Below are 53,363 nucleotides of genomic sequence, written 5' to 3' on the forward strand. Positions count from 1 at the left end.
ACCCCTCTCACCTCCCCGAACGCGGCCTACACCGCGCCCCACGCAACCACCCCCGCCTACGCGCACTGACGCACCACCAACCCGAACGGCCGGCACCCACCCGGGTACCGGCCGTTCACGTCTCCTCGAGAGCAGGATCAGCCCGCCGACCCCGTCATGGCCGCGAGGTTCGCCGCGCACGCCGGTGAGATGGGGTAAGTGAAAAAGATCGGCCCCAACAACAACGCCAGCAACGATCCGATTGCCGCGCTGCTGCCCGTAGCAGCGATACCGGTAAGAGGCACGTCCAAAACTCCATTCGATCCGTTTGCCGCCGTAGGCAATTCGTTGCGAAGCCTAAGGGATGGCCGATCAAGGAAATCTAGTCAATGACCGATTCGGTGACCGATTCAGCCCCACGTGATGCTCTCCACTTCCAACTCGCAAGTAATAACCGGAGCCCTCTATTGGCTGGATTCGTTGTGCGAGAGACAAACTGAGTAATGTCCGTCGCCGTGTGTATACTCCGCTCGTTGACCTTGGTTTGAAGGCGTTGTGCCCCAGGGCATCACGGGCAGGTGGATATATGCGTTAGATCTGTGTGCACCGTCGCGGCAATGGGGGCCGCGCGGAGGGATATTGCTGTCGTGGGGGTCGAGCAGGCTCGGCGTAGTGCCATGTTGCCACCATCGACTCGTCGGCGGTCTTCAGGACCCGGTCGGATCGAGAGTTGGTGGTCCGCTGTCCGCGGATTTCATGGAAGGGGTAATTGCGCCGTGTCCGCAAAAGCATTGGTCGCGTGGTTCATTCAGATTTTCGATTCTGAAACGCTCAACACGGTCGCGGCGCGACTGGGTTCCGAGCTGGCCGAGCGCATCGTGCGCGGCACAGCCACGATCGCCGACCTGTTCCTGGCGTCGGAAGTGGTCGGTTGGGAGCTGGGTGAACTATTGCCCGCTTCGCTTGACGAGCTGTATGGCCCGGTCCATGACCTCGATGGGCGAGACGTCGAGCGCATCGCATAGCGCGAACAGCTGATGCATATCCGGTGAGCGTTCCCCATTCTCGAAGCGCTGGATGGTACTGACAGCGACACCCGAGGCCGTCGCCAGCTGGGGTCGTGTCAGGCCGCGCCGCCCCCGGGCAGCGCGCAGCTCCTCACCCACCGCGCGGTTGATGCCGTCGTGGAGGTCCCGCAGTTCCATACGGACCATAATGAGGTCCAAATGGAATTTGGGCAAACAGTCCGGGCTGTGAATCTCCTCCGGCCTGACTTGAGGTCACGATTGCATAACAGGTCCGTTCGGACTTGAGACAAGTCCATACGGACCTTACTGTGGCCCGTATGGACCTTCTAGATCAACAAACGGTCGTCCGGGTTGCGCATGCCGTGCGTGCGGCGGGCCTCGATATCGAGCAGTTGGCTGCTCGTACCGGCCTCGACGCGGAGGTGCTGACTGCCCGCCTGGAGGTCGCCTCGCCGTTCACGGTGACCGAACTGGTCCTGGTCGCCATGGTGTTGGACTGCGATTCCACCGACCTCGTCGCCGCGTCGCCGCGATCGGGGGCGGCCGATGTCTGAGATCGATCCGAGCCAGCTGTATATCGACGTGCCGACGTTGCGCGACCTGGTCACGCTGCTGCGCGGAATCCCGGATCTCGCCGAAGATCTGGAAGATGCGGTCGCCGGTCGGGCGCGACTGGGCGCCGCCAACACTCGACTGAGTTCGCGATCCAGCGATCAGCCTCTGCCCTTCAGCGTCGGCGCGGCCTCCGCGCGTGATCATCTACACGCGGTACTGGTTTCCTGGGTTCGCCTTGTCTGTGAACAGCGAGCGATCGAGTACGCCGGTGACACCGGGACGGCCGACTTGGCCCGTTGGCTGATCGCGAACGTGATCGCCTTGGCCATGACCGAGGGCGCCGACACCGCTCCGGCGGATATCCGAGAGGCGGTCGAAGCCGTTGAGCGCATCGTCTGTCCGCCGCCCTCGCCGATTGTTGTGACCGCCGATGCTCTCGAATCCGCGCGACTGGCACGTCTCAACGCGTCCGGAATCGCGACTCTCGCAAAGGAGCTCGGTGAGCCGTTCCGCACTCTGACGGTACGTCGCATTCAGACGCTGCGGGATGCGGGCCGGGTCCAGCCGGTGCCGGGTCCGTGGGCGGCGGACTGGCCGGAGCAGTTCGTCGTCGGCGCGGTGCTCGACGCGCACCTTGCCTTTCCGGCGCGTCGGCGAAAGACCGGCGTGCAGCGTCTGGAGGTCCATCAGCCGCGGCTGCGGGTGGTGGACCGGGTGGCCGACTAGATCCCGCCGTTCGCTCCTATTCCACACGGCCGCCGAATCATCGCCCTCGGGCGCGATTCGGCGGCCGTTGCCGTACTCAACGGAAGGCGTCCCATGCGCTACACACTGTCCGAACTGATCGAGATGTCATCCCATACCGGCTCCCCGGCACGGCCCACCGCCGAGGTGGCGCACGAGATCATGCGCCTGCATCGCGAATGCCTTGTGGGGCAGTGCCTCAGGAAGACCGCAGCCTTCGAAACCTTGGTCGAGTCCGGATGCGTGGTGCCGGACTCGCATCGGCCAAGATGACGAAAAGTGGTGCAGACCTGCATGTTTCAAGAAACTTTGATCTTGGGTGTTGACATTCCAGCCCGCTTACGTGAAGCTAGGTGCAGCGCCACAGTTGCGCCTTCTCCCGGAAATCATCGGGAATCACACTCCACCAGCCACTTTCATTTCATGAAATTCGGCGTGGTCTCGGCCCCACTCGCAGCTTCTTCTCGCGGGTGGGGCCGTCCCGTTTCCAGACCTCCCGCCCGGCGGTACGGCCGCGGCCGCCGCCCGAAACGGCGTGCCCGAAAGGCGATTTCATGTGATCACCGTCTTGACCTGCCGCGGCACCGGCGAACCGCTCGCCTCGCCGCACAACCGGCTCACGGCCGTGACCGACCAGCTCGATTCGAGCAAGTACGAAATCGGCCCCGATATCGACTATCCCGCCGCTATCGGGCCGGTCAATCCCGCTCGTGATCTGGCCGGATGCTCGGAACTTCAGTCCATCGACCGAGGCGTGGCGGCACTGGTGAAGGCCATCCACTCGACCCCCAACCTGGTTGGGATCCTCGGCTACAGCCTCGGCGCCGAAGTTGTGACCCGCTTCCTCGAAGCGAAGGCACGCGGTGAATACCCCGACTGCGAGGTTGCGTGGGCCGCGAACATCGCGAACCCACTACGGCGCGAGGGGGATTCGATCGACGAACGTTCGACCGGATTCGGTATCAACGGGCAGCACGGTCCGTGGCCCGACGAGTTCCCGATCTGGGAGGTCGCGAATCCGGCCGACGGCATCACCTCGTGCCCGGCTGATTCGCCGCTTCGGACCTTGGCCGACACGGTATCCGCCTTCGGATTCGTCGCCCTCGGTGGCTGGAGCGCCGACCTCGCCGACAGATTGCGCCAAAACCGATGGCAGCCTGCCTCTTTCGGTTGGTGGCTGCGGCCGGTGCAGACCTGGCAGCTGTGGACACGAGCCGCCGCCCTGATGGACGGCTATCTCCGTGGTGGAACACACACTTCCGCTTACGTGAGCGCGGGCTACTGCGACCGCCTGGCGGCGATTCTCAATGCCTTCGAACCATCGGAAAGGAGGTGATCGACATGCTCACCATCGCCCAAGACCTCATCAAGCTCATCGGCGATCTGCTCCCGCTGATCCTGCCGCTGTTCGGCCTGTGACCAAGCCTGAACGTCGGAGCCCTCGTCATCGGACATTGGACATCAGGAGTCACATTGACGATCTTCGGGATCGATATATCCAACAACAACGGTCCAGACGTCGACTTGGCGGAGGTCGCCCGCGAGGGATTCCGATTCGTCTTCGCGAAGGTGACCGAGGGCGACGGCTTCATCGACCTCACTTGGCCTGCTTATCGAGATGCCGCACATGCGAACGGACTGCTCGTCGCCGGATACCACTACCTACGCGAAGACTGTGACGTCGAAGCTCAGGCGGAGCTGTATCTGGCGCACTTGGGCGATGCCGCGACGATGGTCGACTTCGAGGCGGATTCCGGTGGAATCGAGACCTTCTGGGCATTCGTGAACGCGGTGCGCGCTCGCGGTCGGGCCATGAATCTTTCCTACTTGCCACGGTGGTACTGGCAGCGGATCGGCTGCCCGAATCTCTCGCGGGTCCCGGGACTGATCCAGTCGAGCTATGTCGACGGATCTGCCTCGGCAGCCGTCCTGTACCCGGGCGACGACTCTCCGTTCTGGAATGCGTTCGGCGGCAAGGATGTCGACCTTCTCCAGTTCACCGCTGCCGCCGTCGTGGCCGGACATCGAGTCGACGCCAACGCGTTCACCGGCACCATCGACCAACTTCGGGCATTGCTCGGATACCCACCCACTACGACGCAGGGAGTTCTCATGGCGCTCACCGACGATGAACAGACGGACCTGTACCGCAAGGTCCAGGAGATTTGGGCGCAGCTGCGCGGGCCGGACGGCCAAGGCTGGCCGCAACTCGGCCGGAATGCGCAGGGGCAGAACCGGACCCTGGTCGACGCGGTGGCCCGATTGCTGGGAACTCCTGCCGACGACAAGGCGACGTCATGAGTGCCCCGGGCGCGTTCGTGGCGCGCAACGCGAAGGCGGTGGTGTCCGTCATCGGCGGAATCATCAACGTACTGGCGGTATCGGCGGCACTGTTCCAGTTCGCGCCGGCCGAATATGCCGGTGTGGGTGCCGCTTTGCTGGTAGTGATCGAGGCGCTGCGCAGTGCCAATGTGTGGATCGTCAGGAACGAACCGGCCATTGTGGCCGCCATCGACGAGATCGCCGCACCCGAGGCGGGGTGATCGCTTGTTCGAGACGCTGCTACTCGCCGTGGCTACCTTCCTCGGTGGAACCGGTACCTCGGCGTTCTTCACCTGGCTGCGTGGTCGTCGCATGCAGCCGCTGACCAGCCTGCGGTACGAGGTCGCGGCGGCCAAGAACGTGAACGACATCGCGCTCGAGACACTCGGGCGGGTTTCACAGGAGCTGCGCGACGTCACCGGCCGCCTTGATGCGGTAGAGGCGGCCCAGGAAGCCTCCATCCGCGAATTGACCAGGGTGACAGGACTTTTCCGGGAGGCACTCGCGGTTCTGCGAGGCGTCATAGAGGCCGCTCAGCACGGTCGAATCCCGGAGCTGCACATGTCCAGGGAGCTGATGGACGAGGTCGAAATGAACGGGGCGATCACCTGACCTCAGGGTTCAACCCCTGTGACAGTGAGCCTTTGACGATCCACACCGCCCGATCCATGATCTCGAGCGGCGAGACGTCGAGCGCATTGCACAGCGCGAACAGCTGATGCATGTCCGGTGAGCGTTCACCGTTCTCGAAGCGCTGAATCGTACTGATCGCCACACCCGAGGCCTCGGCCAGCTGTGGCCGGGTCAGGTCGCGGCGTGCGCGAGCGGCCCGCAACTCGTCACCCACCGCGCGGTTGATGTCGTGGTGGAGTTCACGCAGTTCCATACGGAACATTGTGAGGTCCGCGCGGCCTTTCCAGCAAACAGCCCAATTTGTCAACGTCGCTTGAATCACACTATCTACCAGTAGTTTTCGATCAAGCGATCGTTCCAGAGCCCATGCGGCCAGCCCCCGGAAACCTTCCATCGGTTCCTGACAGCGGGTCGAGCTCGCCGCATGTCCGCCCCTGCGCTCCCGCGCCTCCCGTCGGTGGTCCCACGGTCGCAGGCTGCGGTCGCAGCGCAGGGGCACCCAACTTTCCGTTCGACCGTCTATCGAGAGAAGTGCAATGGAGAAGACGACAGTCCTTGCGGCCAATGCCAATGGCGCGCAGTTCTATATCCCCGGGTTCGTCCGCATCGATGAGGTGCGTCAAACCGACGAATACGGCAACGCCGAGTTCTACGTGGTCTTCGACGATTCGAAGCTCGGTCAGGTCGCCCAGGTGACAGTAGCCCTCAGCGGAGGCGCTCCGCCTTCGCCGGACCAGACCCCTCCTCCCGTCGTTCTGGGCAAGGTCCGCTCCTTCGACTACTGGGGGTACGTCTACTACTACGCCTCGCCGGCCCCGACGAACTGGCACAACGAGAAGACCATGGTCATCACCGGCCGGGCCTACAACCTCGAGGTGTACGTGCCCGGCTTTGTCGCGGTAGACAAGATCCGCCAGGTCGGCAACCTTGACACCGTCCAGCTCTACATCCGCTACAACACGACGAACATCACCCAGATTCATCGCATCAGCGTCACCACCGTCGGTCCGGATCGCGAGTTGCCCGCCGGCGCGGTGGACCTCGGCCTGATTCACCCGTACGGCTCGTGGCTGTACGTCCACTACACCGACGAAATCGTCTCCACCCAGGCCTGATCCCGGCCTCCCACACCCGCCCCTTCCCGGCGCGCCCGTCTCCCGCAGGTGGTCCGCGGTAGTAGACGCAGGTCGTCACGCCGAAGGGGCGCAACGGGTCCCGTCCCCGACCTCCCCTCTCCGGGGACGGGACCCACCCCATCCCTCGAACCCGAGCCCTGGACAGGGCCCGGTACTTCGCCATGCCCTCGTCCCGGAAGGTCCCCGAATCCGATGCCCGACAAGGAAGTTCTCGAATCCATCCGCTTCGGCAACCACCAGCCGCCTTCCGAGTATGTGAAAACCGATGCCGGCCAGCTGGTCACCCCTGAATTCCTCGCCCTCATCCAACAGTCCCTCTCCGGCAAGCTCTCCGAGCAGCGTGACGTCGAGGAACTGTCCCCGGAGGTCCGTGCGCTAGCCGAAGAGCTGTCCGTCATCCACCTCCCTGAATGGCAGAGCGGCGTCGGCCGCAAGCTGGCCGAACCCACGGTAACCAGCATCAAACAGGCTGTGCGAGTAGCCGAATACCTCGTCAAACGCGGCGTCCGAGTCCACCCCGACCTCGAAGAAATTCGCTGGACCCCCACCCCCGGCGGCCAGCCCGGCGTCTTCGACACCGGCATCCACATCACCAAGGACGCCACCGGCAACTGGCCCGCCCTCGACCCCGAGGACTTCTACAACCTAGAAGACATCCAGGTCACCAAAACCGACGAGGGCCTCTGGTCCGCCACCCACCCCCGCGGCCTAGCCACCGAAGCCCCCACCAAAACCGACGCCTACGCCGCCCTGGTCAACCAACTCCGCCAGCGCATCGAACAGGCCCGGCACTCCAATGAGGAGTGATCATGTCGATCACTACCTCGGAAACGGCCAGTGGTAGTCGTACTTTCGATATCCCGGTCACGTCCTCTGTCGACGCCGCCCAAAAGCTGGCCCGGATCCACCGCGCCAACGACCTACTCGCCGATAGCCCGGTGGTTCCGTTTGCATCGCCGATCGGCCTCGCAACGAAACCCGAACCGGACATGTCCGAGCCCGGCGGATTCATTGGCCCCTACCAGCAAAACCAGCAGTACATCGACAACGGCCAGTACGAAAAGGTCGACCCCACTTACGTAGTCCCGCCACCCCCGCAGCCGCAGGCGCCAGCGCTAAACACCCATCCTTCCGTACAACCGGGCGTCACCGCACAGCCGCAGAATTCGGCCCCGAGCTCTCCGAAACCGGTGCAGCCAGGCGTCACCGTTCAGCCGAGTCAGACTGCGCCTGCGCCGGAACCCCTTCTGAAGGAGGCCACTTACAAGGGGCCGACGATGTTCGACATCGGCAACGGCGCGCCGCCGGATCAGGCCGAAGGCCAGCCGTGGGTTGTGCAGGACCCCAACCTCGGCAAGATCACCAACACGATCGTGGCCGGCACCGGTGGCCAGACCGTCGATTCGATCATCGAGAAACCCAACGGCCAAACCGTCACCTTGCGACGAGTGGCCGACGGCATGGGCGGCTACACGATGTGGATGAACGCCGGCGGCGTCATGTCGGTCTCGTATTCCCCCGGAACCCACGGCACCGCACCAGGTCACATCCTCCAGTACTCGATGGCTGAGGGCGATGATCCCTCGAACCCTTCGATCATTTCGGATCTGATGGACGGTGGACGTACCACCGTGAACCTCGATACGCGCACCGGGACTACTTGGGGCACAGAGAATCTGGACAACGGTGAGCAGGAAATCTCCATCCTGAGCCAGGACCAGGTCCAAAAGATCTTCCGCACCTACCACGACGAGATGGGCAATCCCTACACCGAGCAGGTGGGGGAGCTTCGCCCGGACAAGACCGGCTGGTACCTGGGCACCGATGGCCTGAGACGCGACTTCAACCCCGATCACAGCATCGACGTCTCCGGAATGGACAGCACTCGCACTACCGCACGCCTGCACTACACACCTTCGGGGCAGTTGAGCGGCACCCTCGCAAACGACGTCGAGGCACGGACGATCACGATCACGCCGAACGACACCGGTTCGATCCACGTGACGCAGGACTTCCGAGGAAAGACACTCCACGTCACCAGATACGACCTGAAGGGAAATCCACTCAGAGACTGGGCCCTCGGCTCGGACGGAAAGTGGCTCGACTACACCCGCAACGCGGATGGTTCCACAACCTTCAACCAGCTCGACGGCACGAAACTCCAGGTCAAAGACACCTGGCACTACACCGTCTGGAGCCCGGACGGATCGCACAAAGACTACGACACCTCACCAAAGGTAGACACAAGAAGCTTCACGCAGAAGCTATGGGACGCAGGCGATAACGCATGGGATGCCGCCTTCGAGAAAGGCCGCGGCCTTGTTATCGGCCTCGGAGCCATGTCTGGCTTCAATAGCCAGTACAACGACTTCGCAAAGTTCATGGGCTGGGACTCCCGGCTAGAAACCCAAAAGATCCCCTTCACCAACCAGGACATGAAGGCCGGCCCGCTACTCGGCCTCACCTACGGCATGGCGACGGGAATCCTCAAAGGCGTTTTCGACACGTTCTCGGCCGATTTCAGGACAGTAGTTTCCGCCGCCGAAGCAACCGGCGACTGGGCGCGCGGAAAGGTCAGCTTCAACGACGCGGCTGTGCGTGTATGGCAAGAGGCAGCATTCGACAGCATAAACGCTCGCTCCCAGTTCTTCTTGATGACCGACCTCCGAGGCGCCACCGAGCACCCATCCCAGACAGCCGGTGAACTCGCCTTCGGCGGCCTCACCCTACTCCTCCCCACAAAGGGAATCGGCCGCGGCATAGGAGCTACAACGCGGGCGGGCATTTCCGGTGCAGTAAAGGCCACCGAACTTGCCGATACAGCAATACATGCGTTCAAGCGATTGTCCATTGCTGATTCGAGCATATTAAGACCATCGCGCGAACAACTCGCAGGGGCAGCCCGAGCCGCCACACAATCCGCAAACTTGGGCAGCGCAGCAGTTGCTCGAAGCATGTCTCAAACGTTGGATAAATTCCGCACCAGCAGAAATGAGCTACTGAACAGACTGCCTTCGCGTGCCGATGGTCTCGAAACCCCGCGGCGAGATATGTGGATTGATGACAGCGGTAGAACTGCACCGCGCCCACGCAATCCAGACGCCGCTGAGGCAAATATTACCGGAATCGTGCAACTCGACAGCTGGATAAAGTCCCAATGGAAGGCTTGGACGTCGGGAGGCCCACCCTGGGGAGGTCTGCAACCAGCGTTTGCGGGTGCTCCACAACGGTACGCCCGCTATCCCATTCGTAGTAATTCACTAACACCCGGGATATTTGAAAGCCGGGCCGGGAATGCAGGAAACTCGCACGCGATTACGCCTGGATCGGGAAGCAGTGGCACGGGCTCGGGGCTTTCGCGGAGGCAGCTCTCGGCAGGTGGCCTGTCGGATGAGTTGACTAACATCATCAATAACGCGGAGCTCCCGCCTCGTCCTTACTCGCAGCTGGGGGAGTCGGTACCCTGGGAGAAGTTGAAACGGTCGCCTGCGGAAAAGAGTGTGATCACAGGTGATCATATCCCGTCTGGGCGCTCCTTGATAGAGCGAGCCAGAATAGACGCGCTGAAGGAACATGCGAAAACTGATCCGAGACTCAAGATGCTTCTCGAACAGCGCGAAGCTGGACTCATCAAGCCTGGCAACAAAAAGGAACTTAGGGAAAAAGAAGAAGCAATCTTCCAAAAGGAGGGGTTGACAGTCAAGGGTGGTAAACTTGGGCCTAAGGCGAAAGAAATCTATGACCAAGCACTAACTGTTGTTATCGAGACCGAGCTTCACAAACTTGGTCGCACATATCTAGGCGAAAATAGAAAGAAGGAGACGGATGTCACTCCGGTGCGCGTACGATACGGTAATGACGCCCGCAACCCAATCGAAGCTGTTCGAAAAGACCTCAAACGGTACCTGGACGTAATCCCAGGGACTGAATGGTTCACCAAACAACAGGTCGAAGCGTTCATTAGGCATTACAAAAACCTGATCGATGAGAAGGTTATTGACTCCTCCCCAGCGATCGATAGAATGCTTTTAACTGCGTGGAATAAAGCGGGTTAGGAACCGGAATGAGTGAGATGAGCGCCATTGAATCCGTTCTCGAGGAGGATTCTCTGCCCGGCCGTGTCAAGTGTCAGCGTATCTTCGATCTGCTGCATGTACGGCCGCGTCTCGGGGCGGATGTCGCGGCACGCTACCTCGCCGAAACCGAGAACGAAGCCGGAGCCGACTACGTAGCCCAGTACCTCGGACTGATCCCCGGAATGGTGGCCGAGAAGACCCGTGCCGCTGAGCACCTGCGGCGTACGCAAGCCCTGGCGGGGGCCGCATCGTGGCTGGTTCCCTGGCTCCCAGACGATCTCCTCGACGCGTTCATCTCCGACTATCTGACGGCCGTCGAGCCCAGCGAATCACCGGCTCGCAGTGTCGTCTACTGCATCGGCCTGTTCCATCCACAGCTGCTGCGTCCCTACGCGAATCGACTCGAGCCGCACATGGCCCGCGCCCTACTGTCCGGCGGACCGGACGAATTGGCCGACGCCTTCCTTGAACGCTGGGAACAGGCCCATACCCTCCCTTCGCTGGAAGCTCTCGCACTGATCCGCACCGATCACGCTCGCGAACTCGTGCGAAGCACCCGCGACACAGTCGACGAACCCAGCGACTGGTATCTGCTGATGCAGTTGGCCGGCACACTGCCGGACTCCGGTCGGCCTTCCGGATTCTGGCCCGCCTACATGGGTTTCATCGCCGACAGACAGCAAAGCCCGCATACTGTGGGCGGCCTGTTCCACGGCGAGGTACCGGTGTGTCTCGAATGTGGGACACCGGCCGAGCGGGTGCTCGAACTCGCCGCAGACTCGCTGCCTTTCGCCTTGAGAAACAACCCCTCCTTCTTCTGGTACACCTGCGGTTGCTACTCGTTGAACTCGACAACCCTGCGCATCACACCCGAAGGCACGCACGTCTATTACGGTCCGTCCGCGCCCGCCACCGGCAGCGCCGACATGGTGCCCGGTGGGGAACGCTCACTCGTACTGGAACTCCACCCCAACCAGACCGGCATCAGCGACGAGTCGACCGACGAAAGCAATCAACACCAAGTCGGCGGTCTCCCCAACTGGATCACCGTCGACCGGCACCCCCGCTGCCCCGAATGCGGCAACTCCATGCCTTTCCTCGCCTCGATCGGAGGCAACCTCACGCCCTTCGGCAACCTGGCATTCGACGGCACACTCTACTGTTTTTGGTGCGACGACTGCTGCGTTTCCAGTACTAAATACCAATCCTGAAGCTATTTCCCGAATAGAGGCGTGTCAACCGAAATCTGTTGGACACAAGTTTGGCATGGAACGCCGAATGCGTAATGAGATGAGTGGCTGATATGCTGCGGCAGCAAGAGCTTATTGGTGAAATTGTCGAGTATTTGCGAGAATATTCATCATTGGAATGGATTGAAATAAGCGCAACATTTAGAGCTGCCGGCGCAGTCGTTGGCCTGGATGTTGCGGTAGAAACTCCTGATGGTCGCTTATCTGATATGGGTGAGCCGGTCATCATTCCGCGCGAAGTTGCGGAACTGCGTAAACTTATGTATATCTCAGGGTTGGGTACATGGTTTACTTTTAATCTGAGGATATTGAGAGCGGGGGATTTCTTCGTCGATTTCGACTACGACCGACCTTCGCCTCAGCCGCTGCTTTGGTTGGACTTCGCCGGCGACCTCGATATGTTCCCCAGGAAAGAGGTTCCGGCATGGATGCTCGACGAAGTCGAGAATCAGCGGGTCGAGGAAGCGTCCGAAGCTTGTACTGATTGGCTGTGGGAGCAGGATGAACGGACGTCGGAATCGGGTTGGACCGACCATGCTCGTGAAAAGATGGACCGCAGCCTCGCCGTCCAACGAGCCGCAGGGTTCATTCCCGAGGATCCTGGATGTCTATATATTGAGATTTCGAACGAGCTCGGAGCGGACGACATCCCAGCCGTCAGTTTCTGTGAGTTATGGGAAAACCGCTTCCAGCGACGCCGAATTGAAATATATCGAGACGGTGCTGTCGGTCTCGCGGATGAGTACCGCACGGAAGGTTGTTTTCGCTGCGAGCCAGGGGAACATACCTTGCTGGATGAAGACCCGCTTCCTTCTCCTTCGGGGCTGTCCGAAGAGTCAGGTATATCCGCACGCGAGATCAGCCCTGTTGAATTTCAAACAGAATGGCTCGCTGCGGGCGGCTGGTAATGCGGCCCACTGTGAGATAAGGAAGGTGTGTAATGGTGGAACGAATCGCTTTTCCTGATATCGAGAAAACTCTTGTCGACTTCTTGACTGCCAAGCTTGCGGCCGTTTCCGATGGCGCGGTGGTGGTCACGAAGGTTCCCGATCCGCGGCCCACGCGGATGGTGCGGGTTACTCGGAATGATCGCAAGGCCCGTCTCGACGTCGAGGATCGGGAAGGGCGCCGTGGTGCTCAGCTGGTTCTGGATCGTCCCCGGGTTGTGTTCGAGTGCTCCGATGACGCTGGGAATGCGGCCGGGCTGGCTGCGTTGGTGCGCGGCTTCGTGAATGCCGCTGCTCCCGGGCGTATCGGCACTGTCTGGTGCGATTACGTCGAGGATGCGGGCGAAGAGAACGATACTGATCCGGTGACTGCCGCTCCGCGGTACACGGTTGTCACCGACTTGATTGTGCGGGGCACTGTTCTCGCCTGATTGCGTGTTACACGCAGTCGAAACTGAATGATCGAATCCCTAGGGCCTGCGCAAATCCCAAGGGAGATAACAAAAATGGCTCTGCCTACCAGCAAGTACATTGGCGCCGGCACTCCGAACATCGCCGTTACCGGCGGTGTTCTGGTTGCGCCGCTGGCTACCGCGCTGCCGACCGGTGCGGCCGGGACTATCGATCCCGCGTTCAAGGCGCTGGGTTATGTGTCCGAGGACGGCATCGAATCGATGGGTGAGCGCAAGATCGAGTCCGTCAAGGACTGGAACGCCGATATCATCGCGCAGCTGCAGACCGAGCATTCGGTGCGTTTCGGTCTGACCCTGTACGCGGTGTGGGACAAGGACGTGCTGAGCGAGGTCTTCGGCGCGGGCAATGTTGTTCCGACCGCCGCTACCGCCACTTCCGGTGCGCTGTACCAGGTCAAGGAGACCGGTTCCCCGCTGCCGCGTCGCTCGTGGATCTTCGACATGGTCAACGAGGACAAGAAGCTGCGCATCGTGCTGCCGAACGCCAAGATCACCTCGGTCACCGAGAAGAAGTTCGTGTCGAACGCCCTGGCGGGCTTCACCATCAGCGTCGAGGCCTTCAAGGACGACGCCGGCGTGAAGGCGTACCGCTACCTGGACGACGGCATCAAGACCGCCTGATTCCGACGGTATTCACCGTCGAACACCAAGACAGGGCTCAGCCCCGAGTAAGTCGGGGCTGAGCCCTGCCCTCTGACGGCCCTGAGCCGTCCTGCAAAGCCCCCAACGGCGGCGGTTATTCCAAAACCTATGCGCAGGCCCGCCGCCGCCGTTGGGCCTTCCAACTGCATAAACCACCACAACGACTAGACGAAAGGGTCTGCGTAACAATGACTTCCCCGAAAGCCCCCATCGCGATCACCACTCCCGCGAAGGTGAAGGACAACTTCCACTACCAGGTCGACGGCATCGACATCGAGCTGCCGTCGCTGACCTACCTCAAGCCGGGCCTGGTCCGCCGGATCCGCCGCCTGGGCGATGTGGATGCCATGTACACCCTGCTGGAGTTGGCGGTCTCGCCCGAAGCGCTTGCGGCCCTGGATGATATGGATCCGGACGCCTACCACGAGATGTTGGAGGCCTGGCGCGCGCACTCGGGTATCAGCCTGGGGGAATCCTGAGCCTCGATGCCCTTCTCGAAGAGCATTCCGAGGCAATCGAATACGACCTGATTGCCCTCGGCCTCCGGTTGCGCCGGCTCGGCGATGAAACGCTGAGCTGGGGCGATCTGAAGGCCATAGTCAAGTTCCTGCCGCCCGACTCGGCACTGATGCGCACCATGCACCCCGAAGCCCACCGCTGGCGGCTCGACCAGTACCTGCTCGCGGAGATGGCTGATTGCCTGCGCTGGCTGGTGTGGTCCAAGAGCGACGATGCCCGGAACGGGCGCAACCGTCCCGAGCCCATCGCCCGGCCCGGCCTCGAATCCGGCCGCGAACGCGTGGGAACGGCGATGGGGGTCGAGCGGATCAACGAATTCCTCGGCTGGAGTGAGTGATTCCTCGCCGGTGGGCGAGCTCGGGCGCAATCGGCCCAGAAAGTGGATGTGAATTGTGGACAAGCGACGCCCACCGGCGATGACACTGCCGGACATTCTCGCGATGACAACCAGCGGGCAGCCTGCACCGGGGAAGCGGATCACGCTCCCCAGCGGCGCCCTCTGGGAGGGAGGACCTACCCCTGGGACTTCCCTTGTCACGCTCCCTGACCAGGATCCGATCCTTGTCTCCGACAACGGGTCCGGTGCGCCGAACTCCCTTGTCGGCCGGTCCGGCCCGTTCGCCGCGCTGGCCCACGCCTTCGAGGAGGTGCTCGGCCACGTTCCGAACTTCTTCGCGGACCGGGTCGCGTCGCAGGCGCTGAACCTGCTTCGTGACAGCTCGAAGAGCGACGAGACCGAAACTCGGATCGTCAAGTTCAGCGCCAAGACGACGCTACTCAATCCTGCCAAACGAGGCGGACACCGCACGCCGGAAGACTCTGAGGATCAGGGCGATTCGGTCTTCGAACAAAACCCGGTGCGACGCGCACGCGGCGGTCTGGTCTACAAGCCGGGCGATACCGTCGCAGACGGCGGCCTGGTGTCAGGTCCCGGTGGCTCGGCTTCCGACCTGGTGCACTTGGCGGCGTCCCGCGGCGAGTACGTGGTCAATGCCGAGTCGGCCGCACGCGCTCTCTCACTGCTCGACGCGATCAATTCCGGCTGGGTGCCCTCCGCGGACTTCCTGGCGGGCATGCTGCCGGGTCTCGCCGGAGCGGACGCGAGTCGCACCACCGCTCCCAGCAATCCGAACCAATGGCGAGACCTGCTCGGCCAGGGCGTCATCGCGGACACGTTGGGAGGCTTGGGAAACGCCGCGGTCGACGCGGCCTCCTGGGCGGGCGCCGCGCTGGGCTCGGCCCTGGCCCCCATGTTCGGGCCGGGCGGATTGTTTGCGGCCCGCCCCGGATCGCCCGCATCCGCGTCGGTCCGCAATGACGCGGATCTTGCCGGTTCGGCCGTCCCGATGACGGCATCGATTCAGGCCACCCCTTCCGCCACCCTTGGATTCCTTGGTACCGCACAACCGAATTCGCCTACCGGTGCAGCCGGTGAGCTGGGTTCGCTGGCCGCGGCACTCGGTTCCGGTATCAGCGGCGCAGCCACCGCAGCAGGCAGCCGACTGGGTGAGATGCTCGGCGCCGCAATCCAGCCCGCCCTTGGTCCCTCCGGTGAACTCGCGCCCGTGATCGGCGAACAACTCGGCCGATTGATCGGCTCGCAGTTCGGGAGTCAGTTGACCACGTCGCTGACCGTGCAGGCCGGACTCGGCGGAGGGACAGCGACTTCCGTGACCGGCTCCGGCGCTACCGGAGCAAGCGTGCCCGGCGGAACGGGGACCGGCGACACCGGAGAGGGTTCCGCGCCGGAACCTACCTCGAATGACAACGGCGGCGGCAGCGTCGTCGTGAATGCTGGCCCGGCAGGCTCTCCGAGCGGAGGCAATCCCGCTGGCGGGGATGCCAATACCCAGCCGCATTGGGAATACCTGGAGGGCAGCGAGGACGGCACACTGGCGTCTGGTTGGGCGTACCTGACGCCCTCGGTGCAGATTGCCAAGACGCCGGGCATGGATGTCCAGGCCTTCGTCAAGGACGATCCGAATACCCCCAAGCGGTACGTGCGGACGCCGAAGGGCCTCAACTGGCTCGATGCTCTTACCGGCAAGACGGCGAACGGTGACGCGCAAACCCTTCAAGACGAGATCCATCAATACAACCCCAGCGAAGGTAACTTCACGGATCTGGTCAATCTCGCCTCTCGGAAGGTGGGTACCGATCTCGGCAATCTGCTGTCACCGATCCTGGGCAGTGACGCTCCCCAGTTCCTGGCTGATCATCTGGCGGAACTGACGAGTCCACTCGGCCAGGCATACAGCGCTGCCGATCCCGACCACACGTACACCGACATCATCGGTCGCTGGATCAGCCAGGCGACCGGCATCGAGTGGACACCCAAGGGCAACTCGGGATCATCCTCGGCGAACCAGATCACCAACGAACAGCAGGTCGGCGTAGCCGCTTTCAAATACGGCATCCAGGGCCTGCAGCAGCACGGCTTGCTCGGTGGCCTGACCGGAGCGATCTCCGGCGCAGGCTCCACCCTCGGCAGCCTCGCCGGCAGCTTCCTCGGCACCCTGGCCGCGCCGTTCCTAGGCCCCGCCGCGCCGCTCGCTCCGGTCATCGGCGAGTTCCTGGGCTCGATGATCGGCGGCAGCATCGCCGAGGAATTCACCCGCCCCATCGAATGGGTCGGCAACACGATCAAAGAGCTGGTCGGAACCGGTTTCGGTCTCACCGATCTGGCCGAGGGCCCGGGCGGGCACACCGTCCGCGGCGATATCTACAACTTCAACGGCATGGACCCGAAGAGCGCGTCGATCGCGGTCGAGCGGGTGCGTCGGCGCCGGGCTGTGGCGCAGCAACGCGGAGGAGGTTTCGGGCGATGAGCCACCAACTTTTGGAAACCCACGGCACGAAGGTGGTCGTGTGGGATGTCAACGGGCGAGTGTGGCACCTGTCCGGAGTGAACTCCGGTCGAGAGGGTGTGCGCTTGTCCCAGCAGAACGGCTTCATGTTCGCGCCGGTGCAGCTGCTGGTTTCGGAGGGTGCGCGCCAGGACGGCGCCACCTTCATTCGATCGGTCCGCTCCAAGAAGGAGTGGGATTTCCTGGTCGTCATCTCGACCTCCGCGAAAGATACCGGGGCCGATCCGATCCGGGACTTCCATGCGGTGCACGACGCCTGGTTCCGAGGCTGGTCTACAGACAAGCCGGTGACTGTCGGTTACTACACCCGGCATCAGGGCTGGCGGTTCCAGCAAGCACAGCTGGATGCCGCCCCCGAGCCGGTCGGAGACGTCGATCCCGCGCGAAATGCCATGGCGGTCTACAAGATGTCCGCCACCGCGATGGATCCGCTGGAGCGACACTTCGACGAGAACTCGGTGTGGACCAATTCGGCCGGCATCGGCCAGGGCAGCGTGCGGTTGCGCAACGCCGCTGATCAGCAAGCCTGGCCGCGATACACGATGAACGGCCCGGGACGCTGGCAGATTCTGGATCCGGTCGCGGGCGATCTGACTCGCATGGTGCAGACGCCGCTGCTGACCGCTACCCAGACGCTACGGATCGACACCCATCCGCGGCATCGGACCGCGACGGTCTATGACAGCTCGGGTGCGAAACCGGTCAATGTGTGGGCGCAGCTCAGGGGCCGTCGCTGGATGCAGTCGATGAATCCGTGGAGTTCCACCGAGATCACGGTGCAAGTTGATGGCGGCACCACCGCCTCCAGCATCATCGCCTCGGTCACTCCCCGATCCTCGAGGCCGTTCTGATGACCGCGGGCAGTTGGGATCCTTACGACGAAACACGACGGATGGACGAGCAGTTCCGGGTCGACCAGGAAAAGGCGCGCAATCCCGATGTGCTGGTTCGCTATTGGAACAAATTCATGGAAGAGGTGGGGGAGGAGCACAGCTACCTCTCCCTGCAGTTCACCTATCCGCGCAACGCCGCCGGCGGCTTGAAGATGATCTGCCCGCGCGACATGGTGCACTTCGACCACCTGTTCAACAATCCGGACGGTGAAGACGCCACCATCCCGATCACCGTGAACACCAAGGGTTTCCGATGGGACGGTTACATCACCAAGGCGTCCATCGTCCGGGACGAGAACGGTGTCGAGACGGTCGACATCGAGGCCATTCACGCCTGGAACCACATCGCGACCATCTGCTGCTGGGCGTCGCCGTTCGCGCCGGTGCTGGCGCAATTCCCGCGGCACCACATTCTGTTCGGACCCGTTCGGACGCTGGTGACGACCTATCTGTCGATGAACCTGATGCGACTGCAGGCGCCGGGATGGGCTCCCGTGGATGGCGAGAACACCCCGAAGTGGAATGCGGGCAACACCCTGTTCCCGATCGCTGTGGTTCCCGTCGACCCTCTGCATGACACCAGCCGTTGGAGCGCGGCCTCCGCGCGCTTCGACATGGCGGACAAGCTGTTCCAGCCGATGCTGGAGGACTCCGGTGTCATGCTGACCGCGCGCTTCTTCCTGCCCGAAGAAGACGAGCAGCCGGCACCGAACTACTTCTATCTCGAGCACCCGACCGTCGTGATCGACACCGTCGACAAGTCCGGCGTGACCGGCAGCACCGGCACGCTGTTGGACGGAATCCAGTCCTGGTTCGAGGAATTCGCCGACGACGGCACCACGCCGATGCGTTACCCGAACCTCAACTCCACCACCGACTACGAGACCGTCTACGGGGAGCAGGGCAAGTTCGGTACCACCCGAAACTTCCCGTGGGTCTGGTACTTCGAAGGGGAGTACTCCGGCATCGGCGCTTCCGAAATCGCGCTGCACAAGCCGACCGCGACAGACGTCATCATCGGTGGCCGTTCCCCAGGGTGGGTGAACGCCGGTATCGAAGTCGTCATCAAGGGTCTGCTGTCGCTGATCGGTCTGGGCTGGCTGTACCGCGGCCAGCTCAATGACGTCTTCCTGGCCTGGATGGTGTACCGGGACATGGAACGTGCCCGTAAGGCAGGGCCGTACGCGTTTCGCGAGCTGTACATCACCGGCAGCGATAAGGCCTTCAACCTCGACGGCCTGGTCGCCGCCCGCCAGGGGCTGCATCTCACACGCGGCTACACCAGCCACAAGGTGACCATCGAGGACAACGCCCCCTACCTGCTGGGCAGAGACTTCGGACTCGGCGATCAGATCGGCTTCGCCGTCGGCCAGGCCGTATTCACCGACTACGTGACCGAACTGACCTTCACCGACGACCGGCAGACCCCTGCCGTCTGGCAGATCACCGTCGGCGACGGCTCCGACGAAGAGGACTCGGTCGTCAAGGCCTGGCAGCGGCTCGGCCGCTTCGCGGCCGCCATCAAGGACCTGTCCACCGATGTCGGCGCGGATCTGGACCTGCTCATCTTCTAACCTCGCTGGGAGGAAACATCATGGCGGACATAAGTTTTCCCGCCCGAATCACGATTACCCGGCAGCCGGACGTCGACGGCCTGCCGACGCTGGACGCGAAGCTAACGGTCTCCGACGAAGTGGCCGACCTGGCGCTGCCCCCGGGCCCGACCGGCGCCGCGGGCCCGAAAGGTCGTCCGCGCAGCACCTTTCGAAAGATGGGTGAGATCCCGACCGCTGCGGCCCGCCCGACCGGACTCGGCGCGGACGACCGGGGCAAGTGGTGGCATCGACTCGACGACGATGGCATGGACGTGTGGGACGGCACGCGGTGGCTGCACTCGCCACACGCCGTGGGCCCACAGGGACCGCTGGCCGACGCCAATACGCTCGATGTCGCCCCTACTCTGCACAAACCCAATCTGACGGTTCCGGCTCTCGATTTCGTCGGCAAGGGTGCGAATCAGCAGGTTAAGGTCACCGCACCTGCCGGTTTCGCCGGGCCCAAGGGTCCGGCGGGCGTTTCGGGCAAGCTCGTCGACTCGCCGGACTACGACCACTCGACCAGTCCTGGTTCCAACTATGTATTCGCCTATCACCGCCCTACGCAGAAATTCCGGCCCTTGCAGCCGCCCATGGGTGTCGGTCCCTGGTCCTGGTTCCAGGAAGACTTCGTGGAGGATCAGGAGGTCGACGCATCGCAGCTGACGGCCGGCACGTTCACCGTTCCCGCGCAGTCGTTCGCCTGGCGGCCGGTCGTGCAGGGACACGTGTACGTGTACGGCGCCAGCTCCGCGGTCGAGGCAACCGTGCGATTGGGCAGCGCAGACGGCGTGATCGTCGCCGCCACGCGTCCGTGCGCCGGCGGCTACCTGTATCTTCCGCTGCTCACCTCCTACCGCGACGAGACCTCGGTGCCATCCCTGTCGCCGAGTTCGACCTTCGCGACGCTGCCCGCCGGACAGCCCGCCACTTTCGTGGTCAGCCTGAATCGTGCGGGCGACGGCAGCGGGAAGATCGGCTTCTCGCGTAGCCAGGCATCACTCGTCGTCCACGCCCAGCCCATCTGAATGAGGTGAAATGTCAACCGTAGGAGAATATTTCGAGTCCACGCTCATTCGTGGTATCGACGAGGGTGTCGGGACCGCAGGGGTCGTGCAGGCGCTGCACGGCACTCCGCGCGACGGGTCGCTCGAACTGATGACCGGCACACCCGGCCCGGTGGGACCGCAGGGTCAACCCGGCGCGGTCTTCCGCTGGGAGGGCGATATCGCCGATCAGGCCGCGCTGACGGCGCTGTCCTCGAAACTGACCATCGCCCATGCGGGCAAGGCGTGGCGAGTACTTGCCACCAACACCCTGATGTACTGGAACGGAACGAGTTTCGACTCCTTCACCGATGCGTTCGGTGGCGCCGGACCGACCGGTGCGCCGTGCAATATCTCGATCGGCACGGTCGCAACTGGCCCGGTGGGCACCGATCTAGTGGTGACCGTGACCGGCACCCGCCCGAATCTGGTGCTGAATCTGACTGTCCCGCAGGGAGTGCAGGGAGTCAAAGGTGCGCCGGGCGGACCCGGACCGATTCGGCAGGCCCCCGACTACGCGGACGGAACGCACGTCGACGGTGCGGTTCCGGTGTGGAACACGACCAGCCAACGGTGGGCACCACGCCCCAATCCGGGCTTGCGCGGCCCATGGTCGATCAAGGGTTCGCAGGCGTGGGACGGTGGCCCCGGATTCGCCGCGTCGCAGAGCAAAGTCGGCACCTCGCCGAATACCGTGGCGCAGCTGAATATTCCGGCCCAGGACGTCGATTGGCGTCCGGTGATCGGGGGCGGCACCCTGATCTTCACCGATGAGGGCATCGGTAGCTTCAACACCCGTATCGATGCCGAAGTCCGTATCGGCTCGGCGACCGGGCAGATCGTCGCGCTCGGAGCCGGATTCCCGTTCGGCGCCGACGGATTCTGCTCCTTCCAGCCCTACTACGGCACGCGGACGATGACTCCGGACAGCACGGTGGGCGTCATTCCGGCCGGGCAGGCGGTCACGCTGTTCGTGGTGCTGCGACGTAACCGGGGCGACTCCAACTATTCCTACCGGCAGGACGATTCGCACATCGTGTGCTGGGCGCGGCCGGTGACGGCCTCATGAGCCTGGAGAACAGGATGACCGACGAACAGCAGACCGTCTACGACGAGAACATCATGATCACCATGCGGGGTGTCTCCGACTCAGTCGGACTTCCGTATACGGTGAATCCACTGGAACTGGTCGACCGCGAGGCGCTCATCGAGTTGCGCGAGGGTCCGGCCGGTGGGCCCGGCCCCGAGGGCGATCCGGCCTGGCCCTGGCTGTGGCGCGGCGACGTCGCGGACGTAGCGGCCCTGAAGGCACTGAATCTGACGACCGCCGACGCGCGCAGTGCTTGGCGAGTGGTGTCGGAGAATGCCGTCTACTACTGGACGGGCCTCGACTTCATCGCGTTCGCCAACGCGTTCGGCAGAGCGGGAAAGGCTGGCCCGCCGAATGCTCTGAGCGGCAGCGCCATTGCGGGTGCGCCAGGATCGTCTGCCTCGGCACGAATCACCGGAACCACACCGGGGCAGCATCTCGAAGTCACCTTCCCGCGGGGCGCCCAAGGCAATGCCGGTGACCCGGGCGCGGCTGGACGTATTCAGGATGCGGCAGACGTCCTGATCGACGCCGATCATCCGGTCGCACAGGACTACGTGCTCGAATGGAGCACAGCCCTCGGCAAGTTCGTACCGGCTCCCAACCCGAAGCTCGGCGGGCCGTGGGCGATCGGCAAAAGCCAGTTCAACGGCGGCTCGAACCTCAACGACCAGAAGGTGATCGCCGCCATCACCATTCCGGGGCAGCCGGTGACGTGGCGGCCGCAGGTGCGCGGCTCGGTCCGGGTCGCGTCCGCGAATGGCAATGGCTACGGCACCCGCACCGATGTCGAAGTGCGGATCGGCAGCCCCACCGGTGAGCTCGTCGGCTACGGCTACGGCTACGACATGAGCAACTGGGATTGGGTGCTGATCGGCCCGAAGTTCGATTTCCCGCTCTCACCCAACGCGAAGTTCGGTGTGGCGCAGGCGAATCAGACCGTAACCCTCTACGTGATCGCCAAACGCGCCAAGGGCAGCCAGTCGTTCTCCGTCGACAACACCGGCGCACAGCTGATCGTCTACGCGGGGCAGGTGTAAGCAATGACCACCATCTTCCGGCTGCCGGTCGATGTCGGGTCGGAGTGGACCGACGTTCTGGTGCCGAAGGACAGCGAACTCGTCTGGACGAGTGTGGAATTCGGAAGATTCATTACCTATTGGAGCCACCCCGGCGACCCCGCGACCGCCGTGGACGAACCCCGCAAGCTCCGGACGGATTCCCTCCCGCTGGCGCTCGGCGCCGATCCCGGCAACACCGTGCGCGGTGTCTCCGGGCTGCCCGGTGCCATCGCCTTCATGAAGAACGACAGGCTGCTCTGGGTCTACCGACAGCCCGCCGAGCCGCCCGCGAGCAACCCGACACCGGCCGAATAGGCCCACCCCAATACGAAAGGCATTGATCGATGGCTGATCTGGCCCCACTGAAGTACGGCAAGGTCGTCGGACGCTTTCTCGCGAATATCGCCGACGGCCCCGACATCGGCGATCTCCCCGAGTTCCCACCCCTCACCGGCACGGTCACCTTCACCGCCGACGCGCCGAAGGTACTGGTGGCCGCTGCGCAGCCCGCGCCGGCCACCTACGTCCAGCTGCCCAATCACTATGTGTGCGAACTGGATGAATTCGGCTACCTCACCTGGCGCGGGCAGCGTGGCATCCGGCTGGTCGCGCCGAACGCCGACACCAATCCGAGCCAATGGACCTGGCGGGTGTCCTTCTCGCTCCAGTACGAGGGTGAATCGGTTGCCCTGGAACCGTTCAGCTTCAACGTCCCCGAGTACGTGGCAGGCCCGGACCCCGCCAACCCCGACGCGGGTGCGTCCGGTCTGGTCGATCTGACACTCGTCTCGCCGGTACCCGCAAGCGGCGGTAATGCCGTGGTGCGCGGTGAGCGTGGCGCGGGCATCCAGATCGACGGGCAGGCGGCCACCTACGCCGCGCTGCCGGCCACTCCGAAAGACGGTGCGCAATATGTCGTCAAGGCGGACGGGCTGCTGTACGTCTACCGCGCGACGGCCGGTGGCTGGACTCCCAACGGACAGGGCATCGTGATCCGGGGCCCGGCCGGTGCGACCGACTGGGCAGGTGTCACCGGCAAGCCCGCGACCTTCCCGCCGATCATCGGCTCGACCTCGACAACCGCTGTTGCGGGCGATGATTCGCGGCTCACCGACGCCCGGACTCCCACCGCGCACACGCACATCACCGCCCATCTCTCGGATGCGAGTGCTGTGGGACGTTCGCTGCTCACTGCCAGCGATGCGGCGGCGGGGCGCACCGTTCTCGGAGCCGTGTCGACCACCGACACGCGGCTCAGCGACCAACGCACTCCCACTGCGGCCGGTCAGGCCTACGACATCGCCTTCAAGTCGCACACCGGAACTCGCGTGGCGGGCACCGGAAACGTGATGCCGGAGGGGCTGCGGATCGAGCGGGCGATCAGCATCAGCTCGATCACCTTCCGTGGTGAGACCGCGGGCTCCGGCAATCTGGTCGTGGAGTTGCGCAAGACGAACGGCAGCGGAAACAACCCTGTCGCAGGCACTTCGACGACCATCACGGCCGCCGCTCACAACACCGACACGGTCGTCACGACAGGCGGCCCGTGGACGTTCGCCGCCGGTGATCGCCTCACCGTCAACATCACCACCGCTGACAGTCCGGCCGGTAAGGGACTACAGGTGAGCCTCAAAGGGGTGACGATCTGATGGGACTCATCGTCGTCGCCCCCAGCGCGGCACTGACATCTATGGGGATGGACAAATCCGGTGACCTGGCCGTCGCCAAGGACACCACTACCGCCCTGAAGGTGTCCGGATGGACTGCCCGCACCGGGTACCCGGACACCGTCATATCCGCCGCCAACGAGATCCTCATCGCTGGGTCAGGGGCGGGCATCGCGCGCTGCAAGGTGACCTTGTCCGCTGCCTGGAGCCCGTCGGCGGGCGCCTTTCATGTGTCGCTCATGCAGAACAACGCCGAGATCAAGGGCATGGACTTCCCGTCCGGGCAATCGGTTGCCACCCTCTCCGATACTCCGATCGTCGTGCAGCCCGGTGATCGGCTGTGGCTCGCCGTCACCAACTCGACCACCGGCATCTTCGGTGTCACCGCGACAGTGAAGGGCGGCAACGGCACCTACGTCACCTTCGACGTCACGTAACGGAGGAATATCGCATGTCTTGGACCGGAGATCCGATCTGGCTCGCCGACGTACTCCGGGCCGCCGGTTTGCGCGTCATCGAACACGACGGCTGGCGCGACCGTGGCCACGGCGACTTCGCCGACCTGCGCGGCGTGCTCTGCCATCACACTGCGGGCGGTGGAACCGACGACTGGCGCATCGTCCAATACGGCCGCCCCGACCTGGAAGGCCCACTGGCCCAACTGGTTCTGGAACGCGACGGCACCTATCGGGTGATCGCCGCGGGCGTCTGCTGGCACGCCGGCCGCGGCTCGTGGCCCGGCTGGCCCACCAACAACGCCAACTACCACGTGATCGGCATCGAAGCCGTCTCCCGCGGTGACGGAACCGATTGGACACCAGCCCAACTCGACGCCTACAAGCGCGGCTGCGCCGCCATCCTGCGCCGCATCGACCGCACCGCAGCCGACTGCGTAGCCCACCGCGAGTACAGCAGCGAAGGAAAAATCGACCCCGCCGGCATCGACATGGACGCCTTCCGCCGCGATGTCCAGGCCTTCATCGACGGAGAGGATGCGCCGATGAGCGCAGCAGAAGTCACCGAACTCAAGGAATTCATCACCGCGTTCTGCGCCCCCATCGGCAGCGACGTCAAAGACATTCGCGAACAGCTCTGCGGCCGAACCCAGCGCGACACCGGCCAATACGCCGGCTGGCCCCAACTGAACAACCGCACCGTCGTAGACGCCCTCGCCGACATCTACACCCGCCTGGAACGACTCGAACGCTAGGAGGCCCCGATGTCGAATCCAATGACGCCATCAGCCTTTTCGGCGTCGACTCGACCAGTAGCCGCCTGGATCCCCGGTGCCGCGAGCACAACCGGTTCCACCCCGCGCTCCGGTCGGCAGAAAATCTACAACTTCAACAACCTCAACCAGCAGGACACCGCCCAACTGATCCAGCGCATCAACCGCGGCGACCAGATGAAAAGGTCCGCCAGCGCTTCCAAGAGGTCTTAGCCTCCTCTGCCACCTCCGAATAAAGGCCCAATCCCGACGCGGGATTGGGCCTTTCTCATGCCCACACAACGAAAGACCCGGCACGCCATGTCATCTGCGCCTGCGGCCGATCCGCCAACCGATACCGGCGGCCGTGTCCACAACTTCTCTGTGTCTTCCCCGGCCGACGCGGCGCGAGTCTTCAACCGCCTCAGGCGCGCCGACGACCTCACCCCATTCTCGACCGCAAAACAGATCTCCGCCACGCCCTCGATGTACTTCGCCGGCCTCCCCACCGGCGGCCCGATCAAGCAGTCCCCGGCCCCCGAGCCAGCACCGAACCAGCCACTTCCGCAGCCGAATACCCAACCGACAGGTCCGGTGCCGGCATCGGAAGGACAGCTGCCACAGCCGGTCGTCCCGGCTCCAGCGCCGGTGCCGCTACCCGCCGACGGTACTCAGTGGGACAGCTCCCCGAACGCCGACAACACACAAACCAGCGTCGTCGTCCCTGGGACCAACGGCCAGACAATCGACACCACCATCCACAACGCGGACAACACGACGACCGTGGTCCGCTCCCGCGCCGAAAAAGAAGGCACCACAGTCTGGATTGCGCACCCGGACGGATCGCATTCGGTCACCTTTATCCCCGCCGCCGGCCAGCCGAACGCAGGCGTCCAAGACACCTACACGGTTCCCGCTGGCGGCGACCTCGTTAACGGTGCCACTTCGCACACCGTCGGCGACGGAAAAGGCAACTGGGCCACCGAAACAATCCAGGCCAACGGTGAACTCGCCTACCAGACCGTCTCCAAGCAGCCAGACGGAACGTTCTACGTCACCGACGCCGTGCCCGGTGGCGGAACCACGACAAAAGCCTTCCGCCTCGGCTCACCCGAGTTCAGCACCCCCTGGCTGGTCGGTGAAACACGCCCCGACCACTCCGGATACCTCACCCGCTACGACGGCTCCACGAAGCAATGGGGCTCAGACGGCTCCGGCAGCATCACCGGCGGCCTGGACTCCACGACCACCACTTTCGGTATCGACCAGTGGAACCAGAAGTACGCCCAGACCATCGACCCGATCAACAAACAGATCGTGACTGAGGTGCTCAAGGACGCCGATACCGATCACCCGTGGACCGAGGTGATCATCAGCGACCTCGACCACAAGGGCGAGGGCCATTATCGGCAGAACGCCGACGGCAGTCTCGGCGAAATGCTTTGGCAGCGGGTACCTGGGTACAGATCGAGCGATGCCGTTCACGAGTTCGATGAGAACCGTGTGGTGCTGGATAAGTATGTGCTGGAACCGAATCCATCGGGTGGTGTATTCGTAAAGGAAGGCGGAATCGTCCTTGGAACGATTACCGCCGGAACGGATCATACTCAGATCTTCAAGCCGACCAAAGAATATGGTGAACGTACCCACAATGTGTTCACGCAGGAGATCATTCTTTCACCCGACCAGCAAAAAGCCACCACGATCTTCAGTATTTTCGGAGAGGACTGGCAGAAGAAGGGGCACCGCGAACTAATCACGCAGTTCGGGGAGTTCCCCGGAAAACCGTGGGTTGGATCAGAAATCGGCGCGAACGGCCAGAACTACACCTCGTTCTCCGGCAAGTTCGGAACCGCCTTCCTTAACACCTATCAGGCCACCCTGCCGCTGGTTGGTCTCGGTGGTGCGGACAGCCCGGGTTTCGCCGACTCCTGGACAGCTCTGGGTAAAAACCTCGCCAAAACCGCCGCGATTGTCGGCATAACCGCCCAATTCGGACCCCTCGGATATCAAGCCGCCAACAATGGAATCGTTCCCGGTCTGAACAAGGGCGAAGCGAACCAGCTGGTCACTGATCTCGCCAATAATTTCGGATACGCAGATTTCCGTCAGGGCAACATCACCGCAGGAATGGGCACCTTGCTCGGCGCTCTGGCAGCCGCGTCGGGGATCAATAAAGCGAGCGGCGTCGTCGTACGTCCAGCGATCGCCGGGATCAAGCTCGCGACTGGTCGTCTGGCGACAAACGCCAGAAATACCCTCGACGACACTACAAGAGCCGGTGTTGGTGTATCGGATTCTCTTCAAAACCTCGGTAGCCGTGTGACAGGGGTCCCGCCGAAAGCCGTCGCGATGCAGCCCGACGGCTCTAGCCTGAGCGGAGTCACTAGCGCGCCAACCTCGCACGCCATGCTCCCCAGTGCGAGCCGGCCAAGCATCCCGCTAAAACAAAGGCCTTTCGACGCGTCTACATCAGTCCGCAGCAAATCTCTCGCGCATTCAGACGCAGCCGTCGCTGCGCGTGTGGAAGTGTCTGTCCGATCTGCCGCTGCCTTTGTGCGGCAAGGAATCAGTCAAACCTTCAAAGGTCTGGCTGAATCTTGGGCGGGAGTACCGCGCAGCTTTGGTGTTATTTCCGACGGGGCGCCGCGGGCAGGTGGGTACTGGCGGCGCACGGAGAACCTCGGCGCCTTCTCTGAACTGGCGGTTCCTATGCAGAAGCGTGTCGTACGGCGTGTTGCTGATACAGCCGAACTGACCTTCAAGGGTGTCAGGATCAAGCTGGATAGAAATCCTGACTTGATCGGCCGACAACTTTACGGTCATACTACCCCCGACGGTCGGGTTATAACCCTGTACCCTGATGCCTTCACGTCGATTGAGGAGTTGGTGAAGACTCTTGGTCATGAACGCCAGCATGTATGGCAGGCAAGAGTTTATGGGAAGTATCAGTCCATGGAAACAATGCATAAATGGGAATTGGCGGCTCATGCGAGTGAGGAACAATTCTGGACCCACTATTTGAAGAGGCTTGGTAAATGAGTAATCGAAAAGTCTGGCTGGGTCAGCTCGCCCTTGTTCTGGATGGCGTAGCGGTAGGTTTGATGGATTGCCCGACGTGTGGGCAGCGGGATCTGCATTTCCGGTTCATTGGGAACGTCTCGTCCAGAACTGGGTACATCATCATGTGGTGCGGTTCTTGCTTGAATGGCATCGTTGTCTCGCGGGCGAAGGCCAGTGATTCTATTGAAATCCTGCCGATGGAAGACCCTGCTTCTCTCGCCAATGTGCCAAATTTTCACAGGTACGAATAGCTGGCGACGATCGCGCCGAGAGCTCCTCTCAGTGTGTTTCCGGGATCAACCGGCAGAGCCACCAGGCGCGCTGGGGGTATTCCGGCGAGTAGATGCGGATCCGCAGACTCCGGATCTTTCGGTCGGTCAGGTCGTGGACCAGGATGTGATCGTCGAAGTTGTAGAGGGGCTTGCTGTTCCACAGCTCGTCCCATTCGACGGCAGTTCGGCATCTGCGGACCAGGTTCGAGACCGGGGTGTCGGTGGCGATGTTGGGTGCGAGTTGGCGGATGCTGTGCAGGCAGCGGGATGCCTCCTTGCGCCACTCCACCAGCACCTCGCGGGCGAGGGGTTCGAGAAATAGCCATTCCACGAAGCTCATGCCCGGTCCCAGGCCGGGGAAGGCGCGCTGATGGGCCGCGTTTGCGGCCACGATTGTGAAAATCGGCAACGTGTAGAAGCTGGCGGGGTCCGTTAGTGCGGCGAGGTCCGCGAGGTCGTCGGTGCCGGGTGTGGCCGCGGTCGGCGGCGGGCCGAAGAGCCCGGGGAGGCCCAGGTCGAGGATGTGTCTGCGGTGCATCGGCGATACGTCCAGTTGATCGAACAGGATCTGCAGGGAGTGCAGAGTCGGCGGGCGGGTGCCCAGTTCGATCTTTTCGATGAGGGAGACAGACAGGTTTGCCTTCTTGGCTAGTTCGGTGCGAGTGAGCCAGGCGTCTTCTCGGCGTTGGCGGATGTAGTCACCGAATAGGTTGTCAGCCAAGAGTTCTCGCCTCTCCCGCAAACATTTGTATTGCGCTCTGTAATGCGGGGTCTCCCACGGATTGTGTGGACGGAGTTCGTTGAACTCTCATCTTGTTGCCCCGGATAATAGAACACATGTTCGAACGATAGCTCAAATGCTGCCGCTGACCGCGATGGCGGGGCCGGTGGCGGCGCTGGGCGAAGGGGCGGAAGGCGGTCCGGTGGACTGGATGGACAGATGTGTCGGGAACCGGCTGGGTCGGGCGATGAAGGAGGCGGGGGTGAGTGACGTGGACCTGGGGCGACGACTTGGGATGACGGGTGCTGTGCTCGCGCGCCGGATGGCTCGACCGGGCACGTTCCAGGTGGACGAGTTGATACTCGCCGCCGTGGCGCTCGGTCGCGAGGTTCAGGATCTGCTTCCGGCTGCCGATTGCTTGCCCGGAAAAGGCTGCTCGGTCTGTTTGGCTGAAACATGACCGGTGGCAGGTGAATTCGGTCTACGAAGGCGGCGCTCTCGAAAAGGGGGCGCCGCCTTTTCGCGTTTCAGGCCAGGGAGGTGTCGCCGAGGGATTCGGCGAACTTTCGGAGTAGGGGGATGAGGGTTTCGCGGTCGGTGGGGGTTAGGGCGGCGGTGAGGATGCGGTCCTCGTTTGCGGTGTGGAGGGGGAGGAGGCGGTCTACCAAGGCGCGGCCCTCGTCGGTGAGGACGACCTTGATGGCTCGGCGGTCGGTGGGGTCGGGGACTCGGGCTACCCAGCCTTTGGCAGTCAGGCGGTCTATGCGGTTGGTGATGGCGCCGGAGGTGAGCATGGCGGCCTTGTTGAGGGCGCCGGCGCTGAGGCCGGATTCGTTGCCGGAGCGGCGGAGGGTGGCGAGGACGTCGAATTCCCAGCGTTCGAGGCCGTGGGTGCGGAAGAAGTCGGAGAGTTCCTTGTCGCACAGGCGGCCCAGGCGGGAGAGGCGGCCGAAGATCTCCATGGGGGAGGAGTCGACGTCGGGGCGCTGCTCGCGCCAGGCGGCGGTGATCTGGTCTACGGCGTCGGCCACGGTGACCTGGTCCTTTCGGCTCAGAAAAAGTTCAATGTTGAGATACTTGACACTGAGGTATCCAGATGGTTTTATCTCAGCATTGAGATTATCAATGAGGAGCTGAAATGACCACCTCACGCGCCGGACTCACCGGGACGCTCGCCCTCACCGGGCTGGCACCGCTGGTTTGGGGATCGACCTACTACGTCACCACCACGTTCCTGCCGCCGGACCGCCCGATGTTCACCGCACTCATGCGGGTGCTGCCCGCGGGCCTGCTGTTGCTGGCCCTGACCCGGAAACTGCCGCACGGGCAATGGATTACGCGTGCGTTCGCGCTGGGGGCGCTGAACATCGGCCTCTTCACGGCGCTGCTGTTCGTGGCCGCCTACCGGCTGCCGGGTGGTGTCGCGGCGGTGATCACCTCGTCGGCGCCACTGTTCGCGGTGGGCTTCGCGGCGGCCGCCGGGCTCGAAAGGCTCAGCGCCCGAAAGATCGTGGCGGGCTTGATCGGATTGGGCGGCGTCGCCCTCGTGGTGCTCAAGGCCACGGCCGCCCTCGATACCCTCGGCGTGATCGCCGGGCTGGCCGCGGCCATCGCCATGGGCAGCGGCACCATTCTGACCAAGCGCTGGGGTCGCCCCGACGGGGTCAGCCCGCTGGCCATGACCGGCTGGCAGCTGACAGCGGGTGGGCTCCTGCTGCTGCCGGTGGCCGCCATCGCCGAGGGCATGCCGCCCGTGCTGGACGCCCGCAATATCGGCGGCTACCTCTTCCTGGGCCTGATCGGCACGGCCGTCGCCTACGCGCTGTGGTTCCGCGGCATCGCCAAGGCCAGCGCCACCTCGGTGCAGTTCCTCGGTCTGCTGAGCCCGCTCTCGGCGACCATCATCGGCTGGGTCGCGCTCGGACAGTCGCTGGCACCGCTGCAGATCCTGGGCATGGTCATCGCCCTGGGCGGCACCCTGCTCGGCCAGACCGGATCGGGCCCGAGCACAAAGGATTCCGCGCCGGGAGCGCCGAAGTCCGAGCCCCGGGTGCGAGCGGGCGCGGCGGAGACCTTCACCGCCAAGATCCGCCTCGCCGCCTGACCGGATCCATCTCGACGCAGCGCAAGACCGTGCAGATCAAGGAGCGAAAGACCATGCAGATCACAGTGTTCGGAGCGAGTGGGAACGCGGGCAGCCGGATCGTCACCGAGGCGCTGGGCCGGGGCCACGCGGTGCGGGCCGTCGCCCGCCATGCGGACCGGCTGCGCCACCTGCCCGAGCAGGCCGAGGTGTGGACCGCCGACGCCACCGACCCCATTGCCGTCGAAAAGGCCGCCGCCGGAAGCGATGTCGTGGTCGGCGTGACCCGCCCGGCCCCGGGCCGCGAGCACGAACTGGCCGAGGTCGCCGCCGCGCTGCTGGCGGGCCTGGCGGACAGCGGGATTCGGCTGCTGGTGATCGGCGGCGCGGGCAGCCTCACCGTCCCCGGGACCGGCAAGACGCTCGCCGAGCAGCCCGAATTCCCGGCCTACCTGGGACCGATCGCCGCGGGCGGCAGCCGCCAGCTCGAGGTGTTCCGCACCACCGAGCACGCGGTGAACTGGACCTACATCAGCCCCGCCGCCATGTTCGAGCCCGGCGAGCGCCGCGGCGTCTACCGGCTCGGCGCCGACGACCTACTCTTCGACGCGGCAGGCGATTCCTCGATCTCCATGGAGGATATGGCGATTGCCCTGCTCGACGAGATCGAACGGCCCCGCCACCACCGCACCCGGATCACGGTGGGCTACTGAGATCCACCGAAAACCGCCACCGCACAACGCGAAACGGGGCGTGACCGATAACCGGTCACGCCCCGTTCGTCGTGCGAACGCCTCAGGCGATGCGGAAGCCCGCGCCCGCCCCGCCGCGGCGGTCGATATCGGCCAGCACCGCGGAGATATTGGTGGACAGCTCCGGCTCGTGGATCAGGTTGCCGCCGCCCTCGCACAGCGGGAGCTCGACATCGATCGGGCCGGCCTTGAAGTTGGTGCCCGCCACCACCATTCCGACCAGCTGGTCGCCGCGCAGCACCGGTGCGCCGGAGTCACCGTGGTTGGCACACACCTGGCTACGGAAGGTGAGCGCCTTGGTCTCCCACACCGGTCCACAGGTGAAGCCGGTGGTGCGGCCGTTCTTGCAGACGGTCTCGCCGATCTGCGGCGGGGCGCCCACCGAGTTGATCACCGACTGCGCGACCCGGCGGGTGGGGATCACCTTGTCCGGGTTGAAGACGATGATCCCCCAGTCCATGTCCTCGCTCTTCTCGGTGACCACACCGATGCCGCCGCTGCGGGTGTACTCGGCCGCGACGCGCGCGCCGACCTCACCGCAGTGGCCGGCGGTCAGGCCGACGAGCTGGTTCTTGTTGTCGTAGCCCACGGCGGTGAGCGTGCAGTCGCTGACCATGTCCGTGGCCGTGAGGTCCTCGACGTAGACCCCGGAACCGCCGCCGAGCGTCACCGGCCCGGCCGCATTCGCCGGTCCGGCGAACAGGAGCGTGGAGCTGACAGCGGCGGCGGCGGTGGCCGCCACGCGCAGAACTCGGGCGCGGCCCGCAGAGAACATTGGGTTATTCCTCATCCCCCGAAAATTCGAATCGTGCGCGCGCGGAAATCGGGAGTCCGGCAGCGCGCACGCGGAGCATGTCACGCCCGCAACCTCGTTGCAAGTCGCAACGCGGGTGACCGATTCGATGGCCCATTCGGAACGTTTTGCCCGCCAGCGGCTTCCGAGCGGAAAACGGACTTGGCCCTGTCGGTGCCCCGTGATAGAACTCCGGTCGGTGGTGATCGCACCATCGCGCACACCGGGGCTGCCCCCATTTTCAGGGGCCGCTTCAAATACGGGGAGAATTTTCGAATGGCTTTCTCGGGCAAACTCGCCCTGACCATGTTCGTTTCCGCTGCGGCCGTGCTGGTTACGTCGCTGGGGGCCGGTACCGCCAACGCCATGGAGCGCGGTCCGGACGGTTCGCTGTACGGCTCGCTGGCGCTGAGCACCGACGGCGGCACCTTCTACGGCGCGGCCTGGAACTACCCGAACTGGGGTTCCTCCGACCGGGATGCCCTGGGTCAGTGCGCCCACCGCGGCTGCAAGATCCTGGTGCAGTTCCGTGACGGCTGCGGCTCCATCGCCGAAAGCGCCGATCACACCTACTACTACGGCGGTTCGGGCCGCAACCGCGCCGAGGCCGAGCGCGACGCCATGGACCGGCTCACCAACTGGATGCCCGCCCCGGCCGCCATGTTCGGCAGCTCCGCCCCGCCGAAGCAGTCCGTCCACATCCGCTACACCGAGTGCACCGACGGCGCGTAGATTAACGCTTGACCTTGACGTTGCGTCAACTTGCATCCTGAATTCATCGAGGAGAACGAAGGGATACGAAAGGCCGGAACGTGAGCGCCGAATGGTCGATCCAGGAATTGGCGAAGGTGGCCCGCACCACAAGCCGCACGCTGCGGCATTACGGTGACCTCGGGTTACTGCCGCCGACCCGGATCGGCTCGAATGGTTATCGCTATTACGACCAGGAATCCCTCGTACGGCTGCAGCGCATCCTTTTGCTCCGCGAACTCGGCCTCGGCCTGCCGGCCATCGCCGAAGTCCTCGCGGGGCAAAAGGACACCGCCGCCGCCCTGCGCACGCATCTGGAATTGCTGAGAAACGAGCAGGACCGGATCGCGCGCCAAATCGCCTCGGTGCAAACCACATTGCGCAAGACGGAAGCAGGTGAACAACTGATGGCAAACGAAGTATTCGACGGATTCGACCACGCCCAGTACAAGGACGAGGTCATCGAGCGCTGGGGCAAGGACGCCTGGGAGAGCGGCGACCGCTGGTGGAACGCCAAGACCGAGGCGGAGAAGCAGGCCCACTTCCAGACCCACCTGGACATCGCCGCCGACTACGGCCGCGCCCACGCGGCCGGCCTCCCGGTCGACAGCGACGAGGTTCAGGCAATCGTCCAGCGCCACTACGACTGGCTCGACTCCACCCCGACCGGCGGCCCGATCAGCGCCCAGTACTTCAACGGTCTGGGCGACATGTACGTAGCCGACCCGCGCTTCGCGGCCAACTACGACAAGCACGGCGAGGGCACCGCCGAGTACGTCCGGGACGCCATGCGCGTCTTCTCGGCCGGGCTCTAGCCGGAACCCTCCGGCGCGCTGGCTCGGTCCCCGAAAATGACTGGATTGCCCCTGCCGGTGCGGGAGTAGAGTTCGCGCGCAAGGGAGGGGAGAGCCGATGAGTTATCCGTACGGGCCGGAGGATCAGGCGCAGCCGGGATTCGGGCCGCTGGAGTATCCGCCGGCTACCGCTTATCCGCAGCAGCGGCCGTTTCCGTGGCAAACCGCTGCTCCGGCAACGGGGTTCGGGCAGCCGGGCTATCCGGTGGCCGGGTACCCCGGTCCCTATGGGACGTATCCGGGGCCATACGGGGCGCCGTCGATGCAGGCGAGTGGCGGGACCGCGATCACGGCGGGCGTGCTGGGGATCATCTTGGGATTGCTGTCGGTGCTGGGCAGCATCGGGTTGATCGCGCTCGTCGTGGCTTTCCGCGATGATCGGGACGGGATCTCGGGGGAGGACAGCGGCACCGCCGTGCTGGTGCTCGTCATCGCCATCCTCGCGGGGGTGATGGCGCTGATGTGGCTGGTCGGGTCGGTGCTGTTGCTGATGCGTAAGACCGTGGGGCGGGTGCTGGTGATCATCGCCTCCGCCTTGGGTGCGATCGGCGGAGTGATCAATGTGGCCTCGGGATCGATTGTCAGCGGTGTCGGATTGCTGCTGTCGCTCGCGATTCTCGTGCTGGCGGCGGTGCCGCCGACGGGGCGCTGGATCGCCGCGGCGAAGCAGGAGCTGGCCCCGGCTCAGCCGTACTACCCGTACTACTGACGGAAAACGAACAGCCGCCCGGCCTTTCGACCGGGCGGCTGTTCGCATCTATAAAGCGATCAGACCGCGCACATCGACTGCATGACGCCGCGCAGAATCGGCGCACCGTAGGTGGCGGGGGCGAAGGCGATGGTCTCGGCGATCCCCAGCGGGGTGGTGATGGTCGAGGCGACGCCGGTGAAACCGGCGATGGTGTTGCCGACGGTCAGCAGCAGGCTGGTGGTGTCGAGCGCGAAGGTGATGAGCGCGAAGACGTTCTCCACCTTTACATCCGAGAGCGCGACGGTATTGACCGCGCGGCCCTCGTAGATGTCGAAGCCCAGGTTGGCCAGGAAGGTCAGCGGTCCGTAGTCCAGCGCGTCCACGATCGGCCCGAGCTGCTCGGTGCGGCGCAGCATCATGATGTCGGCGACCCGGTTGTTCCGCAGGAAGCCCTGCAGCGCATCGGCATTGGCGTTGATCGTGTTCGGGTCGACGGGCAGCGCGGCCGTAGTCAGGAAGTTGCGGGTGCGCTCGACCAGGTCGGCGGTCTTCAGCTCCGCGATCGGGGTGCAGGCGCCGTCGGCCTTCATCACCTGGTTGGCCAGGTCGATGAGCGGCTGCGGCAGATCGACGTGCTCATCGGGCAGATCCAGCTGCAGCTTCTGGTACACCCCGTGCGCATCGCAGCCCACCGACAGCTGCGATTGCACCGCGCGCGCCAGCGATTTCACGCCGTTGAACAGCGCGCCGACGATCGGCTTGAGCACGAACCCGACGGTCGGCACCAGGCTGGCGGCGAACTGGGCCGGGATCTTCACGATGCGGGTGGCGAGGATGAAGACCTCGACCACGTCGCGCACCTTCAGGTCCGAGAGCGCGATGGTCCGGTGCACCTGTCCGGAGTGGATGGCGTCGAGGTTGTTGACGATGTAGGTGACGATCGGGTCGTCGAGGAACTGGGTGCGGTCGTTGACCTCGTCCGGGCTCAGCGGCAGGAAGCCGCGGCGATGCACGTGGACCGAGGCGACGTTCTGGCGGAAGTCGTTGACCGACTGGTCGTAGGCGGCCTGCTGCCCGGCCGGGATGACCGTGCGGATGGCACTGGCGGCCGCGGAGATGACGTCGTCGAAGGTTGCTGCGCCGGGCTTGCCGCAGACTTCCCCGGCATCGGCGATCTCGGCCGCGGCGAGCGTGTCGCCCTCTTCCGCGCGGGCGGGTGCGGCACCCGGGACCAGGGCGGCGGTGCCGAGCACGGTGGTGATGGAGACCGCCCCGAGCAATGGGGCGAAGCGAGTGAAGCGCATGTTTCAGGGTCTTCCGGTCGAGCTAGGGGGCACGGCCGCGCTAACACACGGCTACGAACTGGTCATACGATCAATTCAGGTGGATATGTAATACAGCTCTCATGACGCCGCTGTCCGCGCTTTCGTGAACTCTGCGCAAAAAGATTGCGACCAATCCCGCTCAGTGAGATGACGCGAGTCACTCGGCGGCCTACTGTCGCGGAGTCGGCGCCCGGTCCCGGCAAAGTCGTGGCATCGCCCCCGTGCGAACCCTGCCAACCCGGCCCGACGGAGCCGACGCGCGCGATGAGGCAGTGCCGGTAGTCTGGGCTCCCGTGACCGTCGCATCCCCCTTCGATCTCGTCATTGTCGGCTCCGGCTTCTTCGGGCTGACCATCGCGGAACGCACCGCCAACCTGCTCGGCAAGCGAGTCCTGGTGGTGGAACGTCGCTATCACCTGGGCGGCAACGCCTACTCGGAGGCGGATCCGGAAACCGGCATCGAGGTCCACAAGTACGGGGCCCACCTGTTCCACACCTCGAACAAGCGGGTGTGGGACTACGTGAACCAGTTCACCGAGTTCACGAACTATCAGCACCGCGTCTTCGGCCTGCACAAGGGCCAGGCGTACCCGCTGCCCCTGGGCCTGGCCCTGGTATCGCAGTTCTTCGGCCGCTACTACACCCCGGACGAGGCGCGCGCGCTCATCGCCGAGCAGTCGGCGGAGTTCGACAGCAGCAAGGTGACCAACCTCGAGGAGAAGGGCATCTCGCTGATCGGCCGCCCGCTCTACGAGGCGTTCATCCGCGACTACACGGCCAAGCAGTGGCAGACCGATCCCAAGGAACTGCCGGCGAACATCATCACCCGGCTGCCGGTCCGCTACACCTTCGACAGCCGCTACTTCAACGACACCTACGAGGGCCTGCCCAAGGACGGGTACGCCGCGTGGCTGTCGAGGATGGCGGAGAACGACCTCATCGAGGTCCGCCTGAACACCGACTGGTTCGACGTGCGCGACGAGATCCGCGCCCAGAACCCCGACGCCCCGGTCGTCTACACCGGCCCGCTGGACCACTACTTCGACTACGCCGAGGGTGAACTCGGCTGGCGCACCATCGATTTCGAGACCGAGGTGCTCGAAACCGGTGACTTCCAGGGCATTCCGGTCATGAACTACAACGACTCGGATGTCCCCTTCACCCGCATCATCGAGCCGCGCCACTTCCACCCCGAGCGCGATTACTACCCCACCGACAAGACGGTGATCATGCGCGAGTTCTCGCGCTTCGCCCAGACCGGCGACGAACCGTACTACCCCATCAACACCCCGGAGGACCGCGCCAAGGTGCTCGCCTACCGCGAGCGCGCCAAGGCCGAAACCGCCGCGAACAAGGTGCTTTTCGGCGGCCGCCTGGGCACCTACCAGTACCTGGACATGCACATGGCCATCGGCGCGGCGCTCAGCATGTTCGACAATGTGCTGCGCCCGCACCTGGAAACCGGTGCGCCGCTGGTGGACACCGCCGAATGACCGCCCAACTCACTCGGGAAGACATGAGCACCGAGACTCGCGCCGTATCCCTGCTCCAGCGCATCATCCTGCCCCGGCCGGGTGAACCGCTGGACGTGCGCAAGCTGTACCTCGAGGAATCCGAGACCAATGCCCGGCGCGCGCATGCCATCACGCGCACCGCGCTGGCCATCGGCGCGGAGTCCGAGGTCTCCTTCTGCACCTACTTCAATGCCGTGCCCGCCAGCTACTGGCGGCGCTGGAGCGTGCTGAAGTCCGTGGTGCTGCGGCTGGAACTGTCCGGCCACGGCCGTGTGGACGTCTACCGCTCCAAGGCCGACGGTTCCCGAATCCACGTGCAGGGCAACGAGTTCAGCACGCCCGGTGACGGCGCGGCGGCCGCGGACTTCGTCGAGTTCGAGGTGGATCTGGGCCCGTTCGAGGACGGCGGCTGGATCTGGTTCGACATCACCACCGACAGCCATGTCGAAATGCGCAGCGGCGGTTGGTACGCGCCGATCGAGGCGCCGGGTGAGGGCAGCATCGCCGTCGGCATGCCGACCTTCAACCGCCCCACCGACGCGGTGAAGACGCTGACCGCCCTGGGTTCGGATCCGCTGGTGCTGGAGAAGATCAAGGCCGTCATCATTCCGGACCAGGGCACCAAGAAGGTCGTGGACGAGCCCGGCTTCACCGAGGCCGCGGCCCGCCTGGGCGGTCGCCTGGCGATTCACGATCAGCCGAATCTCGGCGGCTCCGGCGGCTACAGCCGGGTCATGTACGAGGCGCTCAAGACCACCGACGCCGAATACATCGTCTACATGGACGACGACATCGAGATCGAGCCGGACTGCATCCTGCGCGCGCTGGCGTTCTCGCGTTTCGCCAAGTCGCCCATCCTGACCGGCGGCCAGATGCTCAACCTGCAGGAGCGCTCGCACCTGCACGTGATGGGCGAGGTGGTGGACCGCTCCATCTTCATGTGGACCGCGGCCCCGAACGTCGAGTACGACCACGACTTCGCCAAGAACCCGCTGCGCGATCGCGACAACTCGAAGCTGCTGCACCGCCGCATCGACGTCGACTTCAACGGCTGGTGGACCTGCGTGATCCCGCGCCAGGTCGCCGAGGAGATCGGCCAGCCGCTGCCGCTGTTCCTGAAGTGGGACGACGCCGAATACGGTTTGCGCGCACGCGAACACGGCTACCCGACCGTCACCCTGCCGGGTGCGGCGGTGTGGCACATGGCCTGGTCCGACAAGGACGACGCCATCGACTGGCAGGCCTACTTCCACCTGCGCAACCGCCTGGTGGTCGCCTCCCTGCACCTCCCCAACGACGGCCGCCCCATGGTCGTCAACACCGTCAAGGCCACGCTGAAACACCTGCTGTGCCTGGAGTATTCGACGGTCGCCATCCAGAACGAGGCGATCCGCGACTACCTGGCCGGGCCGGAGAAGCTCTTCGAGCTGCTGCCGACCGCGCTGGGCAAGGTGCACGCCATGCGCAAGGAGTACCCGGACGCGGTGGTCCTGCCCTCCTCCACCGAACTGCCGCTGCCCTCGCACGCCGAGGTCGGCGCGGTCGGCGAACCGGGCAATCCGCTCGCCAAGGTGACCCGCCTGGGCAAGGGCGTGCTGCACAACTTCCGCAAGGCCAACCCGAAGCACCACGACACCCCGCAGCTGAACGTGCCGACGCTGGACGCGCGCTGGTTCCTGCTCTCGCAGGTCGACGGCGTCACCGTTACCACCGCCGACGGCCGCGGCGTCGTCTACCGTAAGCGGGATCCGCGAAAGGCCATGGAGCTGTTCAAGGAAGCGATGCGCCTGCGCAAGGAGCTGGCCGAGCGCTTCCCGGAGGTGCGCGAGCAGTATCGTCGCGCGCACTCGCATCTCACCAGCAAGGCCGCGTGGGAGAACGTCTTCGGTATCGATACTGAATCAAGGAACGAGCCCAAATGACGGCTGCACAGCCCGTTTCCGGCCAGGACCGCGGATTGCGCGTGGTCCCGGACGCGCCGGAGGCCCCGGTCGCGTCCCCGGCCGAGGTCAAGATCATCAACCTGGTGCAGGGCACCATCGGACAGGATCCGCGGGTGGTCAAGGCCGCGCGCGGGATGTCGCATTTCGGTGAGCACTCGCTGGGCTGGATCGGCATCGCCGCGGTCGGCGCGCTGGTCGACAAGCCGCGCCGCCGCGAGTGGGCGGGCGTGGCCGTCGGCGCGTTCGGCGCGCACGCGGCGAGTGTCGTGATCAAGCGCGTCGTCCGCCGCAAGCGCCCGCACGACCCGTCGGTGCAGGTCAACGTGTCAACGCCGTCGAAGCTGAGCTTCCCGTCCTCGCACGCGACATCCACCACGGCGGCGGCTGTGTTGCTCGGCAGGTTGACCGGGTTACCCTTGCCCGCGGTGCTCGTCCCGCCGATGCTGCTCTCCCGGATCGTCCTCGGCGTGCACTACCCCACCGACGTGCTGGCGGGATCCGCGCTGGGCGCGGCCTCCGCGGCCGCCGTGCTCGCCGCCGAAAAGAGACTCGCGAAGTGACCGCCCAGGAAAGAGCCATCGTTGACATGAGCGAAGAGCCCACCAGCACAGATCTAGCAGAGGCGGTCATCAAGGGACCGCCGAAGACGTTGGGCGGCGGCCTGATCAAGGCCATGCGCCCGCGCCAGTGGGTCAAGAACGTGCTGGTGCTGGCCGCGCCGCTGGCCGCCGGCAAGACCGCGGCCGGCGATCTGGTGATCACCGACTGGTCGGTCCTCGGGCACGTGGCCATCGCCTTCCTCGTGTTCTGCATGGCCGCCTCGGGCATCTACCTGGTCAACGACGCGCTAGATGTCGAGGCCGACCGGGCCCACCCGACCAAGCGCTACCGGCCCATCGCGGCCGGCGTGGTGCCGGTGAACCTCGCCTACGGGCTCTCGGTGGTGCTGCTGGCCGGATCGATCCTGCTGTCCTTCACCGCGAACTGGCATCTGGCCGTCGTGATGGCGGTCTACATCGGCATCCAGCTGGCCTACTGCTTCGGCCTCAAGCACCAGGCCGTGCTCGACATCTGCATCGTGTCCTCGGGCTTCCTGCTGCGCGCGGTCGCCGGCGGTGTCGCCTCGGATATCCGCCTGTCCCAGTGGTTCCTGCTGATCATGGCCTTCGGCTCGCTGTTCATGGCGACCGGAAAGCGCTACGCCGAGTTGAAGATCGCGCTCGACACCGGCGCCAAGATCCGCAAGTCGCTGGAGTACTACACGCCGACCTACCTGCGTTTCGTCTGGACCCTGTCCGCCACCGCGGTGGTCGTGTTCTACGGTCTGTGGGCGTTCGAGCAGGATCGCGCCAAGGACACCATCTGGTTCGCCATCTCGATGATCCCCTTTGTCATCGCCATCATGCGATACGCGGTGGACGTCGACCGCGGCGAAGCGGGTGAACCCGAAGAGATCGCCCTGGGGGACCGGGTCCTCCAGTTCCTCGCAATCGCCTTGATCGGAGCGGTAGGTGTCGCTGTCTATCTCACCTGACGTGGTAGAGGGAGAAGAGCGAGAAGAGGGCGCGCCGACGGCACAATTGCCGGTCGGTCGCGGTCGTCGGCGCGCGGTGGACGACACCGCGCGCGGTTTCTCGCGACTATCCCGCGCCACGTTCATCGGTGGGATCGTGCTGACCGCGACGCTGTTCGCGGCCGGTGCGTGGCAGCGCCGCTGGATCGCCGACGACGGCCTGATCGTGCTGCGCACGGTCCGAAACCTGATGGCCGGCAACGGCCCGGTTTTCAACTCCGGCGAACGGGTCGAAACCAATACCAGCGCCGCCTGGACCTATGTGGTCTGGTTCTTCAGCTGGCTGACCCAGGCCCGGCTGGAGTACGTCGTGCTCGGCATCGCGCTGACCATGTCGGTGCTGGCCATCGTGTTCGCCATGCTGGGCGCGGCACGGCTGTGGGGCGGAACGTCTTCCGCGCTGCTGGTGCCCGCGGGCGCCGTGGTCTACATCGCGCTGCCCCCGGCCCGCGACTATGCCACCTCCGGACTGGAGAACTGCCTGGTCATCTTCTGGGTGGCGGTCCTGTGGTGGTGGCTGATGCGCTGGTCGCAGGCCGAGAAGGTGCGCGTCGCAAGCTTTTTCGGCCTGGTCTTCTGGGCCGGGCTGGCGCCGCTGATCCGGCCGGAGCTGTCCGTCCTGGGCGGACTGACGTTGCTCGTGCTGTTCTGCGCCCCCGTCCCCGCGACGCGGCTGCGGCCCTGGCTGTTCCGGACCCTCGTGGTGGCGGTGGCCGGGCTGGTGCCGGTCGGCTACCAGATCTGGCGGATGGGCTACTACGGCCTGCCCTACCCGAACACCGCGGTGGCCAAGGACGCGGGCGGGGCCAAATGGTCACACGGTTTCACCTACCTGTGGGATCTGGTCGGCCCGTACTGGCTCTGGCTGCCCTTGCTGCTGCTGGCCGCCGCCGCGATCGTGCTGGTGCGGCAGGGCCGCGGCGCCGATCCGGCCGACAGCCACGGGGACGCCACCGAGACTCCGGACCGCAACTGGCGCGGGCGGATTCACCGCTTCAGTGTGTGGCTGCGCACCCCGGCCGCGATCGTGACCCTGATGGTCGGCAGCGGTGTGCTGCTCGTCATCTACGAGCTGCGCGTCGGCGGCGACTTCATGCACGGCCGCATGCTGCTGCCGCAGCTGTTCCTGCTGATCCTGCCGGTGGCCGTGCTGCCGATCCGACTGCCGCGCGCCGGCGAGTCCGGAACCCGCCGCCTGAGTTGGGCCTTCGCGTTCGTGCTCGCGGCATTCGCGGGCACGGTGGGCTGGGCGCTGTTCGCGGCCGACACCACCGCGATCAAGACCGGCACCACCATCCGCTCCAACGGCATTGTGGACGAGCGCATCTACTACGTGCTCCGGACCGGTCACGATCATCCGATCCTGGCCTCGGACTACCTGGACTACCCGTGGATGCGCGCCATGGTCCGCGATATCGCCAACTCCACCGACGGTGCGCTGCTGATCGTCTCGCCGTCGTTCATGAACTGGTACATCGACCCGGCGCCGGCGATCCCGCCCGGTTCGGACGAGAAGCCCGAACACGTGGTGTTCTTCCTGAACTTGGGCATGACCAGCATGAACGTTCCCTTGGACGTGCGGGTCATCGATCAGATGGGGCTGGCGTATCCGCTTGCCGCACATACCGATCGGTTGACCGATGGCCGGATCGGCCACGACAAGTCCCTCTACCCGGACTGGGTCGTCGTCGACACCGGCATGGTGGACAAGCATCCGTGGATGCCGTCGTTCCTGGACGAGAAGTGGGTGACCCAGGCGCGAACGGCGCTGTCCTGCCCCGAGACCCAGGCGCTGCTGGCCTCCTCGCGGGCCCCGCTGACCTTCGATCGCTGGCGGCACAACCTGGTGCAGTCGCTCGACTTCGCCAAGTACCGCATCGACCGCGTGCCGAAGTACGAGATCCAGCGGTGCCAGTTGGTCGATCCGACCCAGCCGCCGCCTCCGGCACCCGCGCCGCCGAAGTAGCGAGAACAAAGCCCCGCATCCATACCGGATGCGGGGTTTTCTCTTGTGCGCGAGGGGGTTCGACCGAAACGTCACGTTCGTGCCACGAGATATGCGATGCTGTCTCGATTTGGTAACACCCCGGCGTGGGTTTCGCGATAAGCTCCGCGAGTACTCCCGACGCCGCCAGGAAATCCGCTGTGTGGCAACGGTTGTCGCAATACGAACCCGGGCGGGTTGACAGGGGGCCCGGGGCGCACGGACGGAAGGCCGATTATGCGGGGCGTGACGGTTAAGGGTGGGGCACGGAGCTGGCTGCGGAAGTCGGTGCTGGCCTTGGCATTGGCGACCACGGTGCCGCTGGGGGTGTCCGTGCTGGGCACGGCCCCGGCGCAGGCCGCGTTCAGCCCGGACGGCCTGGACTTCTACGTCGACTCCTCGATGGGGCCGATCAAGAACCGCGTCTTCCGTGCGGCGGACGGCAATACGAACCGCGTGGTCTACGCACTGGACGGCGAGCGTGCCCGCGACGACCTCAACGGGTGGGAGATCAACACCGATGTCGCGCACGCGCTGACCGCCGCCAATATCAATGTGGTCATGCCGATCGGCGGACAGTCCAGCTGGTACGCCGACTGGAATTCGCCCAGCACCTTCCTCGGCCTCCCCGCCGGCACGGCCTCCCAGCAGTCCGGATCCGGTGTCACGCAGGTGCTTTCCGGCGGTCCCGGCAAGTCCTACACCTACAAGTGGGAGACCTTCCTGAGCCAGGACCTCCCCAATGCCCTGCGGGACCGCCTGGGCTTCAGCTCGACCCGCAACGGCATCTTCGGCCTGTCCATGAGCGGCGGTTCCGCGCTCATGCTGGCGGCCTTCCATCCGAACCAGTTCTCCTACGCCGGTTCGATGTCCGGCGCGCTGGACCTGTCGCTGCCCGGCATGCGCGACGCCATCCGGGTGGCCATGCTCGACGCGGGCGGCTACAACGTGGACGCGCTGGCGGGGTCCAAGGACCTCAAGTGGCAGCACCTGGATCCCTTCCAGTTCGCGCCCAAGCTGAAGGCCAACGGCACCCACCTGTTCATCTCGGCGGGTAGCGGCCTGCCCGGATCGGCCGCCGATATCACCGCGACGATGGTGCAGGCCATGGGCATCGAGGTGGTGTCGCTGGCCGGCACCAAGGCCTTCCAGGCGCGCTGGGCCGCGCTCGGCGGCGGCAATATCGTCACCGACTATCCGGCCATCGGCGTCCACAACTGGAAGAACTGGGAGGGCGAACTGGGCCGCATGCTCCCGGACCTGTCCGCCAATATCGGCTGAACAGTATCGATGATTTCCTCTGCGCGCCTTGAGCATTCATCTCCGGAGATGGGGGATGCTGAAGGCGCGCACCGGTTTTCGCGTGCGGTTGCACTGCGGTTCGAATGGTCTGGAGTGATAGCCGATGGATATGAGTCCGGGGCAGCGGAATTCGGCCCTCTGGCAACTCTCGAGTCACTGCCAGGCGCGGGTTTGCGCCACATTCCGGGCAAACCGTGGCGCTCGTCACTTTTGTCACGTTCCGATAACGCCCCGTTACCACTCGCGCGATAGGGTCGCCGAGACCTCTGCCGTGGTCACGAGCACACGGTGAGACGAAACGACAGGAAAGGCCGGACACATAAATGCGAGGCGATAGACGTCAGAGATCCCGCGGTTGGCTCAAGAAATCCGTGGTCGGATTGGCGCTGGCGGTTGCACTGCCGTTCGGGGTGTCGGCGGTGGGCGTCGGCACGGCGAACGCGGCGCTCGACCCCTCCGGATTCGACTTCTGGGTCGACTCGGCGTCCATGGGGCCGGTCAAGTCGCGCGTCTTCCGCGCGGCCGACGGCAACACCTCCCGCGTCGTCTACGCCCTCGACGGCATGCGCGCGGGGCAGGACCTGAGCGGCTGGGAGATCAATACCGATATCGCCCACGCGCTGACCGCCGCGAACATCAATGTCGTCATGCCGATCGGCGGCCAGTCCAGCTTCTACGCCGACTGGAACGCGCCCAGCAGCGTCCTCGGCGTCGGTGGCGGCGCCGGTTCCTCGGGCTCCTCCTCGCTGTCCTCGTCGGGTTCCTCCTCGGGCTCGGGCGCCTTCCAGATCCTGGGCGGCGGCCCCGGCAAGAGCTACCGCTACACCTGGGAGACCTTCCTGTCCCAGGACCTGCCCAGCGCGCTGCAGAGCCGCCTCGGCTTCAGCCGCACCCGCAACGGCATCTTCGGTCTGTCTATGGGTGGTTCCGGCGCGCTGACCCTGGCCGCCTACCACCCGGACCAGTTCAGTTTCGCGGGCTCGTACTCCGGCTACCTGAACATCTCCGCGCCCGGCATGCGTGAGGCCATCCGCCTGGCCATGATCGACGCCGGCGGCTACAACGTCGACTCCATGGCGCCGCCGTGGGGCCCGCAGTGGCTGCACATGGACCCGTTCGTGTTCGCGCCGCGCCTGAAGGACAACAACACCCGCCTGTGGATCTCCGCCGCGAGCGGCGTCCCGGGCGCGGGTGACGTCACCGGCATCATGCCGGTCATCCAGGGCGTGCCGCTGGAAGCCCTCGCGCTGGTGAACACCCGCGCCTTCCAGGCCCGCATGCTGTCGCTGGGCGCCGGCAACGTCACCTACGACTTCCCGGCCACCGGTGTCCACAACTGGAACAACTGGAACGCCGAGGTCTATCGCATGATCCCGGACCTGTCCGCCAACATCGGATAAGACCCGATTTCGAAGGCCCCCGCATGTCGATGCGGGGGCCTTCTTTCGTTCTCCCGACGAAGATCGTTTTGCGACTCGCCGCGCCGACCACACCGGACACGCCCAGCTGGTCATCCGATACTCATCTCGTAGCGAAGATGAGTTCTGCGTGATCAGTGTTCTGCTCAAAACGAGAAGGGCTGGGTCGATGCGGGTGCGAGGCTTCATTCGAAAGGTGCTGGGCGTCGGTGCTGCCGCCCTGCTGATGCCGTTCGGGGCGGCGGTGATCGAAGCGCCACCGGCCGCCGCGGCCTTCGATCCGGCCATCTTCGACTTCTGGGCCGATTCGCCCTTCATGGGGCCGATCAAGACCCGCATCCTGCGCGCCCGCGACGGCAACACCCAGCGGGTGGCCTACGTGCTGGACGGCATGCGCGCGCAGGAGGACCTGAGCGGCTGGGAGATCAACACCAATGTGCCCCAGGTGCTGGCCGACTGGAACATCAATGTGGTCATGCCGATCGGCGGCCAGTCCAGCTTCTACGCCGACTGGGATGCGCCGAGCTCGTGGTTCGGTATCCCGCCCGGCGCCGGTTCCGCGGCCTACAACACCGGATCGGGCGCGACCGAGGCGCTGGGCGCCGGTCCGGGCAAGAGTTACCGCTACGCGTGGGAGGACTTCCTCACCAACCATCTGCGCTGGGAACTGCAGAACCGCCTGGGCTTCAATCCGAATCGCAACGGCGTCTTCGGTCTGTCGATGGGCGGCAGTGCCGCGCTGACGCTGGCCGCCTACCACCCCGACTTCTTCAGCTACGCGGGTTCCTACTCCGGCTACCTGAACATCTCGGCTCCCGGTATGCGCGAGGCGATTCGAGGCGCCATGCTCGACGCGGGCGGCTACAACGTGGACTGCATGGCGCCGCCGTGGGGACCGCAGTGGCTGCGCATGGACCCGTTCGTCTTCGCACCCACCCTGATCGCCAACAACACCCGCTTGTGGATCTCCGCCGGTAGCGGCGCCCCCATGCCCGAGGACCTGAACATCCCCCTCGGCATGGCCGCCGACCGCCTGATCCGCGGCGCCCCGCTGGAAGCCCTGGCGCTGGCCAACACTCGCGCCTTCCAGGTCCGCATGCTCACCTTGGGCGCGCAGAACGTCGTCTACGACTTCCCGGCCACCGGCCTGCACGCCTGGACCAACTGGGCGAACGACGCCTACCGCATGATTCCGGACATGTCGGCGAATATCGGCTGACGTCAAAAGTGAAATACCTGGTGGCCGCCGCCCGAAAAGGGCGACGGCCACCATCGTTTCTCATCACGGTTTGGTCGCTTGACGTGTTTCGATAGCCGTTGGCTCCGAATAGGGGCCTATAGAAGATTCAGCGTCAGCAGCTTCTGCATATCGGCAGTGGTCAACGGTGACCACGCTCTGAAAGGCGAGTCGATGCGGTCTGTTCGGGTGCTCCATGGCGCATGGCGGCGGTCCCTGGTGGGATTCGCGGCGGCAGTTGCCGTTTCACTGTCCGGGATGGTGGGGGCGGCCCCCTCGCACGCGGCATTCGATCCGGGCGGCTACGACTTCTGGGTCGATTCCTCCATGGGCCCGATCAAGTCGCGCATCTTCCGCGCCCAGGACGGCAATACCCAGCGGGTTGTCTACGCCCTGGACGGATTGCGCGCCCGCAACGACCTTTCCGGCTGGGAGATCGACACCGATATCGAGCGGGTGCTGACCGCCTGGAACATCAATGTGGTGATGCCGGTCGGCGGTCAGTCCAGCTTCTATTCGGACTGGGTGGCCCCGAGCAACACCAATGGGCAGACCGTCCCCTATGCCTGGGAGACCTTCCTGACCCGGGATCTGCGCAATGCGCTGGCGGCCCGGCTGGGTTTCAACCCGCGCGGGAACGGCGTGTTCGGCCTGTCCATGGGCGGCAGCGCCGCGCTGGTGCTGGCGGCCTATCATCCGGACCAGTTCCGTTATGCCGGATCATATTCCGGGTATTTGAACATTTCCGCGCCCGGTATGCGCGAGGGCCTGCGCGCCGCGCTGCTGGACGCGGGCGGCTACAACATCGACGCCATGTGGGGTCCGCCCTGGAGCGAATTGTGGCTGCGCAACGATCCTTTCGTTTTCGCGCCGCGGTTGCGCGACAACGGCACCCGGCTGTGGATCTCGAGCGGAAACGGCCTGCCCGGTCAGCGGGATGTGGTGCGCAGCCCCCTCGACGCCTACAACGTGGGCAATGCGATGGGGCTGGAAGCCATAGCACTCGCGAATACCCGCTCGTTCCAGGTGCGGCTGGACTCGCTGGGCGTGAACAATGCGGTCTTCCAGTTCACCGCCGACGGTGTGCACAACTGGCCGTACTGGGCCGACCAGGTCTACAAGATGCTGCCGGATCTGAGCGCCAACCTCGGTTGAGCGAATCCATCACCCGATCGACCGAATCCGCCAAGCGGCGTGTGGCGTAAGCGATTTCCGCTTTGCCGCGACATCACGAGCGATTCGCGATATGGTCACCGCACCATTACGGTCGTATGCGATGGTGGGAATCCCCTAATCATTAAGCATGACCTTGCCAACCGCTCGGAGCGTCGAATACCCTCCAGCGAGCGCAAGTGTGACCAACCGGTGGTAGCGCTTCGCTCGCAGGGGAGTGTCGGGATTCGCTGCGAGTGCTGATCGCGTTTGTCCGCGTATGGCTTCGTCGTGCGCGCGTGCGTGATTGACAACTTAAGACACCGCAGTGGCGCAGTGCTGCGGTAGAGAAGGAGCAGTATCCATGCGTTTCGGCAGGTCCGCCGTGCCGGGAGTATCGTCGCGACGCCGTGCGCAGAGTGGTTGGCGCTCACGGTTCCTCGCCGCCACCGTCACCGCGGCGGCGCTCGCTGTCCCGACCGCTTCCCTGGCCGCCCCGTCCATCGCCACGGCCGCTCCGGCCTTCGGTCCGATGCATCGCGGCATTCCGGGCAGCTTCGAGGAACTGATGGTGCCCTCCAGCATGGGCCCGATCAAGGTTCAGGTGCAGTGGGCCCGCAACGGCGGTAGCTCCGCGGTCTACATGCTCGACGGCATGCGCGCCCGCGACGACCGCAATGCGTGGGCGAACGCGGACGAGGGCGATGCCCCGGGCATCTTCGCCAACGACGACATCAACGTGATCATGCCGGTCGGCGGTCAGTCCAGCTTCTACGCGGACTGGGCGTCGCCGTCGAACACCAACGGCCAGAAGTTCACCTACAAGTGGGAGACCTTCCTGACCAAGGAACTCCCGGACTTCCTTGCGGGCTATGGTGTTTCGCGCACCAACGTGGCCATCGCGGGTCTGTCCATGGGTGGTTCGGCCGCGCTCATGACGGCCGCCTACCACCGCGACATGTTCAAGCAGGCCACCTCGTTCTCGGGCTACCTGAACCTGTCGGCGCCGGGCATGCGCGAGGCCATCCGCCTGGCCATGCTGGACGCCGGTCGCTACAACGTGGACTCGATGGCCGCGCCGTGGAGCCCGGCCTGGCTGCGCATGGACCCGTTCGTGTTCGCGCCGCAGCTGAAGAACCTGCCGATGTACATCTCCTCGGGTAACGGCATCCCGGGCCCGCGCGACGGTGTCGGCTCCTTCGCCGACGTGTTCAACACCGGTAACGCGATGGCCCTCGAAGCCCTCGCGGTGGTGAACACCCGTGCGTTCCAGGCTCGTCTGGGTCAGCTCAACATCCCGGCCCAGTTCGACTTCACCCCGACCGGTACCCACAAGTGGGGCTACTGGCACGACGAGCTGATCAAGGCGCGTCCGCAGATGCTGTCGGCCCTGGGTCTCGCGTAATACCAACCCGCACCGCGATAGCGGAAGGGAATGAACCGGTCACCCCGAGGGGTGGCCGGTTCTTTTATGCCTCCCCAAGATTCGCCGCAACGGGGTAGAAAACTCTTGTGACAGCTGTGGCGATTGGTAAATGGGGGAGAGGCGGCCGCAGAGGGCTGGTCGCGCTCGCGGTAGCCACGACGGCCTTGCTGACGGTGGGGACGGCGTATGCGGAACCGGGGGTGGCGCCGCCAACCGGCGAACCGGCCAAACCGACTAAACCGGAAATCCGAAATGCGGTATGGCTCAGCGATAGACGCGTGGCCCTGTGGGTGGACTCGCCCTCGATGGGCACGCAGATCCAGGTGCAACTGCTGCTGGCCCGGGACTGGAATGCCAAGCCGGACGCGAAATTCCCGGCGCTGTACATGCTCGACGGCCTGCGCGCCACCGACGATCAGAGCGGATGGACGAAAGAGGCCGGGGCGGAATCGTTCTACGCCGACAAGAACGTCACCGTGGTGCTGCCGGTGGGCGGCGCGGCCAGCTTCTACACCGACTGGAAGCGCCCCGACAACGGCAAGACCTACAAGTGGGAAACGTTCCTCACCAGGGAATTACCGCCGCTGCTCGACCGCGATTGGCGCACCACCAATGTGCGCGGCCTGACCGGGCTCTCCATGGGCGGCACCGCGGCCATGATGCTGGCGGCCCGCAATCCCGGCTTCGCGCGCTACGCCGCCTCTTTCTCCGGCATGCTCACCCTCACGACTCTCGGTATGCCGCAGGCGATCGCGTACGCCATGCGCGATGCGGGCGGCTACAACTCCGATGCCATGTTCGGCCCGGCCACCGACGCCGAATGGGAGGCGCACGATCCCTACGCCCTGGCCGAAAAACTGAAGGGCCTCAGCCTGTATGTGTCCGCGGGCAGCGGCCTGGCGGGCGTCTACGACCTGCCCTCCGGCATTCCGGGCGTGAGCACCAACTGGACGGGTATGGCACTGGAAGTGTTGTCCCGCTTCTCCTCTCAGCAGTTCGTGGCCAAGCTGAACAAGCTGAGCATTCCGGTGCAGGTGACCTATCGGCCGTCGGGCACGCACTCCTGGCCGTACTGGGATTTCGAGATGCGGCAGGCCTGGCCGCAGGCGGCGTCCGCGCTGGGCGTGGAGGCGGCCAAACCGGACTGCGCCGCCGCGGGCGCGATTCTGCCTGTGGCACTGGGGAAGTCGTGGCTGGGCGACTGCCTGACCGGGGAGTACAAACTGGCCGGCGGTGTGGCACAGGACTTCCGGGGCGGACGGGTGGTGTGGTCGGCGGCCACCGGCGCGCATCCGGTGGGCGGCATGATCGGCGGTGCGTACGAGGGTGCGGCGGGACCCGCTGGCGCACTCGGCTTTCCCACGTCCGACGAAACGCCCATACAGGGCGGAGTGCAGCAGGCATTCCAGCACGGCACCATCGTCTTCCACGACGGAAAGGCCGAGATACACGCCAGCTGAACCGGATACCCGCCGGTTACCTCCGAGCCGACGGTAGAGTGCACCGTTGTCCGTGACTCCCGTCACGTTGGTGTGCTTCCCCCCTGCGGTTCAGGAGATCGATCTCTATGGCAGTACAGGGCGCTTCGTCATGCCCGCAAGGCGGTTCGATTCGGAAGAACAAGCGCGCTCGCGCCCGGCTGCTCACCGGTGCCCGGGGCTGGCGGCGGGCCTTGGCGGTGGCCGCGGCCGTGCTGGCGCTGCCCGCCCTGGCCGGGCCCGCGCTCGCCATGCCCACGCACCCGCTGCACCGCACGCCCGAGGGCGGGTTCGAGGAGCTGATGGTGCCCTCGAGCATGGGGCCGGTGAAGGTCCAGGTGCAGTGGGCCAAGCACGGCGGCGATGCCGCGCTCTATCTGCTCGACGGCCTGCGCGCCCGCGACGACTTCAATGCCTGGACCTTCGAGACCAACGCGCTGCAGCAGTTCGCCGACGACAACATCACCCTGGTGATGCCGGTCGGCGGGCAGTCCAGCTTCTACACCGACTGGCGCGCGCCCTCGAGCACCAACGGCCAGAAGTTCACCTACCGGTGGGAGACCTTCCTGACCGATGAACTGCCGTCGTTCCTGGAGGGTTTCGGCGTCTCCCGCACCAATAACGCGGTGGCCGGACTGTCCATGGGCGGCTCGGCGGCGCTGGCCCTGGCGGCCTTCCATCGCGACCAGTTCAAGCACGCCTCCTCGTTCTCAGGCTATCTGAACATCTCCGCGCCGGGCATGCGCGAGGCGATCCGCATCGCCATGCTCGACGCGGGCCGCTTCAATGTCGACTCCATGGCCTGGCCCTGGAGCCCGGCCTGGCTGCGCATGGACCCGTTCGTCTTCGCGCCCCAGCTGCGCAACTTGCCGCTCTACATCTCCGCCTCCTGGGGCGTGCCGGGCCCGCACGACAATCCGGAGGGGCCCGTCGGGCTTTTCAACACCGTCAATGCCGTTGCGCTGGAAGCCCTGTCGATGGTCAACACCATCGCCTTCATGGCGCGCATGAACCAGCTCGGCATCGGCGCGCACTACAGCCTGCCGACGCGAGGCACCCATTCCTGGGGTTACTGGCAGGACCAGCTGGCGGGTGCCCGGCCCGACATCCTGGCCGCGCTGGGGGTCTCCTGACGGCGTGTTTTAACGGACGCGCCGAGAGCGCTCCGGAAACTGGGCGGTTGCTGTAGAACGTCCGGTTTCCGTGTGTCCTACCGGGAGTCACGCCCTTCCGGAGGTACAACACTTGTGTGGCTGGAGTTGTCCGTGTGATCAATCGGGGGCGCATGCGCTGGATGGCATG

51 protein-coding genes and 1 pseudogene are annotated in these 53,363 nt (G+C 64.8%); 46 read left to right on the forward strand and 6 right to left on the reverse strand.

Annotated features, from left to right (window positions below):
* Window positions 1-755 precede the first annotated feature (755 nt).
* Entirely contained in the window at window positions 756-1,004 is a 249-nt protein-coding gene (locus ACAM49_RS11720) for a hypothetical protein (RefSeq protein ID WP_369635542.1), read from the forward strand.
* Here the strand turns inward: ACAM49_RS11720 and ACAM49_RS11725 are convergent.
* Window positions 927-1,193, reverse strand: coding sequence for a helix-turn-helix domain-containing protein (locus tag ACAM49_RS11725; RefSeq protein WP_369635493.1), 267 nt, complete (start codon window positions 1,191-1,193; stop codon window positions 927-929). The two genes, ACAM49_RS11720 and ACAM49_RS11725, sit on opposite strands and share 78 nt — an antisense overlap.
* A gap of 131 nt (window positions 1,194-1,324) precedes the next feature.
* Here ACAM49_RS11725 and ACAM49_RS11730 point away from each other — a divergent pair, with 131 nt between their 5' ends.
* The 7 genes from ACAM49_RS11730 (at window position 1,325) to ACAM49_RS11760 (ending at window position 5,240) form a co-directional block, all read left to right on the forward strand.
* Window positions 1,325-1,561 (forward strand): hypothetical protein, encoded by a 237-nt coding sequence (locus ACAM49_RS11730; protein WP_369635494.1) that lies wholly within the window; start codon window positions 1,325-1,327, stop codon window positions 1,559-1,561.
* The gene (locus ACAM49_RS11735; RefSeq protein ID WP_369635495.1) at window positions 1,554-2,288 is read left to right on the forward strand and encodes a hypothetical protein; all 735 of its coding nucleotides are present in this window, start codon (window positions 1,554-1,556) and stop codon (window positions 2,286-2,288) included. The genes ACAM49_RS11730 and ACAM49_RS11735 overlap by 8 nt, the downstream gene beginning before the upstream one ends.
* A 93-nt stretch (window positions 2,289-2,381) precedes the next feature.
* On the forward strand, window positions 2,382-2,579 hold the full coding sequence (locus ACAM49_RS11740; RefSeq protein WP_369635496.1) for a hypothetical protein: 198 nt from the start codon (window positions 2,382-2,384) through the stop codon (window positions 2,577-2,579).
* A 283-nt stretch (window positions 2,580-2,862) separates the two neighbouring features.
* Window positions 2,863-3,642: a PE-PPE domain-containing protein gene (locus ACAM49_RS11745; RefSeq protein ID WP_369635497.1), complete on the forward strand. Its 780-nt coding sequence runs from the start codon at window positions 2,863-2,865 to the stop codon at window positions 3,640-3,642.
* A 137-nt stretch (window positions 3,643-3,779) separates the two neighbouring features.
* Window positions 3,780-4,607, forward strand: coding sequence for a glycoside hydrolase family 25 protein (locus ACAM49_RS11750; protein WP_369635498.1), 828 nt, complete (start codon window positions 3,780-3,782; stop codon window positions 4,605-4,607).
* Window positions 4,604-4,849: a hypothetical protein gene (locus tag ACAM49_RS11755; RefSeq protein ID WP_369635499.1), complete on the forward strand. Its 246-nt coding sequence runs from the start codon at window positions 4,604-4,606 to the stop codon at window positions 4,847-4,849. Before ACAM49_RS11750 ends, ACAM49_RS11755 begins: the two co-directional genes overlap by 4 nt.
* Before the next feature lie 4 nt (window positions 4,850-4,853).
* Window positions 4,854-5,240: a hypothetical protein gene (locus ACAM49_RS11760; RefSeq protein ID WP_369635500.1), complete on the forward strand. Its 387-nt coding sequence runs from the start codon at window positions 4,854-4,856 to the stop codon at window positions 5,238-5,240.
* Here ACAM49_RS11760 and ACAM49_RS11765 read toward each other — a convergent pair.
* On the reverse strand, window positions 5,233-5,514 hold the full coding sequence (locus ACAM49_RS11765) for a helix-turn-helix domain-containing protein (protein ID WP_369635501.1): 282 nt from the start codon (window positions 5,512-5,514) through the stop codon (window positions 5,233-5,235). The genes ACAM49_RS11760 and ACAM49_RS11765 overlap by 8 nt on opposite strands.
* A gap of 283 nt (window positions 5,515-5,797) precedes the next feature.
* Here ACAM49_RS11765 and ACAM49_RS11770 point away from each other — a divergent pair, with 283 nt between their 5' ends.
* From ACAM49_RS11770 to ACAM49_RS11865, 20 genes are all read left to right on the forward strand, one after another.
* Window positions 5,798-6,376 (forward strand): hypothetical protein, encoded by a 579-nt coding sequence (locus ACAM49_RS11770; protein ID WP_369635502.1) that lies wholly within the window; start codon window positions 5,798-5,800, stop codon window positions 6,374-6,376.
* A gap of 213 nt (window positions 6,377-6,589) precedes the next feature.
* Window positions 6,590-7,204, forward strand: a complete 615-nt coding sequence (locus tag ACAM49_RS11775) for a hypothetical protein (RefSeq protein WP_369635503.1) — start codon at window positions 6,590-6,592, stop codon at window positions 7,202-7,204.
* A 2-nt stretch (window positions 7,205-7,206) separates the two neighbouring features.
* On the forward strand, window positions 7,207-10,452 hold the full coding sequence (locus tag ACAM49_RS11780; protein WP_369635504.1) for a hypothetical protein: 3,246 nt from the start codon (window positions 7,207-7,209) through the stop codon (window positions 10,450-10,452).
* Window positions 10,453-10,460: 8 nt separating this feature from the next.
* Entirely contained in the window at window positions 10,461-11,684 is a 1,224-nt protein-coding gene (locus tag ACAM49_RS11785; RefSeq protein WP_369635505.1) for a hypothetical protein, read from the forward strand.
* 92 nt (window positions 11,685-11,776) lie between these two features.
* Complete coding sequence (locus ACAM49_RS11790; protein WP_369635539.1) at window positions 11,777-12,631, forward strand: hypothetical protein; 855 nt, start codon at window positions 11,777-11,779, stop codon at window positions 12,629-12,631.
* A gap of 32 nt (window positions 12,632-12,663) precedes the next feature.
* On the forward strand, window positions 12,664-13,101 hold the full coding sequence (locus tag ACAM49_RS11795) for a hypothetical protein (protein WP_369635506.1): 438 nt from the start codon (window positions 12,664-12,666) through the stop codon (window positions 13,099-13,101).
* 75 nt (window positions 13,102-13,176) lie between these two features.
* Window positions 13,177-13,764: a hypothetical protein gene (locus tag ACAM49_RS11800; protein WP_369635507.1), complete on the forward strand. Its 588-nt coding sequence runs from the start codon at window positions 13,177-13,179 to the stop codon at window positions 13,762-13,764.
* A gap of 209 nt (window positions 13,765-13,973) precedes the next feature.
* Complete coding sequence (locus ACAM49_RS11805) at window positions 13,974-14,264, forward strand: hypothetical protein (protein WP_369635508.1); 291 nt, start codon at window positions 13,974-13,976, stop codon at window positions 14,262-14,264.
* 68 nt (window positions 14,265-14,332) lie between these two features.
* A complete protein-coding gene (locus tag ACAM49_RS11810; protein ID WP_369635509.1) occupies window positions 14,333-14,641 on the forward strand; it encodes a DUF5361 domain-containing protein in 309 nt (102 codons plus the stop codon).
* 55 nt (window positions 14,642-14,696) lie between these two features.
* Window positions 14,697-17,132: a hypothetical protein gene (locus ACAM49_RS11815; RefSeq protein ID WP_369635510.1), complete on the forward strand. Its 2,436-nt coding sequence runs from the start codon at window positions 14,697-14,699 to the stop codon at window positions 17,130-17,132.
* On the forward strand, window positions 17,129-18,022 hold the full coding sequence (locus ACAM49_RS11820; protein ID WP_369635511.1) for a phage tail protein: 894 nt from the start codon (window positions 17,129-17,131) through the stop codon (window positions 18,020-18,022). The genes ACAM49_RS11815 and ACAM49_RS11820 overlap by 4 nt, the downstream gene beginning before the upstream one ends.
* Complete coding sequence (locus ACAM49_RS11825; protein ID WP_369635512.1) at window positions 18,022-19,638, forward strand: phage tail protein; 1,617 nt, start codon at window positions 18,022-18,024, stop codon at window positions 19,636-19,638. Before ACAM49_RS11820 ends, ACAM49_RS11825 begins: the two co-directional genes overlap by 1 nt.
* 20 nt (window positions 19,639-19,658) lie before the next feature.
* Window positions 19,659-20,687 carry a hypothetical protein gene (locus ACAM49_RS11830; protein WP_369635513.1) on the forward strand — a complete coding sequence of 343 codons (1,029 nt, stop codon included), beginning with the start codon at window positions 19,659-19,661 and terminating at the stop codon, window positions 20,685-20,687.
* A 10-nt stretch (window positions 20,688-20,697) separates the two neighbouring features.
* Window positions 20,698-21,774 (forward strand): hypothetical protein, encoded by a 1,077-nt coding sequence (locus ACAM49_RS11835; protein WP_369635514.1) that lies wholly within the window; start codon window positions 20,698-20,700, stop codon window positions 21,772-21,774.
* Window positions 21,775-21,788: 14 nt separating this feature from the next.
* The gene (locus ACAM49_RS11840) at window positions 21,789-22,835 is read left to right on the forward strand and encodes a hypothetical protein (protein ID WP_369635515.1); all 1,047 of its coding nucleotides are present in this window, start codon (window positions 21,789-21,791) and stop codon (window positions 22,833-22,835) included.
* A gap of 3 nt (window positions 22,836-22,838) precedes the next feature.
* Window positions 22,839-23,171 carry a hypothetical protein gene (locus ACAM49_RS11845; protein ID WP_369635516.1) on the forward strand — a complete coding sequence of 111 codons (333 nt, stop codon included), beginning with the start codon at window positions 22,839-22,841 and terminating at the stop codon, window positions 23,169-23,171.
* A 29-nt stretch (window positions 23,172-23,200) separates the two neighbouring features.
* Window positions 23,201-24,505 carry a hypothetical protein gene (locus tag ACAM49_RS11850; protein ID WP_369635517.1) on the forward strand — a complete coding sequence of 435 codons (1,305 nt, stop codon included), beginning with the start codon at window positions 23,201-23,203 and terminating at the stop codon, window positions 24,503-24,505.
* Window positions 24,505-24,960, forward strand: a complete 456-nt coding sequence (locus ACAM49_RS11855; protein ID WP_369635518.1) for a hypothetical protein — start codon at window positions 24,505-24,507, stop codon at window positions 24,958-24,960. The genes ACAM49_RS11850 and ACAM49_RS11855 overlap by 1 nt, the downstream gene beginning before the upstream one ends.
* 14 nt (window positions 24,961-24,974) lie before the next feature.
* Entirely contained in the window at window positions 24,975-25,733 is a 759-nt protein-coding gene (locus ACAM49_RS11860) for an N-acetylmuramoyl-L-alanine amidase (RefSeq protein WP_369635519.1), read from the forward strand.
* A 318-nt stretch (window positions 25,734-26,051) separates the two neighbouring features.
* Window positions 26,052-28,772: a hypothetical protein gene (locus ACAM49_RS11865; RefSeq protein WP_369635520.1), complete on the forward strand. Its 2,721-nt coding sequence runs from the start codon at window positions 26,052-26,054 to the stop codon at window positions 28,770-28,772.
* Window positions 28,773-29,072: 300 nt separating this feature from the next.
* Here the strand turns inward: ACAM49_RS11865 and ACAM49_RS11870 are convergent, their stop codons facing one another.
* The gene (locus ACAM49_RS11870) at window positions 29,073-29,786 is read right to left on the reverse strand and encodes a helix-turn-helix domain-containing protein (protein WP_369635521.1); all 714 of its coding nucleotides are present in this window, start codon (window positions 29,784-29,786) and stop codon (window positions 29,073-29,075) included.
* A gap of 136 nt (window positions 29,787-29,922) precedes the next feature.
* On the opposite strand from ACAM49_RS11870, the gene ACAM49_RS11875 reads away from it, so the two are divergent.
* Window positions 29,923-30,246, forward strand: coding sequence for a helix-turn-helix domain-containing protein (locus tag ACAM49_RS11875; RefSeq protein ID WP_369635522.1), 324 nt, complete (start codon window positions 29,923-29,925; stop codon window positions 30,244-30,246).
* 67 nt (window positions 30,247-30,313) lie between these two features.
* Here ACAM49_RS11875 and ACAM49_RS11880 read toward each other — a convergent pair whose 3' ends face one another.
* Window positions 30,314-30,817: a MarR family winged helix-turn-helix transcriptional regulator gene (locus ACAM49_RS11880; RefSeq protein WP_369635523.1), complete on the reverse strand. Its 504-nt coding sequence runs from the start codon at window positions 30,815-30,817 to the stop codon at window positions 30,314-30,316.
* Window positions 30,818-30,924: 107 nt separating this feature from the next.
* Between ACAM49_RS11880 and ACAM49_RS11885 the strand changes: the two genes are divergently transcribed.
* Together ACAM49_RS11885 and ACAM49_RS11890 are read left to right on the forward strand one after the other, a co-directional pair.
* A complete protein-coding gene (locus tag ACAM49_RS11885; protein WP_369635524.1) occupies window positions 30,925-31,890 on the forward strand; it encodes an EamA family transporter in 966 nt (321 codons plus the stop codon).
* Between the two features lie 53 nt (window positions 31,891-31,943).
* Window positions 31,944-32,582 (forward strand): NAD(P)-dependent oxidoreductase, encoded by a 639-nt coding sequence (locus tag ACAM49_RS11890; protein ID WP_369635525.1) that lies wholly within the window; start codon window positions 31,944-31,946, stop codon window positions 32,580-32,582.
* Between the two features lie 82 nt (window positions 32,583-32,664).
* On the opposite strand, the gene ACAM49_RS11895 is transcribed toward ACAM49_RS11890, so the two are convergent.
* Window positions 32,665-33,396 (reverse strand): S1 family peptidase, encoded by a 732-nt coding sequence (locus tag ACAM49_RS11895; RefSeq protein WP_369635526.1) that lies wholly within the window; start codon window positions 33,394-33,396, stop codon window positions 32,665-32,667.
* A 294-nt stretch (window positions 33,397-33,690) separates the two neighbouring features.
* Here ACAM49_RS11895 and ACAM49_RS11900 point away from each other — a divergent pair, with 294 nt between their 5' ends.
* The 3 genes from ACAM49_RS11900 to ACAM49_RS11910 all read left to right on the forward strand — a co-directional run bounded on the left by ACAM49_RS11900 (window position 33,691) and on the right by ACAM49_RS11910 (window position 35,727).
* Window positions 33,691-34,146, forward strand: coding sequence for a DUF4189 domain-containing protein (locus ACAM49_RS11900; RefSeq protein ID WP_040802312.1), 456 nt, complete (start codon window positions 33,691-33,693; stop codon window positions 34,144-34,146).
* Between the two features lie 80 nt (window positions 34,147-34,226).
* Window positions 34,227-34,979, forward strand: a complete 753-nt coding sequence (locus ACAM49_RS11905; RefSeq protein ID WP_369635527.1) for a MerR family transcriptional regulator — start codon at window positions 34,227-34,229, stop codon at window positions 34,977-34,979.
* Window positions 34,980-35,076: 97 nt separating this feature from the next.
* Window positions 35,077-35,727: a hypothetical protein gene (locus ACAM49_RS11910; RefSeq protein WP_369635528.1), complete on the forward strand. Its 651-nt coding sequence runs from the start codon at window positions 35,077-35,079 to the stop codon at window positions 35,725-35,727.
* Window positions 35,728-35,786: 59 nt separating this feature from the next.
* Here ACAM49_RS11910 and ACAM49_RS11915 read toward each other — a convergent pair whose 3' ends face one another.
* The gene (locus ACAM49_RS11915; protein ID WP_369635529.1) at window positions 35,787-37,013 is read right to left on the reverse strand and encodes a hypothetical protein; all 1,227 of its coding nucleotides are present in this window, start codon (window positions 37,011-37,013) and stop codon (window positions 35,787-35,789) included.
* Window positions 37,014-37,327: 314 nt separating this feature from the next.
* On the opposite strand from ACAM49_RS11915, the gene glf reads away from it, so the two are divergent.
* The 12 genes and pseudogenes from glf to ACAM49_RS11975 all read left to right on the forward strand — a co-directional run bounded on the left by glf (window position 37,328) and on the right by ACAM49_RS11975 (window position 53,194).
* Window positions 37,328-38,527, forward strand: coding sequence for a UDP-galactopyranose mutase (gene glf, locus ACAM49_RS11920; protein WP_369635530.1), 1,200 nt, complete (start codon window positions 37,328-37,330; stop codon window positions 38,525-38,527).
* Complete coding sequence (locus ACAM49_RS11925) at window positions 38,524-40,470, forward strand: glycosyltransferase (RefSeq protein WP_369635531.1); 1,947 nt, start codon at window positions 38,524-38,526, stop codon at window positions 40,468-40,470. The genes glf and ACAM49_RS11925 overlap by 4 nt, the downstream gene beginning before the upstream one ends.
* Window positions 40,467-41,051, forward strand: coding sequence for a phosphatase PAP2 family protein (locus ACAM49_RS11930; RefSeq protein ID WP_369635532.1), 585 nt, complete (start codon window positions 40,467-40,469; stop codon window positions 41,049-41,051). The genes ACAM49_RS11925 and ACAM49_RS11930 overlap by 4 nt, the downstream gene beginning before the upstream one ends.
* Before the next feature lie 26 nt (window positions 41,052-41,077).
* Entirely contained in the window at window positions 41,078-42,025 is a 948-nt protein-coding gene (locus ACAM49_RS11935; RefSeq protein ID WP_369635533.1) for a decaprenyl-phosphate phosphoribosyltransferase, read from the forward strand.
* Window positions 42,026-42,071: 46 nt separating this feature from the next.
* A complete protein-coding gene (zomB, locus tag ACAM49_RS11940; RefSeq protein ID WP_369635540.1) occupies window positions 42,072-44,030 on the forward strand; it encodes a flagellar motor control protein ZomB in 1,959 nt (652 codons plus the stop codon).
* A 264-nt stretch (window positions 44,031-44,294) separates the two neighbouring features.
* Window positions 44,295-45,329, forward strand: a complete 1,035-nt coding sequence (locus tag ACAM49_RS11945) for an alpha/beta hydrolase (protein WP_369635534.1) — start codon at window positions 44,295-44,297, stop codon at window positions 45,327-45,329.
* A 344-nt stretch (window positions 45,330-45,673) separates the two neighbouring features.
* Window positions 45,674-46,750: an alpha/beta hydrolase gene (locus ACAM49_RS11950; protein ID WP_369635535.1), complete on the forward strand. Its 1,077-nt coding sequence runs from the start codon at window positions 45,674-45,676 to the stop codon at window positions 46,748-46,750.
* Window positions 46,751-46,994: 244 nt separating this feature from the next.
* Window positions 46,995-47,987 carry an alpha/beta hydrolase gene (locus ACAM49_RS11955; protein ID WP_369635541.1) on the forward strand — a complete coding sequence of 331 codons (993 nt, stop codon included), beginning with the start codon at window positions 46,995-46,997 and terminating at the stop codon, window positions 47,985-47,987.
* A gap of 276 nt (window positions 47,988-48,263) precedes the next feature.
* Window positions 48,264-49,160 (forward strand): alpha/beta hydrolase, encoded by an 897-nt coding sequence (locus ACAM49_RS11960; RefSeq protein WP_369635536.1) that lies wholly within the window; start codon window positions 48,264-48,266, stop codon window positions 49,158-49,160.
* 361 nt (window positions 49,161-49,521) lie between these two features.
* The gene (locus tag ACAM49_RS11965) at window positions 49,522-50,562 is read left to right on the forward strand and encodes an alpha/beta hydrolase (protein WP_369635537.1); all 1,041 of its coding nucleotides are present in this window, start codon (window positions 49,522-49,524) and stop codon (window positions 50,560-50,562) included.
* Window positions 50,563-50,783: 221 nt separating this feature from the next.
* A pseudogene (locus ACAM49_RS11970) lies at window positions 50,784-52,004 on the forward strand (alpha/beta hydrolase-fold protein); the annotation flags it as partial.
* A 146-nt stretch (window positions 52,005-52,150) separates the two neighbouring features.
* Complete coding sequence (locus tag ACAM49_RS11975; RefSeq protein ID WP_369635538.1) at window positions 52,151-53,194, forward strand: alpha/beta hydrolase; 1,044 nt, start codon at window positions 52,151-52,153, stop codon at window positions 53,192-53,194.
* Window positions 53,195-53,363 lie beyond the last annotated feature (169 nt).

The organism is Nocardia sp. JMUB6875 (genome assembly GCF_041154655.1).
GTDB lineage: Bacteria > Actinomycetota > Actinomycetes > Mycobacteriales > Mycobacteriaceae > Nocardia.

Bases quoted from the DNA above. Each gene is read 5' to 3' on its own strand.
- ACAM49_RS11780 (WP_369635504.1), top strand. From the start codon at position 7,207: ATGTCGATCACTACCTCGGAAACGGCCAGTGGTAGTCGTACTTTCGAT.
- ACAM49_RS11820 (WP_369635511.1), top strand. From the start codon at position 17,129: ATGAGCCACCAACTTTTGGAAACCCACGGCACGAAGGTGGTCGTGTGG.
- ACAM49_RS11910 (WP_369635528.1), top strand. From the start codon at position 35,077: ATGAGTTATCCGTACGGGCCGGAGGATCAGGCGCAGCCGGGATTCGGG.
- ACAM49_RS11875 (WP_369635522.1), top strand. From the start codon at position 29,923: ATGCTGCCGCTGACCGCGATGGCGGGGCCGGTGGCGGCGCTGGGCGAA.
- ACAM49_RS11825 (WP_369635512.1), top strand. From the start codon at position 18,022: ATGACCGCGGGCAGTTGGGATCCTTACGACGAAACACGACGGATGGAC.
- ACAM49_RS11755 (WP_369635499.1), top strand. From the start codon at position 4,604: ATGAGTGCCCCGGGCGCGTTCGTGGCGCGCAACGCGAAGGCGGTGGTG.
- ACAM49_RS11865 (WP_369635520.1), top strand. From the start codon at position 26,052: ATGTCATCTGCGCCTGCGGCCGATCCGCCAACCGATACCGGCGGCCGT.
- ACAM49_RS11975 (WP_369635538.1), top strand. From the start codon at position 52,151: ATGGCAGTACAGGGCGCTTCGTCATGCCCGCAAGGCGGTTCGATTCGG.
- ACAM49_RS11915 (WP_369635529.1), bottom strand. From the start codon at position 37,013: ATGCGCTTCACTCGCTTCGCCCCATTGCTCGGGGCGGTCTCCATCACC.
- ACAM49_RS11845 (WP_369635516.1), top strand. From the start codon at position 22,839: ATGACCACCATCTTCCGGCTGCCGGTCGATGTCGGGTCGGAGTGGACC.
- ACAM49_RS11785 (WP_369635505.1), top strand. From the start codon at position 10,461: ATGAGTGAGATGAGCGCCATTGAATCCGTTCTCGAGGAGGATTCTCTG.
- ACAM49_RS11855 (WP_369635518.1), top strand. From the start codon at position 24,505: ATGGGACTCATCGTCGTCGCCCCCAGCGCGGCACTGACATCTATGGGG.
- ACAM49_RS11730 (WP_369635494.1), top strand. From the start codon at position 1,325: ATGGACCTTCTAGATCAACAAACGGTCGTCCGGGTTGCGCATGCCGTG.
- ACAM49_RS11950 (WP_369635535.1), top strand. From the start codon at position 45,674: ATGCGAGGCGATAGACGTCAGAGATCCCGCGGTTGGCTCAAGAAATCC.
- ACAM49_RS11770 (WP_369635502.1), top strand. From the start codon at position 5,798: ATGGAGAAGACGACAGTCCTTGCGGCCAATGCCAATGGCGCGCAGTTC.
- ACAM49_RS11955 (WP_369635541.1), top strand. From the start codon at position 46,995: ATGCCGTTCGGGGCGGCGGTGATCGAAGCGCCACCGGCCGCCGCGGCC.
- ACAM49_RS11935 (WP_369635533.1), top strand. From the start codon at position 41,078: ATGAGCGAAGAGCCCACCAGCACAGATCTAGCAGAGGCGGTCATCAAG.
- ACAM49_RS11735 (WP_369635495.1), top strand. From the start codon at position 1,554: ATGTCTGAGATCGATCCGAGCCAGCTGTATATCGACGTGCCGACGTTG.
- ACAM49_RS11725 (WP_369635493.1), bottom strand. From the start codon at position 1,193: ATGGTCCGTATGGAACTGCGGGACCTCCACGACGGCATCAACCGCGCG.
- ACAM49_RS11790 (WP_369635539.1), top strand. From the start codon at position 11,777: ATGCTGCGGCAGCAAGAGCTTATTGGTGAAATTGTCGAGTATTTGCGA.
- ACAM49_RS11965 (WP_369635537.1), top strand. From the start codon at position 49,522: ATGCGTTTCGGCAGGTCCGCCGTGCCGGGAGTATCGTCGCGACGCCGT.
- ACAM49_RS11840 (WP_369635515.1), top strand. From the start codon at position 21,789: ATGACCGACGAACAGCAGACCGTCTACGACGAGAACATCATGATCACC.
- ACAM49_RS11890 (WP_369635525.1), top strand. From the start codon at position 31,944: ATGCAGATCACAGTGTTCGGAGCGAGTGGGAACGCGGGCAGCCGGATC.
- ACAM49_RS11795 (WP_369635506.1), top strand. From the start codon at position 12,664: ATGGTGGAACGAATCGCTTTTCCTGATATCGAGAAAACTCTTGTCGAC.
- ACAM49_RS11925 (WP_369635531.1), top strand. From the start codon at position 38,524: ATGACCGCCCAACTCACTCGGGAAGACATGAGCACCGAGACTCGCGCC.
- ACAM49_RS11930 (WP_369635532.1), top strand. From the start codon at position 40,467: ATGACGGCTGCACAGCCCGTTTCCGGCCAGGACCGCGGATTGCGCGTG.
- ACAM49_RS11740 (WP_369635496.1), top strand. From the start codon at position 2,382: ATGCGCTACACACTGTCCGAACTGATCGAGATGTCATCCCATACCGGC.
- ACAM49_RS11765 (WP_369635501.1), bottom strand. From the start codon at position 5,514: ATGGAACTGCGTGAACTCCACCACGACATCAACCGCGCGGTGGGTGAC.
- ACAM49_RS11800 (WP_369635507.1), top strand. From the start codon at position 13,177: ATGGCTCTGCCTACCAGCAAGTACATTGGCGCCGGCACTCCGAACATC.
- ACAM49_RS11835 (WP_369635514.1), top strand. From the start codon at position 20,698: ATGTCAACCGTAGGAGAATATTTCGAGTCCACGCTCATTCGTGGTATC.
- ACAM49_RS11900 (WP_040802312.1), top strand. From the start codon at position 33,691: ATGGCTTTCTCGGGCAAACTCGCCCTGACCATGTTCGTTTCCGCTGCG.
- ACAM49_RS11895 (WP_369635526.1), bottom strand. From the start codon at position 33,396: ATGTTCTCTGCGGGCCGCGCCCGAGTTCTGCGCGTGGCGGCCACCGCC.
- ACAM49_RS11830 (WP_369635513.1), top strand. From the start codon at position 19,659: ATGGCGGACATAAGTTTTCCCGCCCGAATCACGATTACCCGGCAGCCG.
- ACAM49_RS11885 (WP_369635524.1), top strand. From the start codon at position 30,925: ATGACCACCTCACGCGCCGGACTCACCGGGACGCTCGCCCTCACCGGG.
- ACAM49_RS11860 (WP_369635519.1), top strand. From the start codon at position 24,975: ATGTCTTGGACCGGAGATCCGATCTGGCTCGCCGACGTACTCCGGGCC.
- ACAM49_RS11775 (WP_369635503.1), top strand. From the start codon at position 6,590: ATGCCCGACAAGGAAGTTCTCGAATCCATCCGCTTCGGCAACCACCAG.
- ACAM49_RS11850 (WP_369635517.1), top strand. From the start codon at position 23,201: ATGGCTGATCTGGCCCCACTGAAGTACGGCAAGGTCGTCGGACGCTTT.
- ACAM49_RS11960 (WP_369635536.1), top strand. From the start codon at position 48,264: ATGGTGGGGGCGGCCCCCTCGCACGCGGCATTCGATCCGGGCGGCTAC.
- ACAM49_RS11805 (WP_369635508.1), top strand. From the start codon at position 13,974: ATGACTTCCCCGAAAGCCCCCATCGCGATCACCACTCCCGCGAAGGTG.